The 55,948-nt window shown below is 59.9% G+C and carries 59 protein-coding genes (2 of these 59 only partly in view); 20 read left to right on the top strand and 39 right to left on the bottom strand.

The features are described from left to right. A protein-coding gene (locus IEX40_RS06560) for an acyl-CoA thioesterase (RefSeq protein WP_188746466.1) crosses the window boundary here: on the top strand, positions 1-182 show its 3' portion. It extends 256 nt beyond the left edge of the window; only the last 182 of its 438 coding nucleotides appear in the window; its start codon lies beyond the left edge, outside the window; the stop codon is at positions 180-182. 24 nt (positions 183-206) lie between these two features. Here IEX40_RS06560 and dnaB read toward each other — a convergent pair whose 3' ends face one another. From dnaB to lhpI, 7 genes are all read right to left on the bottom strand, one after another. Continuing rightward, positions 207-1,592 carry a replicative DNA helicase gene (gene dnaB / locus IEX40_RS06565; RefSeq protein WP_188746468.1) on the bottom strand — a complete coding sequence of 462 codons (1,386 nt, stop codon included), beginning with the start codon at positions 1,590-1,592 and terminating at the stop codon, positions 207-209. 202 nt (positions 1,593-1,794) lie between these two features. Continuing rightward, the gene (rplI, locus tag IEX40_RS06570) at positions 1,795-2,241 is read right to left on the bottom strand and encodes a 50S ribosomal protein L9 (RefSeq protein WP_188746470.1); all 447 of its coding nucleotides are present in this window, start codon (positions 2,239-2,241) and stop codon (positions 1,795-1,797) included. 154 nt (positions 2,242-2,395) lie between these two features. Further along, positions 2,396-2,626, bottom strand: a complete 231-nt coding sequence (gene rpsR / locus IEX40_RS06575) for a 30S ribosomal protein S18 (protein ID WP_188746472.1) — start codon at positions 2,624-2,626, stop codon at positions 2,396-2,398. Positions 2,627-2,643: 17 nt separating this feature from the next. Next, complete coding sequence (gene rpsF / locus IEX40_RS06580) at positions 2,644-3,057, bottom strand: 30S ribosomal protein S6 (RefSeq protein ID WP_188746474.1); 414 nt, start codon at positions 3,055-3,057, stop codon at positions 2,644-2,646. A gap of 198 nt (positions 3,058-3,255) precedes the next feature. Beyond that, positions 3,256-4,533, bottom strand: a complete 1,278-nt coding sequence (locus tag IEX40_RS06585; RefSeq protein WP_188746476.1) for an NAD(P)/FAD-dependent oxidoreductase — start codon at positions 4,531-4,533, stop codon at positions 3,256-3,258. Next, a complete protein-coding gene (gene nhaC, locus IEX40_RS06590) occupies positions 4,533-6,014 on the bottom strand; it encodes a Na+/H+ antiporter NhaC (protein ID WP_229680623.1) in 1,482 nt (493 codons plus the stop codon). Before nhaC ends, IEX40_RS06585 begins: the two co-directional genes overlap by 1 nt. A 93-nt stretch (positions 6,015-6,107) precedes the next feature. Next, positions 6,108-7,070: a bifunctional Delta(1)-pyrroline-2-carboxylate/Delta(1)-piperideine-2-carboxylate reductase gene (lhpI, locus tag IEX40_RS06595; RefSeq protein WP_188746477.1), complete on the bottom strand. Its 963-nt coding sequence runs from the start codon at positions 7,068-7,070 to the stop codon at positions 6,108-6,110. 132 nt (positions 7,071-7,202) lie between these two features. Here lhpI and IEX40_RS06600 point away from each other — a divergent pair, with 132 nt between their 5' ends. Beyond that, on the top strand, positions 7,203-7,997 hold the full coding sequence (locus IEX40_RS06600; RefSeq protein WP_188746479.1) for an AraC family transcriptional regulator: 795 nt from the start codon (positions 7,203-7,205) through the stop codon (positions 7,995-7,997). Positions 7,998-8,025: 28 nt separating this feature from the next. Here the strand turns inward: IEX40_RS06600 and IEX40_RS06605 are convergent, their stop codons facing one another. The 5 genes from IEX40_RS06605 to IEX40_RS06625 all read right to left on the bottom strand — a co-directional run bounded on the left by IEX40_RS06605 (position 8,026) and on the right by IEX40_RS06625 (position 13,334). Next, positions 8,026-8,433, bottom strand: coding sequence for an OsmC family protein (locus IEX40_RS06605; protein WP_188746705.1), 408 nt, complete (start codon positions 8,431-8,433; stop codon positions 8,026-8,028). Between the two features lie 48 nt (positions 8,434-8,481). Further along, the gene (trpC, locus tag IEX40_RS06610; protein ID WP_188746481.1) at positions 8,482-9,291 is read right to left on the bottom strand and encodes an indole-3-glycerol phosphate synthase TrpC; all 810 of its coding nucleotides are present in this window, start codon (positions 9,289-9,291) and stop codon (positions 8,482-8,484) included. Between the two features lie 11 nt (positions 9,292-9,302). Further along, the gene (trpD, locus tag IEX40_RS06615) at positions 9,303-10,331 is read right to left on the bottom strand and encodes an anthranilate phosphoribosyltransferase (RefSeq protein WP_188746483.1); all 1,029 of its coding nucleotides are present in this window, start codon (positions 10,329-10,331) and stop codon (positions 9,303-9,305) included. 84 nt (positions 10,332-10,415) lie between these two features. Continuing rightward, the gene (locus tag IEX40_RS06620; RefSeq protein WP_188746485.1) at positions 10,416-11,006 is read right to left on the bottom strand and encodes an aminodeoxychorismate/anthranilate synthase component II; all 591 of its coding nucleotides are present in this window, start codon (positions 11,004-11,006) and stop codon (positions 10,416-10,418) included. Between the two features lie 240 nt (positions 11,007-11,246). Then, positions 11,247-13,334, bottom strand: coding sequence for a molybdopterin-dependent oxidoreductase (locus IEX40_RS06625; RefSeq protein ID WP_188746486.1), 2,088 nt, complete (start codon positions 13,332-13,334; stop codon positions 11,247-11,249). Positions 13,335-13,518: 184 nt separating this feature from the next. Between IEX40_RS06625 and IEX40_RS06630 the strand changes: the two genes are divergently transcribed. After that, on the top strand, positions 13,519-14,121 hold the full coding sequence (locus IEX40_RS06630; RefSeq protein ID WP_188746488.1) for a DUF938 domain-containing protein: 603 nt from the start codon (positions 13,519-13,521) through the stop codon (positions 14,119-14,121). Position 14,122: 1 nt separating this feature from the next. On the opposite strand, the gene IEX40_RS06635 is transcribed toward IEX40_RS06630, so the two are convergent. Next, on the bottom strand, positions 14,123-15,091 hold the full coding sequence (locus IEX40_RS06635; RefSeq protein ID WP_188746490.1) for a zinc metalloprotease HtpX: 969 nt from the start codon (positions 15,089-15,091) through the stop codon (positions 14,123-14,125). Between the two features lie 81 nt (positions 15,092-15,172). Between IEX40_RS06635 and hrpB the strand changes: the two genes are divergently transcribed. From hrpB to IEX40_RS06665, 6 genes are all read left to right on the top strand, one after another. Continuing rightward, positions 15,173-17,704, top strand: coding sequence for an ATP-dependent helicase HrpB (gene hrpB, locus IEX40_RS06640; RefSeq protein WP_188746492.1), 2,532 nt, complete (start codon positions 15,173-15,175; stop codon positions 17,702-17,704). A 55-nt stretch (positions 17,705-17,759) separates the two neighbouring features. Beyond that, positions 17,760-17,912: an oxidoreductase-like domain-containing protein gene (locus tag IEX40_RS06645; protein ID WP_188746494.1), complete on the top strand. Its 153-nt coding sequence runs from the start codon at positions 17,760-17,762 to the stop codon at positions 17,910-17,912. Positions 17,913-17,919: 7 nt separating this feature from the next. Next, complete coding sequence (locus IEX40_RS06650) at positions 17,920-18,648, top strand: AraC family transcriptional regulator (RefSeq protein WP_188746495.1); 729 nt, start codon at positions 17,920-17,922, stop codon at positions 18,646-18,648. Between the two features lie 100 nt (positions 18,649-18,748). Continuing rightward, positions 18,749-19,657: an aromatic amino acid exporter YddG gene (gene yddG / locus IEX40_RS06655; protein ID WP_188746497.1), complete on the top strand. Its 909-nt coding sequence runs from the start codon at positions 18,749-18,751 to the stop codon at positions 19,655-19,657. Between the two features lie 58 nt (positions 19,658-19,715). Next, positions 19,716-20,633, top strand: coding sequence for a LysR family transcriptional regulator (locus IEX40_RS06660; protein WP_188746499.1), 918 nt, complete (start codon positions 19,716-19,718; stop codon positions 20,631-20,633). A 133-nt stretch (positions 20,634-20,766) separates the two neighbouring features. Then, entirely contained in the window at positions 20,767-21,366 is a 600-nt protein-coding gene (locus IEX40_RS06665) for a LysE family translocator (RefSeq protein WP_188746500.1), read from the top strand. A gap of 15 nt (positions 21,367-21,381) precedes the next feature. On the opposite strand, the gene IEX40_RS06670 is transcribed toward IEX40_RS06665, so the two are convergent. Beyond that, entirely contained in the window at positions 21,382-22,305 is a 924-nt protein-coding gene (locus IEX40_RS06670) for a LysR family transcriptional regulator ArgP (RefSeq protein WP_188746502.1), read from the bottom strand. Between the two features lie 139 nt (positions 22,306-22,444). On the opposite strand from IEX40_RS06670, the gene IEX40_RS06675 reads away from it, so the two are divergent. Next, entirely contained in the window at positions 22,445-23,071 is a 627-nt protein-coding gene (locus tag IEX40_RS06675; RefSeq protein ID WP_188746504.1) for a LysE/ArgO family amino acid transporter, read from the top strand. A 7-nt stretch (positions 23,072-23,078) separates the two neighbouring features. Here IEX40_RS06675 and IEX40_RS06680 read toward each other — a convergent pair whose 3' ends face one another. Beyond that, on the bottom strand, positions 23,079-23,816 hold the full coding sequence (locus IEX40_RS06680) for a DUF3108 domain-containing protein (RefSeq protein ID WP_188746506.1): 738 nt from the start codon (positions 23,814-23,816) through the stop codon (positions 23,079-23,081). A gap of 146 nt (positions 23,817-23,962) precedes the next feature. Between IEX40_RS06680 and IEX40_RS06685 the strand changes: the two genes are divergently transcribed. After that, positions 23,963-24,898, top strand: a complete 936-nt coding sequence (locus IEX40_RS06685; protein WP_188746507.1) for a p-hydroxyphenylacetate 3-hydroxylase reductase component — start codon at positions 23,963-23,965, stop codon at positions 24,896-24,898. 96 nt (positions 24,899-24,994) lie between these two features. Here the strand turns inward: IEX40_RS06685 and IEX40_RS22215 are convergent, their stop codons facing one another. Continuing rightward, positions 24,995-25,447 (bottom strand): cold-shock protein, encoded by a 453-nt coding sequence (locus tag IEX40_RS22215; protein WP_188746510.1) that lies wholly within the window; start codon positions 25,445-25,447, stop codon positions 24,995-24,997. 260 nt (positions 25,448-25,707) lie between these two features. Between IEX40_RS22215 and IEX40_RS06695 the strand changes: the two genes are divergently transcribed. Both IEX40_RS06695 and IEX40_RS06700 read left to right on the top strand, forming a co-directional pair. Continuing rightward, positions 25,708-25,905: a SlyX family protein gene (locus IEX40_RS06695; protein WP_188746512.1), complete on the top strand. Its 198-nt coding sequence runs from the start codon at positions 25,708-25,710 to the stop codon at positions 25,903-25,905. 11 nt (positions 25,906-25,916) lie between these two features. Further along, a complete protein-coding gene (locus tag IEX40_RS06700) occupies positions 25,917-27,683 on the top strand; it encodes a 1-acyl-sn-glycerol-3-phosphate acyltransferase (protein ID WP_188746514.1) in 1,767 nt (588 codons plus the stop codon). A 12-nt stretch (positions 27,684-27,695) separates the two neighbouring features. Here IEX40_RS06700 and IEX40_RS06705 read toward each other — a convergent pair whose 3' ends face one another. The 5 genes from IEX40_RS06705 to mpl all read right to left on the bottom strand — a co-directional run bounded on the left by IEX40_RS06705 (position 27,696) and on the right by mpl (position 32,049). Continuing rightward, positions 27,696-28,436, bottom strand: coding sequence for a class I SAM-dependent methyltransferase (locus tag IEX40_RS06705; RefSeq protein WP_188746707.1), 741 nt, complete (start codon positions 28,434-28,436; stop codon positions 27,696-27,698). Positions 28,437-28,503: 67 nt separating this feature from the next. After that, positions 28,504-29,313, bottom strand: a complete 810-nt coding sequence (locus IEX40_RS06710) for an undecaprenyl-diphosphate phosphatase (RefSeq protein WP_188746516.1) — start codon at positions 29,311-29,313, stop codon at positions 28,504-28,506. Further along, complete coding sequence (gene tsaB / locus IEX40_RS06715; protein WP_188746518.1) at positions 29,310-29,999, bottom strand: tRNA (adenosine(37)-N6)-threonylcarbamoyltransferase complex dimerization subunit type 1 TsaB; 690 nt, start codon at positions 29,997-29,999, stop codon at positions 29,310-29,312. Before tsaB ends, IEX40_RS06710 begins: the two co-directional genes overlap by 4 nt. Positions 30,000-30,064: 65 nt before the next feature. Continuing rightward, complete coding sequence (locus IEX40_RS06720; RefSeq protein ID WP_188746520.1) at positions 30,065-30,688, bottom strand: flavin prenyltransferase UbiX; 624 nt, start codon at positions 30,686-30,688, stop codon at positions 30,065-30,067. Then, complete coding sequence (gene mpl / locus IEX40_RS06725; protein WP_188746522.1) at positions 30,685-32,049, bottom strand: UDP-N-acetylmuramate:L-alanyl-gamma-D-glutamyl-meso-diaminopimelate ligase; 1,365 nt, start codon at positions 32,047-32,049, stop codon at positions 30,685-30,687. The genes IEX40_RS06720 and mpl overlap by 4 nt, the downstream gene beginning before the upstream one ends. Positions 32,050-32,199: 150 nt before the next feature. Between mpl and IEX40_RS06730 the strand changes: the two genes are divergently transcribed. Both IEX40_RS06730 and ppa read left to right on the top strand, forming a co-directional pair. Continuing rightward, entirely contained in the window at positions 32,200-33,189 is a 990-nt protein-coding gene (locus IEX40_RS06730) for a class 1 fructose-bisphosphatase (protein ID WP_188746525.1), read from the top strand. A 99-nt stretch (positions 33,190-33,288) separates the two neighbouring features. Then, entirely contained in the window at positions 33,289-33,822 is a 534-nt protein-coding gene (gene ppa, locus IEX40_RS06735) for an inorganic diphosphatase (protein WP_188746527.1), read from the top strand. A 62-nt stretch (positions 33,823-33,884) separates the two neighbouring features. Here ppa and IEX40_RS06740 read toward each other — a convergent pair whose 3' ends face one another. From IEX40_RS06740 to IEX40_RS06805, 14 genes are all read right to left on the bottom strand, one after another. After that, the gene (locus tag IEX40_RS06740) at positions 33,885-34,883 is read right to left on the bottom strand and encodes a tetratricopeptide repeat protein (protein WP_188746529.1); all 999 of its coding nucleotides are present in this window, start codon (positions 34,881-34,883) and stop codon (positions 33,885-33,887) included. A gap of 36 nt (positions 34,884-34,919) precedes the next feature. Then, positions 34,920-35,885, bottom strand: a complete 966-nt coding sequence (locus IEX40_RS06745) for a type II secretion system F family protein (protein ID WP_188746531.1) — start codon at positions 35,883-35,885, stop codon at positions 34,920-34,922. A gap of 4 nt (positions 35,886-35,889) precedes the next feature. Next, entirely contained in the window at positions 35,890-36,876 is a 987-nt protein-coding gene (locus IEX40_RS06750; RefSeq protein ID WP_188746533.1) for a type II secretion system F family protein, read from the bottom strand. 15 nt (positions 36,877-36,891) lie between these two features. Next, complete coding sequence (locus IEX40_RS06755; RefSeq protein ID WP_188746535.1) at positions 36,892-38,265, bottom strand: TadA family conjugal transfer-associated ATPase; 1,374 nt, start codon at positions 38,263-38,265, stop codon at positions 36,892-36,894. 3 nt (positions 38,266-38,268) lie between these two features. After that, positions 38,269-39,510: a CpaE/TadZ family protein gene (locus IEX40_RS06760; protein ID WP_188746537.1), complete on the bottom strand. Its 1,242-nt coding sequence runs from the start codon at positions 39,508-39,510 to the stop codon at positions 38,269-38,271. A 48-nt stretch (positions 39,511-39,558) separates the two neighbouring features. After that, positions 39,559-40,032, bottom strand: a complete 474-nt coding sequence (locus tag IEX40_RS06765) for a TadE/TadG family type IV pilus assembly protein (RefSeq protein ID WP_188746539.1) — start codon at positions 40,030-40,032, stop codon at positions 39,559-39,561. Between the two features lie 4 nt (positions 40,033-40,036). After that, positions 40,037-40,540 (bottom strand): TadE/TadG family type IV pilus assembly protein, encoded by a 504-nt coding sequence (locus IEX40_RS06770; RefSeq protein ID WP_188746541.1) that lies wholly within the window; start codon positions 40,538-40,540, stop codon positions 40,037-40,039. After that, on the bottom strand, positions 40,540-41,946 hold the full coding sequence (locus tag IEX40_RS06775) for a pilus assembly protein TadG-related protein (protein WP_188746543.1): 1,407 nt from the start codon (positions 41,944-41,946) through the stop codon (positions 40,540-40,542). The genes IEX40_RS06770 and IEX40_RS06775 overlap by 1 nt, the downstream gene beginning before the upstream one ends. A 68-nt stretch (positions 41,947-42,014) precedes the next feature. Beyond that, the gene (locus IEX40_RS06780) at positions 42,015-42,287 is read right to left on the bottom strand and encodes a hypothetical protein (protein WP_188746545.1); all 273 of its coding nucleotides are present in this window, start codon (positions 42,285-42,287) and stop codon (positions 42,015-42,017) included. A 38-nt stretch (positions 42,288-42,325) separates the two neighbouring features. After that, on the bottom strand, positions 42,326-43,990 hold the full coding sequence (locus IEX40_RS06785) for a type II and III secretion system protein family protein (RefSeq protein ID WP_188746547.1): 1,665 nt from the start codon (positions 43,988-43,990) through the stop codon (positions 42,326-42,328). A 60-nt stretch (positions 43,991-44,050) separates the two neighbouring features. Continuing rightward, positions 44,051-44,857: a Flp pilus assembly protein CpaB gene (gene cpaB, locus IEX40_RS06790; protein WP_188746549.1), complete on the bottom strand. Its 807-nt coding sequence runs from the start codon at positions 44,855-44,857 to the stop codon at positions 44,051-44,053. Continuing rightward, positions 44,850-46,256, bottom strand: a complete 1,407-nt coding sequence (locus IEX40_RS06795) for a DUF8689 domain-containing protein (RefSeq protein ID WP_229680625.1) — start codon at positions 46,254-46,256, stop codon at positions 44,850-44,852. Before IEX40_RS06795 ends, cpaB begins: the two co-directional genes overlap by 8 nt. 8 nt (positions 46,257-46,264) lie before the next feature. After that, positions 46,265-46,846 (bottom strand): A24 family peptidase, encoded by a 582-nt coding sequence (locus tag IEX40_RS06800; protein ID WP_188746551.1) that lies wholly within the window; start codon positions 46,844-46,846, stop codon positions 46,265-46,267. 60 nt (positions 46,847-46,906) lie between these two features. After that, on the bottom strand, positions 46,907-47,116 hold the full coding sequence (locus IEX40_RS06805; protein ID WP_188746553.1) for a Flp family type IVb pilin: 210 nt from the start codon (positions 47,114-47,116) through the stop codon (positions 46,907-46,909). Between the two features lie 354 nt (positions 47,117-47,470). Between IEX40_RS06805 and IEX40_RS06810 the strand changes: the two genes are divergently transcribed. Further along, entirely contained in the window at positions 47,471-48,367 is an 897-nt protein-coding gene (locus tag IEX40_RS06810) for a helix-turn-helix transcriptional regulator (RefSeq protein WP_188746554.1), read from the top strand. A gap of 23 nt (positions 48,368-48,390) precedes the next feature. Here IEX40_RS06810 and IEX40_RS06815 read toward each other — a convergent pair whose 3' ends face one another. Together IEX40_RS06815 and upp are read right to left on the bottom strand one after the other, a co-directional pair. Next, positions 48,391-49,698 carry a uracil-xanthine permease family protein gene (locus tag IEX40_RS06815; protein ID WP_229680626.1) on the bottom strand — a complete coding sequence of 436 codons (1,308 nt, stop codon included), beginning with the start codon at positions 49,696-49,698 and terminating at the stop codon, positions 48,391-48,393. A gap of 10 nt (positions 49,699-49,708) precedes the next feature. Next, positions 49,709-50,335 (bottom strand): uracil phosphoribosyltransferase, encoded by a 627-nt coding sequence (gene upp / locus IEX40_RS06820; protein WP_188746556.1) that lies wholly within the window; start codon positions 50,333-50,335, stop codon positions 49,709-49,711. 212 nt (positions 50,336-50,547) lie between these two features. On the opposite strand from upp, the gene IEX40_RS06825 reads away from it, so the two are divergent. Continuing rightward, on the top strand, positions 50,548-51,108 hold the full coding sequence (locus IEX40_RS06825; RefSeq protein ID WP_188746558.1) for a hypoxanthine-guanine phosphoribosyltransferase: 561 nt from the start codon (positions 50,548-50,550) through the stop codon (positions 51,106-51,108). A 246-nt stretch (positions 51,109-51,354) separates the two neighbouring features. On the opposite strand, the gene IEX40_RS06830 is transcribed toward IEX40_RS06825, so the two are convergent. Further along, positions 51,355-52,125 carry a ParA family protein gene (locus tag IEX40_RS06830; protein WP_188746560.1) on the bottom strand — a complete coding sequence of 257 codons (771 nt, stop codon included), beginning with the start codon at positions 52,123-52,125 and terminating at the stop codon, positions 51,355-51,357. Positions 52,126-52,174: 49 nt separating this feature from the next. Next, on the bottom strand, positions 52,175-53,221 hold the full coding sequence (locus IEX40_RS06835) for a DUF2333 family protein (RefSeq protein WP_229680634.1): 1,047 nt from the start codon (positions 53,219-53,221) through the stop codon (positions 52,175-52,177). A gap of 481 nt (positions 53,222-53,702) precedes the next feature. Here IEX40_RS06835 and accB point away from each other — a divergent pair, with 481 nt between their 5' ends. The 3 genes from accB to prmA form a co-directional block, all read left to right on the top strand. After that, positions 53,703-54,161, top strand: a complete 459-nt coding sequence (gene accB / locus IEX40_RS06840) for an acetyl-CoA carboxylase biotin carboxyl carrier protein (protein ID WP_188746564.1) — start codon at positions 53,703-53,705, stop codon at positions 54,159-54,161. 34 nt (positions 54,162-54,195) lie between these two features. Beyond that, positions 54,196-55,536: an acetyl-CoA carboxylase biotin carboxylase subunit gene (gene accC, locus IEX40_RS06845; RefSeq protein ID WP_188746566.1), complete on the top strand. Its 1,341-nt coding sequence runs from the start codon at positions 54,196-54,198 to the stop codon at positions 55,534-55,536. Between the two features lie 101 nt (positions 55,537-55,637). Beyond that, on the top strand, positions 55,638-55,948 hold the start of the coding sequence (prmA, locus tag IEX40_RS06850) for a 50S ribosomal protein L11 methyltransferase (RefSeq protein WP_188746568.1). The gene runs 598 nt beyond the window's last position; 311 of the gene's 909 nt are visible here — the first part of the coding sequence; it begins with the start codon at positions 55,638-55,640; its stop codon lies beyond the right edge, outside the window.

A 55,948-nucleotide genomic window follows, 5' to 3' on the forward strand; every position in this document is an offset into this window, starting at 1 on the left:
TCACGGTGGGTGATTTCAACAAGTATGGCTGCGATATGTTCTACCTGCTGACCAACAAGAAAACCGCCGTCGAGGTGGCTCACGCCAAGACCGGCATCGTGTTCTTCGATTACGAAGCACGCAAAATCAGCCCGATTCCGGCGGGCTTTCGCGACCACATGGTGAAAATCACCGAGCGCTGAGCCCGGCAGACGGCACGTCCGGACTTACTCGTCCGGGCCGTAGTCGTAGCTGTGCGCCAGGTTTTCGAAACGGGTGTATTTACCGATGAAGGCCAGGCGCGTGGTACCGATCGGACCGTTACGCTGCTTACCGATGATGATCTCGGCCACCCCCTTCTCGGGACTGTCTTCGTTGTACACCTCATCGCGGTAGATAAACATGATCACGTCGGCGTCCTGCTCGATGGCGCCCGATTCACGCAGATCCGAGTTGACCGGACGCTTGTTGGGCCGCTGCTCCAACGATCGGTTCAACTGTGACAACGCCACCACCGGACACTCCATCTCCTTGGCCAGCGCCTTCAGCGAGCGCGAGATCTCGGAGATCTCCTGGGTACGCCCCTCGCTCTTGCCGTTCTTCATCGACATCAGCTGCAGGTAGTCGACCATGATCAGGCCCAGCTCTCCATGCTCGCGCACGATACGGCGGGCGCGAGCACGCATTTCGTTGGGGCTGATGCCCGGCTGGTCATCGATATACAGCGGCTTGTTCTTGAGCATATTGACCGCCGCCGTCAGTCGCGGCCAGTCATCCTCCTCCAACTGACCGCTGCGCACCTTGGTCTGGTCGATACGGCCGAGTGAGGAGAGCATACGCGACACCAGCTGATCCGCCGGCATCTCGAGACTGAACACCAGCACCGGCTTGTTGGTGCCCATCAACGCGTTCTCCACCAGGTTCATCGAGAAGGTGGTCTTACCCATGGAGGGTCGCGCGGCCACGATGATCAGGTCCGATGGCTGCAGACCGCCGGTGCGCGCATCCAAGTCGTCGAAGCCGGTGGTGGTACCGGTCATCGCATCGGAGTTGTTGAACAGGTGGTCGATGCGATCCACCGCTTTCTTCAGCAGCGGGTTGATCGGCTCGGGGCCGCCCTGGTTGGGACGGTTCTCGGCGATCTTGAAGATCTTCTGCTCCGCCTCGTTGAGGATCTCCTCGGACGCACGCCCTTCCGGGAAAAAGGCGTTATCGGCGATCTCGTTTGCCACCTCGATCATCTGCCGCAGCAGCGCACGGTCACGCACGATCTCGGAGTAGGCGCGGATGTTGGACACGCTGGGTGTGTTGCGCGCCAGCGATACCAGGTACTCCAGCCCTCCGGCCTGCTCCAGCTCGGCGGTGCGGTCCAGCTCTTCAGACAGCGTGACCACGTCGATCGGTCGGCCATCGTCGACCAGCTTCTGCATGGTGCGATAGATCGAGCGGTGATTACCGCTGTAGAAATGCTGCTCAAGCACCACCTCGGCCACCGTGTCCCAGGCGTTGTTATCCAACATCAGGCCGCCGAGCACCGACTGCTCCGCCTCCATCGAGTAGGGCGGCACCTTAGCGCGCTCAAGCTCTTCGTCGTTCAGTTCCGCAATATCCACAACCGCTTATCCGTATCGTTAATTCAGCCGGTCTACCAGAGACCAGACAAGCTAGTCTACTGACTCAAGCCCGCCGGCAAAAGGGCAAATTACAGGCACAAAAAAGCACTGTTCCACAGAGTGAAAACAGTGCTTTTTCGAACTACTGCAAACGCTTCAACCGATCTTGCTAAGTTGCTTACTCAGCAACTTACTCAGCAGCTTATTCAGCTACTACGATCAGTTTCAGGTGTGCAGAGACTTCCGGGTGCAGTTGAACAGCGATGTCGAACTCACCGATGGTGCGGATAACACCGGCCGGCAGACGCACTTCGCTCTTCTCGACTTCGATACCAGAGCCGGTGATTGCATCAGCGATATCACGGGTACCGATAGAGCCGAACAGCTTGCCTTCGTCACCCGCTTTAGCAACAACGGACAGCTCCAGATCGTTGAGCTGATCCGCGCGAGCCTGGGCAGCAGTCAGCTTGTCAGCAGCTGCCTTTTCCAGTTCAGCGCGACGCTCTTCGAAGCGTGCAACGTTATCACCGGTAGCCGGTACAGCTTTACCCTGCGGGATCAGGTAGTTGCGGCCGAAACCGCCCTTGACCGCGACCTTATCGCCAAGCTTACCCAGCTTGCCGATGCTCTCGAGCAGAATTACTTCCATCTCGTAAACCTCATCTATCTGCAGCCTCTGGCTGCAGGTTTAATTCCTATCCGGTTGACGGGACTGCCCCGTCTCACCTCTAACCTGTGCATCTTCTGCGTGCCGCCAATCAGCCGACGATCACGCAGCGGTTTGCGGCTTACGCCGACAACCCTTAGACGTCGTGGCTGTCAGTGTACGGCAGCAGAGCCACGTAACGGGCACGCTTGATAGCGGTAGCCAGCTGACGCTGGTAACGCGCTTTGGTACCGGTGATGCGGCTCGGAACGATTTTGCCGGTTTCAGTGATGTAGCTTTTCAGCACTTCGAGATCCTTGTAATCGATCTCTTTGACGCCTTCAGCGGTGAAACGGCAGAACTTGCGACGACGGAAAAAACGTGCCATCTGAACTCTCCTTAATCTTACTCTTCTGAAGCGGTTTCGGTTTCTTCAGCAGGAGCCTGTTCAGACTTCTGCTCACCACGGTCTTCACGACGCGGCTTACGCTCTTCACGCGCTTCAGCAGCTTTGATCGGAGAGGCTTCGGTGATCGCTTCTTTACAACGGATGACCATGTTACGCAGCACGGCATCGTTGTAACGGAACAGGTTAGCGAGTTCATCCAGGACATTCTGAGAGCATTCAACGTTCATCAGCACGTAGTGTGCCTTGTGAACATTGTTGATCGGGTAAGCCAGCTGACGACGGCCCCAATCTTCCAGACGGTGGATTGAGCCGTTATCGCCTTCGATGAGGGCTTTGTAACGCTCGATCATAGCCGGAACCTGCTCGCTCTGGTTCGGGTGAACCAGAAAGACGATTTCGTAATGACGCATTAATTGCTCCTTACGGGTTAATAGCCTTCGCATCAGACAGCGTCCCAACAGGCGCAGCCAGCCGACCGAAAGCAAGGAGTTAAACAACTAGTTAGACAACTAACTACAAGTGTAGGCCGAATTTATCGGACGCGGAATGATACTCGCCCGGCCACACAAACACAAGAGCTGGCCCAACACCTGCGCAGTTCCAACGGTTCAGAAGCGAGTGACCCTGAACGGCGCGGGATCGATAGCCGGCTGTCGTCCAGCCAACAGCGCAATCACAAGCTCGGCACTGATCGCCGCCTGGGTCAGCCCCAGGTGCTGATTACCGAACGCGAACAGCAACCGGGGGCATTGCGGATGGCGATCGATCACCGGCAGCGAGTCCGGCAGGGTCGGCCGATGGCCCATCCACTCGTCAAACTTTTCAGTTTCTCCGCTGAGGGTCGGCAGCAAAGCCAGGGTGTGATGGCGCAGTGCGGCAAAGCGCCGCTTGAACGGCTTCAGCCGCAAGCCGCCAAGCTCGGTCATGCCGACCGCACGCAGTCCCGATGCGAGAGGACTGAGAACGAAACGACGCTCCGCCGAACCTACAGGTCGGTTGATCCGGGCCGTCTGCGTTGCGATCGTCAGATGGTAACCGCGCTCCGCCTCCAGCGGCACATCGAGACCCACGCCGCTGAGCAGCTGTCTGCTCCAGGCCCCGGTACAGATAATCGCCTGATCAAACCCCAGGGACTCCGACGCTGCCTCGATAACGACGCGCTGTTGAGTCGGCACCACGCGTTTCACGCTCTGCTTTACAAAATGACCACCACGCTGCCGAAAGGCCTCGAACAGGCTCAGGCATAGCTGGTAGGGATCACGTACTTGCCAGGCATTGGGAAAATAGAGGGCATGGCTGAGCCGTGGCGCCAACTCCGGCTCCAGCTTCGCCAATTCCGATCCGCGCAGCAGCTCGCTGCGGATACCCCACTGCTCCAGATAAGCAGCGTGCGCTTGCGCCTCCGCCAGCCGGTCGGAGGATTCCCACACCAGCAGGTAACCGGACTGCACCATCTGCTCCCTGGCACCGATATCCTCCAGGCAGCGCTGCCAGGCTGGGATCGCCGCCCGGTTCAGCTGCGACAGCGCCGCGCGCGCCCTTGCGGCGCGTTCAGGCTGAGCCGCCGCGATGAAGCGCAGCAGCCAGGGCAGTATGCGGTGCAGGTATCGCAACGGCAGTGACAGCGGGCCGTTGGGATCGAGCCACATCCGCGGTGCTGCGCGCAGCGTCTTGCCGGTCGACAGCGGATCGATCAGTTCGGTGGCCAAATAACCGGCATTGCCGAACGAAGCCCCCAGACCCGGTTCATCACGGTCGATCAGGGTCACCTCGTAGCCTTGTCGCTGCGCCTGCAGGGCGGTACAAAGACCCAGGACCCCGGCGCCGACAACGGCAAGATCTGAGCCCTCCCGCGTTGCCGAAGCGACAGCCCCTGAAGCGGACATCAGAGCGCTCCTCTTGGTTGGGTTAGGGTCGCGGCCGGCTCGTCAGCGGTCATCTCAATCGTCTCCACTTCGGCTCGCTTCGAGAACCAGCCGGTCTGCGCATAGAGGATGCCGATCATCGGTGACATCCAGCAGGCAAATGCGAGCGGTGCATAGAGCAGATCAGAGTAATCGCCGCCAGCCATGCTCAATCCCAGCGCCCCGATGACGAATGCGCCCCCGGCGTTCCATGGAATCAGCGGTGACACCAGCGTGCCACCCTCCTCGATCGCACGAGACAGATTCAAACGGCTGAATCCCAGCTTGTCGTACTCCGGTGCGTACATACGGCCAGGCAGTGCGATCGACAGATAGACATCTCCGGATACGGCATTGGTAGCGATAGAGGTGAGAATGGCATTGGTCTGCAGCCCACGAAACTTGCCGCTCAGGCGCATGATGGCACTGACCACCGATTCCAGGCAGCGGGTACGCTCCAGCGCACCGCCAAAGGCGAGCGCGAACATCATCAACGTCACGACCCAGGTCATAGAGGAGACTCCGCCACGATTAAGCAGTCTGTCGAGCGCCTCGGCGCCGGTTTCTATCTTGAATCCACTATGGGCGATGGTCAGCACCTGATTTAGATCGTAGCCATAAGTAATAGCCGCCACAAACGCGCCCGAGATAAAGCCGATGAACAGGGCCGGAATCGGCGAGACCTTGAAGAACGCCAGCGCCATTACGATCAGCAGCGGCAGCAAGGGCAGAATACCGAGATCGAAATGCGCGTCCAATCCCGCCTTATACTGGGCGATTTGCTGCAATTGGCTGGCATCGACACCAGCTGCGCCGCCGACCATCAGATAGATCAGAAACGCGATCAGCATGGCGGGAATGGTGGTTGGCATCATATTGCGGATATGGTCGAACACATTGGTCTCGGTCACTGCCGCGGCCAGGTTAGTGGTATCGGACAGCGGCGACACCTTGTCGCCGAAAAAGGAACCGGAAACCACTGCACCGGCGGTCCAGTACACCGGGATTTCAAACGCGGCGCCGATACCGATCAATGCCAGCCCGACAGTACCGACGGTAGTCCAGCTGGAGCCGATCGCCAGCGACACCACCGAACACAGCAGCATCGACGCGGCCAGGAACCAGCTTGGGTCGATCAACTCCAGACCGTAGTAGATCAGCATCGGCACCGTCCCGCTGGCGATCCAGGTGCTGACCAGCATACCGACCACGATCAACGTGGCGATCGAGGGCATGGCCACATGCAGTACGTGAAAGGCTCCAGCCTCGATGTGCTTCCAACCATAGCCCTGAAACCACCCCACCAGCGCCGTGATGGCAAAACCGATCGCCAGCGCGATGTGCGGCGTGAAGTCGTCATAGTAGAAGATCTGCATCCCCAACAGCGCGATGGTCAGGACGATCGGTATCAGCGCGACCGCCAAGCTCGGCATCGGGATATCCGGAGAGCGATTCGTAGTCATACTGAGGACTCCTTGGATGGGAACTAAATCCCCACCTGTTGTTATTATTTCTCAATAGAGGTCACCCGAGCCGACAGCCCGGGAGGCGAAAGGTTAAGCGGAGGTATTGCGCCGATACGCCAGAATGGCCGCGGCCAGATCCTCACGGGAGTCGCCGACGGACTTGAACAGGGTGACGGCGCGGTCCGGGTCGGCCAGTGCCGAACGCCCCGGATGCTCACCCCGACACAGGTCGGCGAATTCAGCGACGACCTTGGCTTCGCTGATTGCCCCCTCCCGGATCGGAATAATCAGGTCGCCGGTCTCCGCCAGGGCGCCGGCACGGGTATCGACAAACACCTCGCAACGCTGCATGGCCCGGTTGTCGGTTTCACGCATTTTGGGTGTGAAGCTGCCGACCAGATCCAGATGAGCGCCCGGCTTCAACCATTCCCCCAGCACCAGGGGTTCGGTTGCCATGGTGGCGCAGCTGACGATATCGGCCTCTCTGGCGCGCGCCTGCAACTGATCACTCGGGCACATCTGGGCCCGGATTCCCTCTATCCGCAACGCCTCCACCAGGCGCTGAGCAGAAGCCTCACTCCTGTCCCATACATGGATAGTTTTCAGCTTTCGCACACTCATATGGGCCGGGATCAGGCGCCGTGCCATCCGCCCGCTACCGACCATCAGCAGGATGCTTGCATCAGCGCGAGACAGGTAGCGTGAGGCCAGCGCCGAAGCACCCGCCGTGCGCCGGGCGGTCAATTCATTGCCATCCAGCGTCAGCAGGGTTCTCCCCGTTCTGCCGCAGCTAAGGGTATACAGACTGGTCAACCCCGGCAGATTGCGGGCGTTATTGCCCGGAAATACAGCGACCTGCTTGACGCCCAGATACACCCCCTCGATCCACGCCGGCATCAGCAGCAGGGTCGCCTGCGGCTCGCCTGGCACGTCGATGAAATGGTGGTGGCGTACCGGAGCATGAAGATCGGTACGCGAGAAAGCATCCGCTAACGCATCAACCACCGCGCTCCAGGGCAGTGCTTGTTGTACTTGTTCGGCATTCAGTTGCATAACGGGCTCCAGCATTGTTACTCTGCGATCACATCCTAACCAATACCCGCGCTCTGCCGTGGACCCAGCCTCTGAATCTATATACCCAGGCTACGGAGCAGCCTTTCGGTCCTCCAGTTGAGGTGCTTCCGCATGAACAGTTCTCAAGCACGCCGCAACCTGATCGCGCGCCAGCGCGGGGAGCACCAACACGACTTCGCGCAGATACTGATCGGCTGGCGCGGCCGCATGGACTGTGAATTTACCGATACCGCCGGTCGCCTGGTACCGGGCAGTGCTGCACTGGTACCGGCATCGAGCTGCCATCGGTTCGAGGGGCTGAGTGATAACAGTGAGCTATTGGTGGTGGATGTTTCTCTGCAGGATCCCTATATCCGCGCGCTGGAGCAGGCCTGCCGGATGACGTTCGAAGACACGCTGTTCAACCGGCCGGAATTCCTGTCCCTGGGCGGAGAGATGGCGCCTTTGCTGGAGTTTGCAGCCACCCAATTGGCGGCCGGAAAGAGCTCGGACAACGCGCTGCTGCGCTGCCAGTTGGTATCCCTGTTTATGACCCAGTTCTGTCGGCTCTATTCAGCGAAACGGGCGGAGCCGCTGATCCGCCAACGTATCAACCCGGTCATTCTGCACGATTTTATCGATAGCCGACTGGCCGAGCCACTCACAAATCGGGAGCTGGCACAGGCGCTGAACCTGAGTGAGAGCCATTTCTATTGTCTGTTCCAGCGGCAGTTTGGCGTGACGCCGCAACAGTATGTCGTCAGCCGGCGCCTGCGACACGCCCGCACCCAGCTGCTAGATAGCGCGCTGCCCCTGGTGGCGATAGCGGCCGAGGTCGGCTTTGCCGACGCGTCCAGCTTCAACCGGGCCTATAAGCGGGAGTTTCGAGAAACACCGGGCGCGACACGGCGCGATCTGAAAGCCTAGGCTCTGCCAGCGCGCCGTTCTATTCGACTTACTCCGCTTCGATAATCTCGAAGCTGTGGCTGATCTCGACGCCACCCTTCTCCAACATCAGTGACGCGGAGCAGTACTGCTCGGCGGACAGCTTGACCGCGCGTTCAACCGCCGCCGGCTTGAGGTTACGCCCGGTGACCACGAATTTGACATGGATTTTGGTGAACACCGAGGGCACGGCGTCGGCACGCTCCGCCTCGATCTGCGCCACGCAGTCGGTGACATCCTGGCGCGCCTTGCGCAGAATCATCATCACATCGACACTGGTGCAGCCGCCAAGGCCGGCCAGCAACAGCTCCATCGGCCGCGGTCCCTGTTTCAGGTCACGGTCGATCATCACTTCGAAACCGGAATCGGTGACCGCCTTGAAGCGCTCGTCGCCATCCCAGTGCACATTGACGTTCATCGTCATCTCGGTTGTTCCTTAGAAAAAGGTTCCTTAGGAAAAGGTTCCTTAATTAAACAGTTCTGCCAGTTTCTGGCCCGGCTCCGGCGCGCGCATAAACGCCTCCCCGACCAGGAACGCATTGACACCACGCTGACGCATCGCCACCACATCCTCCGGGGTGTGGATACCGCTCTCGGTAACGACGATACGGTCCTCGGGAATCATCTCAAGCAGCGAGAAAGTGTGCTCGAGCGACACGTCAAAGGTGTGCAGGTTACGGTTATTAATGCCGACCAGGGTATTGCCCAGCGGCAGTGAGCGTTTCAGCTCCTCCTCGTCGTGCACCTCGATCAGCACATCCATACCCAGCGAGTGCGCCAGCTTGTTCAGCTCCGCCAGCTTGGCGTCGGTCAATGCCGCCACGATCAACAGGATGCAGTCGGCGCCGATGGCCCGGGCTTCATACACCTGGTAGGGCTCGACGATGAAATCCTTGCGGATCACCGGCAGCGAACAGGCGGCGCGCGCCTCCATCAGGTAGGCGTCGCTGCCCTGGAAGAAATCCACATCGGTCAGCACCGACAGGCAGCTGGCACCACCCTGTTCATAGGAGCGGGCGATCTCCGCCGGATGGAAGGGATCGCGAATCACCCCTTTGGATGGGCTGGCCTTCTTGATCTCGGCGATCACCGCTGAACGCCCCTCGGCCAGGGAGCGCTGTAGACTGGCAACAAAGCCTCGGGGATCGGAGTCGGTACCGAGTTTGGCGCGGATCCGGTCGCTCAGATCGGAGATCGAAACCTTGGCCGCACGCGCTTCGATCTCTTCATGTTTGCGCGCTATGATCTTCTTCAGCACGGTCGGTGTATCAGTCATGATCTGTCGTCTCAAAGCTGCTGGCTGAACTGGGCCAGCTGTTCCATTTTTTTCAGTGCCACACCGGCGCGGATCGCCTCCAGCGCCTGCTGCACACCCTCTTTATGGCTGCCTGCCTGACCGCTGAGGTAGACCGCGGCACCTGCATTGAGTGCGATCATCGATACCGCCTTGCGCGCCACCGATTCGTCGGCACCGGACAACGCCGCGCGGATCAACTCGAGCGACTGCGCCGGGCTATCCACCACCAGGCCGATCAGGCTCTGGCTTTCGATGCCCAGATCTTCCGGTGACAGCGTGTATTCGCGGATCTGGCCAGCCTTGAGCTCGGCCACGTGGGTATGGGTCGCCAGGCTGATCTCGTCCAGACCGTCATCGGCATGCACCACCATGATGTGCTCGGCACCGAGCTGCTGCATCACTTCCGCCATGGGACGACAGAGCTTCTTGGTGAATACGCCGATCACCAGGCGTTTGGCACCGGCCGGGTTGGTCATCGGGCCGAGGATATTGAACATCGTGCGGATACCCAGTGCGCGGCGCGCGCCGATGGCGTGCTTCATGGCACCGTGATAGCCGGGCGCAAACATGAAGCCAACACCCACCTCATCGATGCAGCGCGCTACCTGCTCGGCACCCAGGTCCAGATTGATCCCCGCCTGTTCCAGCAGATCGGCACTGCCACTTTTGGACGAGACGCCGCGGTTGCCGTGTTTGGCCACATTGACGCCACAGGCTGCGGCGACAAAGGCGCTGGCCGAGGAGACGTTGAACAGGTTGGCACCGTCACCGCCGGTACCGACGATATCCACCAGCGGTGCCGCGGCTGCCTTGACCGGTGTCGCCAGCTCGCGCATGACCTGCGCGGCACCGGTGATCTCGTCGATCGATTCGCTCTTCATACGCAGGGCTACCAGGAAACCGGCGATCTGCGACTCGCTGCACTGCCCGGTCATCACCTGGCGCATCACTTCGACCATCTCGTCACGGCTCAGATCGATATGATCGACCACGCGTGCCAACGCTTCTTTAATATCCATTGCGGCTCCCTACCCTAACAGGCTGTTCGCTTGTGTCTCCGTGCGCGCCAAGGTGCGCTGCACTCTCTATGTATGCGCTGCGCCCTAGCGATTGGCGCTGCGCTTGAGAAAATTCGCCAGCAGTTCGTGTCCCTGCTGGGTCAGAATCGATTCGGGGTGAAACTGAACCCCCTCAATATCCAGCTCGGCGTGGCGGACACCCATGATCTCGTCCCGCTCGCCGTCACTGTTCCGAGTCCAGGCGGTCACTTCCAGCTCAGGCGGCATGCTGTCAGGCTCGAGTACCAGGGAGTGGTAGCGCGTGACTTCAAGCGGATTATTCAACCCCTCGAACACCCCCTGTCCCTGGTGAAATACCGACGATGTCTTGCCGTGCATCACCTGTCGCGCCCGAACCACCTTCGCCCCGAACACCTGACCTATCGCCTGATGGCCCAGACAGATACCCAGAATCGGCAGACGCCCGGCGAAATACTCTATCGCCGCCAGCGAAATACCCGCCTCATTGGGCGTGCAGGGACCGGGCGAGATCACCAGCTGGTCCGGCTGCTTCGCCTCGATCCCGGCCAGGTCGATCTCATCATTACGATAGACCTGAACCTCGGCGCCCAGCTCGCAGAAATACTGCACCACGTTATAGGTAAACGAATCGTAATTATCGATGATCAGGAGCATCTGTCGCCAAGCCGCGATACGGGGGAATCAGCGGGTCATAATAACGTGAAGCGATAGCGATAGCACGTCATCAGCCGTTCGACAGCGGGACGATTGTACTATCGCGGATTCGGCCAGGACCGGGGCGATGAGCATTTTCCGGCTGACCCTATGCGCCAGGGAGGGCCCAGTGGCGTCCCCACGCATGGGACTCCGGCGTGTCAGCCGGAAGATACGGCATCGCTCCTCTATAACATTGTGCTATTCAGCTGTCCGGTCAGGCTTCAGCCATACCTTGGTGTCGTGAAATAACGCACCGCCGGCCGGTGCTGCCGGCTCGGCACTGACCAGCGCATTGATACCGAGGCCATCCACAAACGCGCCATTGGGCCACAACCCCTCCACGATCAGCACGCCGTGCTGCACACCCGCGAAGGTTGTGGCGTGAATCCGGATCTGTCCGTGCCGATTGCCGATGCTGACCAATTCATCACCGACAACATCCATACGCTCGGCATCCTGTGGATTCAGCAGTACCCTGGGACGCCCCTCCTTCTTCAGCGATCCCGGCGTTTCGGTAAAGCTGCTGTTGAGGAAGGTGCGCGCCGGCGCCGTGACCAACCGGAATGGATGGCTGTCGTCGGCGGCATCGATCAGTTCGGCATGATCGGGCAGCACCGGCAAGCGGTCGCCCTGCTCACCCAGCGCCGCCCAGTCGGCATAGAAATGGAAGCGCTTGTCGGCATGACCGAAACCGTTGAGGAAATGCGCGGACTCGAAATCCAGCGCACAGTCCAACCCTTCCGCGCGATGAATTTCGTCGGCGCTGGGCAATCCACCGGACTGAAGCGCCTTATCCACCAGTTCCAGCGCACTGAGCTCGAACAGCTCGTGCTTCACGCCGAGACGGCGCGCCAGCTCGCACACCAGCCAGTGGTTGCTGCGACACTCGCCGTGGGGTTCGATGATCGCCTTGCTCACCTGCAGATGAGTATGGCCGCTGGCGGTATAGATATCGTCATGTTCCAGAAATGTGGTGGCCGGCAGCACGATATCGGCCATCGCCGCGGTTTCGGTCATCATCTGCTCGTGCACGACGACGAACAGGTCATCGCGCAGAAAGCCCTCGCGCACCTTGGCCGATTCCGGCGCCACCACCACCGGGTTGGTGTTCTGGATCATCAGCGCCTTCACCGGGGGGCCATCACCCAGATCCTGCGGATCGCCGGTCAGCACCGGACCGATGCGCGACATATCCAGCATCCGCACGCCCGGATCGCGCAGCGCCAGTCCGTGCAGCGGCGTACGATCCATCTGCTGATACAACTCGCTGTTGGAGTAGAGCGCGCCGCCACCGCGGTGCTGCCAGGCGCCGACCAGGGTCGGCAGGCAGCTCACCGCATGCATATTGGACGCGCCGTTGCGCGAACGGCTGAAGCCGTAGCCCAGGCGCAGGAAACTGCGTCGCGTAGAAGCATAGAGGCGGGCAAACTCGACGATCTGCTCGATGCTGAGCCCGGTAATCCCGGCCGCCCACTGCGGTGTGCGTGTGCTCAGGTGTTCACGCACGCCGGCATCGAAATCGCTGTAGCGGGCCAGGTAGTCGCTATCCTCAAGCCCGTCAGTCAGGATCTGCTGCATCACGGCACAGGCCAGTGCACCGTCGGTGCCCGGCTTCAACATCAGGTGCAGGTCCGCCTGCTGCGCGGTCGGTGTCCGGTAGGGATCGACCACCACCAGTTTGGCACCTTTCTTCCGTGCCTTGGCGATATGGGTCATCACATTGATCTGGGTGTGCACCGGGTTGCCGCCCCAGACCAGGATCAGCTCACTGTCGGCGATCTCGCGCGCATCCACGCCGCGCAAGGCACCCACACCGGCCCGGTAGCCGGCATTGGAGATCGCCACGCAGATCGTCTCCTTCTGTCCCGAGTAGCCCAGGGCATGACGCAGGCGATGGGTCGCACCGCGCTGGGCCCAGCCCATGGTACCGGCGTAGAAATAGGGCCAGATCGCTTCGGCACCGAACTCCGCACTGATCGTCTGGAAACGTTCGGCGATCAGATCCAGCGCTTCGTCCCAGCTGATCGGCTCGAACGCCTCGCGACCGACGCCCTTGGCGCCGACCCGACGTAACGGCGTACTCAGCCGTTGCGGATGGTGCACCCGCTCCGCATAGCGGGCGACCTTGGCGCAGATCACGCCATCGGTGTAGCTATTGCGCTTGCTGCCATGAACACGCCCGATCCGATTCGCATCCAGCTTTTCCACTTCCAGCGCGCAGGTCGAGGGGCAGTCGTGAGGGCAAACGGCGTAGTGGCGGCTGACCTCAAATGTGTCCTTTTTCATCGCGGCTCCTTGCTTCGCTGACACTATGATTGATAAGAGTACTCGGAATATAGTGCCAGTTTAGAGCGTCAGGCCGACAGGTACAGTTGACGATGGCAATTGGAATACAAACCGGCCCTGACCTAATCCTTAAGGCGGAACAGCCAGCAAAGGGTAACAGTCACCAGATGATGAGCCGCACGTTATGAACAACCTCGACAAACCCTTCTCGCAGGCCTGCGAAAATAACAAGACACCGATTCTAGAGGTGCTACGCCAGGCGTTCCGCGACCGCACACGGGTGCTGGAGATCGGCAGCGGCACCGGACAGCATGCGGTACACTTCGCCGCCGAGTTGAGTCACCTGGAGTGGCAAACCAGCGATCTGGCCGAGAACCATCCGGGCATCCAGCTCTGGCTGGCCGAGGCCCAGCTGCCCAACCTGTACCCGCCGATTGAGCTGGATGTGACCCAGCGCCACTGGCCACAGGGGTTCGATGCCGTGTTTACCGCCAACACTACCCATATCATGCCCTGGGAAGCGGTGATCGAGATGATCGGGCGGATCGGCGAGGCATTACCCGAAGGCGGCAGATTTTGCCAGTACGGCCCGTTCAACTATGGCGGACGCTACACCAGCGAGAGCAACGCACGCTTCGATATCTGGCTTAAGCAGGTCGAACCGAGCCAGGGGATACGCGACTTCGAAGCGGTGGAAACCTTGGCACGGCAGGCGGGTCTGGAACTGCTCGCGGATCACGAGCTGCCGGCCAATAACCGCCTGCTGGAGTGGATCAAGCGCCGCTGAGCTACCACCAGGTGCCCCAGAAGCGTCGTCGAGGCCTATGCTCGACCTCGGGATGATCGTAGCGATGCAGCAACTGGTTCAGTGGTAGCGCATCCCGCTCATCGAGCTCCTGCTTCAGCGCGATCAGTCGCTCCACCCTCTCATCGGTCTCCGGGTGGGTGCGCAGCAGCGACGGCTCGGGGATCTTGCGACCCGGCATCAGCACATGTTCCAGCCAGCCACCCTGGGTTCGCTCGATCAGATCCAGCGCCAAGGCCAGCCCCTCCGGATCGCCGGTCAGCTGCGCGGCATGCAGATCCGCTGCATATTCCCGCGTTCTCGACAACGCCAGCTGGGCCAGAGCACTGATCACCGGCGCTATCACCAGCAGCAGAATCAACCACCAGTTGATAGTGACCAGCCCCAGCAACAGCAGCGGCAGGTTCAAGATCAACAACGCCTGACCGACAAAGGCCAGCAGGCTGGTCAGGCGGCTGAACAGGTCCGCCAACCCCATGACCCAGAGATCGTTGTGGCGGATATGGCTGATCTCGTGTGCCAGCACGCCGACCAGTTCGCGCAGGCTCAGACGCCGGATCATCGCATCGCTGAGCGCAATCGCCGAGTGCCCGCGCCGGCCCACCGAGAACGCGTTCATGACCCGGCTCGGGATCAGATACAGGGTCGGCACCGCTTCCAGCCCGGCACGCTCGCTCAGCCACTCCACCACCTGGTCCAGCGCCGGCAGCTGCCCCCGCGGCAATGCTCTGGCGCCGTAGAGTTTCATCACCCAACGCGGTGACAGTGCGGGGTTGAACACCACCACCGACATCCCCATCAGCACCAACAGCACCAGGCCGCTGCTGCCCCAGAGCAGCCACCCCAGCAAGCCAAGGAAGCCGCCCATGAACAGAATCAACAGCAGGGATTGCAGTCCATTGCGCAATGCGTAGTGGCGCCAGCTCAGCCGATCGCCTTTACCTCTGTACATATACCTCTCCGCGCCGCTCGAAGTGATCCTTTATGTTAGTATCGCCCGATAACCGCCTGCCTTCTATGAAAGTTCTACGCTATGCAGCCCTTGCCCATCGATACAGTTCTGCCTGAGCTCCGATACACCCTGGCTCGGCATCATGAAGCAGTACTGGAAGCGCCGCCCGGCGCCGGTAAAACCACCCGGGTTCCGCTCGCCCTGCTCGACGAGCCCTGGCTCCAGGGGCAGAAGATCCTGATGCTGGAGCCCCGTCGTCTGGCGGCCCGGGCCGCCGCGGAGCAGCTCGCACGGCAGCTGGGCGAAAAGCCGGGGGAAACCGTCGGCTACCGCGTGCGTCTGGATAACCGTGTCAGCCAGCGCACACGTATCGAGGTGGTCACCGAAGGGATCCTGACCCGCATGCTGCAATCCGACCCAGCCCTTGACGGGGTGGGGCTGCTGATCTTTGACGAGTTCCATGAGCGCAGTCTCGACGCCGACCTGGGACTGGCGCTGGCGCTACAGGGCCGCGAGCTACTGCGCGAGGATCCGCCGCTGAAGTTGCTGGTGATGTCCGCCACCCTGGATGGCAGCGCCATCGCCGGGCTGCTGGGCGACGCGCCCATTGTGCGCTCGGAAGGGCGCAGCTACCCGGTGCACACCCTGTACACCGGCGCCGCCGAAAACGGCGAGTGGATCGAGCCGCGCATCTGCCGGGTGATCGACCAGGCGCTGGCCGAACAGAACGGCAGCCTGTTGGTGTTCCTGCCCGGTCAGGGCGAGATCCGCCGGGTGCAGAGCCAACTCGAGGAGCAGCTTGGTGATCGGAACGAGATCATCATCGCCCCGCTGTATGGCGACCTGTCGCTGGAGCAGCAGCGTCGCGCCATCGAACCCGCCCCGGCGGGTATGCGCAAGATCGTGCTGTCTACCGCCATCGCCGAGACCAGCCTGACCATCGAAGGAATAGAAGTGGTGATCGACTCTGGCCTGGCGCGACACGCGGCGTTCGACCCGGCCAGTGGCATGACCCGCCTGCACACCAGCCGCGTTTCGGCCGCGTCGGCGACCCAGCGTGCCGGGCGCGCCGGTCGTCTTGGCCCCGGCACCTGCTACCGGCTCTGGTCACCGGGGCAGCAGGAGCAGCTAACGCCGTTCACCGCGCCGGAGATGCAGCAGGCAGACCTGGCACCGCTGGCACTGGCGCTGCTCGCCTGGGGTGTGGATAACCCGGAGGAGTTGAGCTGGCTCGACCCACCACCCAGGGCTGCCTGGCAACAGGCGATTGATCTGCTGCTCAGACTGGGGGCCTGCGAGACCTCACCGACTGGTCAGCTACGCCTGACTGCCTATGGTGAGCAGATGGCGCAATTGCCGACACACCCGCGCCTGGCCCACCTGCTGCTGACTGGTGTGGAGCTGGGCCTGCTGCCGCTGGCCGCCGATATCGCCGCTCTGCTCAGCGAACGCGACCCGCTGCGCGACCCACGACACGACAACAGCAGCGATCTGGGCCTGCGTCTGGACTGGCTGCAACGGGGCCGCGGCGGCAGCCAAGCCCTACGCCAGCGTATTAAACAGCTCAGCGCCCAGTACCGGCGCATCGCTCAAAATGTCGATATTGACGGCCATGCGGTAGCGGATGCGGATCATCCCCGCTGGATCGGCTGCCTGCTTGCTGCCGCCTATCCCGATCGCATCGCCCAGACACGCAAGAGCGGCGGTCAGCACTACCGCCTGGCCGGCGGGCGGGGCGCTGAACTGAGCGTTAGCGATCCGCTGTGCCGCACGCCCTGGCTGGTGGTCGCCGAGCTGAGCAGCCGCCAGGGCGATGCCCGCGATCGCGTGCGCCTGGCATCGGCGCTGGATCCGGCACTGTTCGATCGCCAGCTCGGTGCTCTGGTCAGCACCGAGGAGCGGGTCGAGTGGGACGAAACCCAGCAGCGCCTGATCGCCGAGCAGCAGCGCCGGGTCGGCGAATTGGTGCTCGAACGCACGCCACTGAGCCCCCCCTCCAAGGAGGCGCGCAACCAAGCACTGTTGAATCTGGTGCGTAAAAAGGGGCTCGGCCTGCTGCCCTGGAATGAGGAGATCGACCTCTGGCGGGCACGAGTCGCCTTCTGCCGGGAGCACGATCGGCAACAGAGCTGGCCGGACCTGTCAGATACCGCGCTGCTGGACAGTCTGGAGCAGTGGCTTGCACCCTGGCTTGATCCGATCAACCATATCAACCACTTCGCCCGTCTCGATCTGACCGGGATCCTCAAGTCCCTGCTGCCCTGGCCTCTGCCGCAACAGCTGGACGAATTGGCGCCCGAGCGTATCCGCGTGCCCTCCGGCGCCCGGCTGAGCATCGACTACAGCCAGTCACCGCCGGTGCTGGCGGTCAAGTTGCAGGAGATGTTCGGCTGCACCACAACGCCGTCGATCGGCTACGGCGTGCGGCTGAAACTGCACCTGCTGTCGCCGGCACGCCGCCCGCTGCAGGTGACCCAGGACCTGGAGGGGTTCTGGCAGAACGCCTATCAGGAGGTGAAAAAGGAGATGAAGGGGCGTTACCCGAAGCACCCCTGGCCGGACGACCCGCTGCAGGCGCCGCCGACCGCGCGCACCAAGAAGGCGGGCGGCTGAGTTCCTGCTTTAGACGCGCTACAATGACCTGAAACTGCACCAACGAGCGATCGACATGATAGAACAACCCACCCCACCGATGGATGGTGAATGCTGCGAAAGCGAGTGCTCCCCCTGCGTCTGGGACACCTACTACGAAGAGATGGCGCGCTGGCGCCAGGCCGAAGCCGAACGCAAGGCCTCCACAGCGAGCGAACCGTCGGAGTAATTCCGCAATGAAGCCGCATCTGGAGCTGCGCAGCTACCGCGCTGAGATCGACAACCACCGCCACGCCTACCATCAGCTGGTGCTGCCGCTGAACGGCACTCTGACGCTCGAGATCGGCGGCCGCGAGGGGCGGGTCGAAGCACAGAGTGCGGCGGTTATCCACGGCGACGAGCTGCACTGCTTCCAGGCCGAGGGCGAGAACCGCTTTATCGTTGCCGATATTCCGCTCGGCGACATCGACCCTCTGGCCCGGCTGCCCGCTTTCCTGCGGCTATCTCCGGCAACGCTCGACTATGCCGGCTTCCTCGGCCGCCTGCTCAGCCGCGGCACCCTTGGCGACAGCGTACGGCAATCGAGCTGCGAACTGCTGCTGAGCCTGCTCGGCAGCGAGACCGAACCTTGCGATGTCGCTCTGGACCGGCGGCTACAGCTGGCACGGGACTATATCGACCGTCACTTCCATGAGCCGATGCAACTGTCCATGCTCAGCACCCTCGCCCACCTGAGCCAGCGCCAGCTCAACACGCTGTTTCAGCGCCAGCTCGGCTGCACGCCATCGGACTACCTGATCCAGCGGCGTATGGAGCAGGCCCGCCGCCTACTGATCACCACGGACGACAGCATCCAGCGCATCGCCGAGCAGTGCGGCTACGGCAACCTGGCCGCGTTCAGCGACCGCTTCAAGCGCTACTTTGGCCGCTCCCCACGCCATTTCCGTGGCCCCAGACTGCACTGAACCTCCGCACCGGCAAACAACTCTGCCAATTCGGCAAAGACGCACCCGGGTTGCAGGGCTAAGATTCGGCCATAGACAACCTGATAATTGAGCTCGCGTTATGAGTATCCGTACCGCCACCCTGATCGGCAGCATCTCGATCCTGCTCTGGGGCACTCTGGCCCTGATGACCCGCTGGACCGATGCCCGGATCCCACCCTTTCAGCTGCTGGCAATGACCTTTTCTCTGGCCTGGCTGCTGATGCAAACCCGCTGGTGGCTGTGTGGTGAGAGCGGGCTACGTTTTCTACGACAACCGCTGCCGGTCTGGTTACTGGGCATCGGCGGACTGTTTGGCTACCACCTGTTCTACTTCATCGCCCTGGCCAAGGCCCCCGCCGCCGAAGCAGGCCTGATCGCTTATCTCTGGCCACTGCTGATCGTGCTGCTCTCCGCCCTGCTGCCCGGTGAGCGGCTGCGTAGCGCACATATTATCGGCGCCCTGCTGGCCGCCAGTGGCAGTGCGCTACTGCTAATCAAGGCTGACGCCAGCTTCAATGAGCAGCACACCGCCGGCTATCTGGCGGCTGGAGCCTGCGCACTGATCTGGTCCTGCTACTCGGTACTCAGTCGCCGCCACGCCGATGTACCCACCGATACCGTGGGCTGGTACTGCGCCGGCACCGCCCTGCTCGGCCTGATCTGCCACCTGCTGTTCGAACAGACAGTGTGGCCTGAGCGCCCGCTGCAGTGGTTCGGTATCGTCGGTCTGGGGCTGGGTCCGGTCGGCATCGCCTTCCTGACCTGGGATATCGGCGTCAAAAAGGGCAATATCCAGCTGCTCGGCACCCTCGCCTATGCCGCGCCACTGATCTCGACCCTGCTGCTGATCCTGGCCGGCGAAGCCCAACCCTCTTCGCGGCTGTTGCTGGCCTGCCTGTTGATCGTTGGCGGCTCGATGGTTGCCGGCATCCGACTCAGCCGCTGGCGCAAGCGAACCCCTGAAATCGCGGAGGGACAACAGGGCTGAGCGGGTTATACTGCCGGCAGAATACAACTTGGAGTCACCCAGGGCGCCTGACCAGCCAATGGATCTATCACGCATCAACCTGAACCTGCTCTGCGTATTGCAGCAACTGCTGGCTCTGCGCAGTGTCAGCGCTGCAGCGCGGGCACTCAACCTGACCCAACCGGCGATCAGTCGCAGCCTGGCTCAACTGCGCGAGCAGTTTGATGACCCGCTGCTGGTCCGCGTCGGCAACCAGATGCAGTTGACGCCGAGAGCAGAGGAGCTTCAGCGTCAGCTCCCGCCGGTACTGCAACAGCTGGAGGCGTTCTTCACCCCCGGTCATTTCAATGCGGAGCAGTTCAGCGGACGATTCAATATCGCCATCACCGACTATATCGCCGAGCATATCCTGCCAGAGCTGGTCGGTCGCTTGAGTGCAGAGGTCAGCGGCCTCAGGTTGCACTTTCGCCTCTGGGAGCCGGGCATGCTCGCCGATCTACGCGAGGGCCGGCTGGATATGGCAGCCTGCGTGCTCGACGAGGTCCCCGACGACATCTACGGCCAGGAGGCCGGTCGCGACACCTATGTCTGCCTGATGCGTCGTGATCATCCACTGTGCTCGCAAACACTCGACCTCCAGGCCTATATAGAGGCCGGCCATATCAGCATCAGTGGCGGCGGCGACAAGAATCGCGCGGTCGATGATGCACTGAGCCGCCTGGGTCTGCATCGATCGATCCGCGTCAGTGTGCCCTTTATCCAGGCCTCGCTGGCATTCACTGCGCAAAGCGACCTGCTGTTGACCCTGCCCGCGCATATGGCGCACTCGCTGGCAGCGAGCTTCGATCTCTCTATCCATCCGCTGCCGCTGGCGGTCGAGGAGGTACGTTACTACCTGCTCTGGCATCGCCGCCAGCAGCACGACCCTGCCCACCGGTTTATACGCGAACAGTTCAACGACGTCCTGGCGAGTTCGCCGTTTTCGCGCTCGCCATAGCGTGCAACGCTCAGCCATAATTAAAGCTGATAACCAATATAAAAACTGGCGATTAGCCAGCGCTGCAACGCCACCCTTAGACTCGCTCACATCAAAATATCTTATTCAACTCGTTTGAGCGTGAGGCAATTAAATGCTGGAGTGGCTGCTGTTCCTGATCATCACGCTGGGGGGCGCCATGATACCCGGTGCCAACCTGGCGATCGTGTTGCGCAATACCCTGCACGGTTGTCGTAGAGATGGGGCACTCACCATACTGGGACTGACCTGCGCGCTGCTCATTCACGGTACGCTGTCTCTGCTGGGGATCACCGCATTAATCGAGCAACACCCCACCCTGTTCGAAGTCATGCGCTGGTTCGGCGCCGGCTATCTGCTGCTACTTGGGCTGCACCAGCTGCTCAAGTGTGGTAACGCGGACACCGCACCGGTCAGGACCGATTCCGTTGCATCGCCCTTCTTCAGCGGCCTGCTGATCAGCCTGTTCAACCCCAAGGTGCTGATCTATTTCGTCGCCATCTTCGCCCAGGTACTGCGTCCCGAGCAGACGCTGGCGACGCAGCTGCTCTATATGGCGACGCCTGCTCTGGCCGAGGTCACCTGGTTCACACTGCTGTTGACACTGCTCAACCGCCCCTCGGTTCAACAGCGGCTGAAGCGGGTTCGTAGCGGTCTGGAGCGCTGCATCGGTGGCGCCATGATCGCGCTAGGGATCAAACTGGGGCTGGGATAGACCCGCTGCCAAGGCTTATCCCGGGTGGGTTAGACGGGGATGGGCATCGAAGGGGTCGAGCTGCCGAGCCGCCTCCGCCACCAGCTCATCGGTCAAGCGACGCACCAGGGTCGAGCTGAGATTCCACACGTGCCAGTACAGCGGCACCGCCAGATAGCGCCCCGGCGTCATATCCTGCACCGCACCGCTGTCGATCAGGGGTATGCCCTGCTGCTCCGGCACCATACCGCAGGCCAGCCCGCGCACGATCATGTCACAGAACGCCGTCGACGACGGGATGCGATGGCGGGGATACTCATGCGGGCCGATGCCGAAAAACTGCTGCAGGTAGCGGTTCTGCAGCTGATCCTTGTGGCTGAACTCGGCCACCGGGGCGCGGCGAAACGCCTCTGCCGTTACGCCATGGGGAAAGTAGCGTTCAAGATAGGCGGTACTGGCCAGGCAGCGATAGGGGATCACCCCCAACGGCACACACAAGCATCCTGGCATCGCTTTGGGACTGGAGGCGATACAACCGATCACCTCACCATCCTTGAGCAGCTGCTGGGTGGCATCCTGATCATCCACCTTCAGCTCCATTAACAGCTGCTCACTCTGCACCAGATGCGACAGCGCATCGGGAAACCAGGTCTCCAGACTGTCGGCATTGACGCCGATGGCCACCCGCGTAAAGCCGCGTGCATCCCGCTGCGACAGCGTTGTCCTGAGCTCCTGTTCGAGCAGGCTGATTTGACGAAAGTGTTTCAACACCTGCTGTCCCGCCTCGGTGGCATGGATCGGCAGGGTACGCACCACCAGGGTCTGCCCAAGGCGCTCCTCCAGCTGTTTGACCCGCTGTGACACTGCCGACTGGGTCACGTGCAGCCGCTGCGCGGCACGCTCGAAACTGCCCTCTTCGATGACGGCACTCAGTGCTGCCAACTGCCGCATATCGAGCATAATTAATTTCTCTAATCAGATATTAAAAACATTAGTTTTACTTACCCAAGCGCTGACTGCAAGATCGCTTCTGTTTTCCATCGGCTCGCTCGCCAACGCGTAACCAATAGCCGTTACCAGAAGTTAAAGGAGTTGCAACATGTTACCGATACTGACGCTTGAATGGCTGGCCTGGAGCAAGGGGCTGGCAACCTCCGCCGGGTTGATCATGGCGATCGGAGCGCAAAACGCGTTTCTGCTGACCCAGAGCCTCAGGCGCCAGTTCCACTGGCCCATCGCCCTGCTCTGCATCCTGTTCGATGGCCTGCTCATCGGCCTTGGGGTTGCCGGATTGGGGGTGCTGATCAGCCAGTCTGACCTGCTGCTGAGCTGCGCGCGCTGGGGTGGTGGCGCATTTCTGCTCTGGTTCGGCTTCGGCGCGGCGCGCCGGGCCTTGGGTAGCAACCGCCTGGAGACTGGCGGCACCCAGATCATCACGCTGCGCAAGGCGCTGGTCACTACGGCAGCGGTGACTCTGCTCAACCCTCACGCCTATATCGACACCGTGGTGCTGATCGGCAGCATCGGAGGTCAGTATGAGCCTGATCTACGCCTCTGGTTTGCGGTGGGCGCGATCAGCTTTTCCGCGATCTGGTTTACCGGTCTGTGCGCGGGCGCCCGCTGGCTTGAGCCGCTGTTTCGCAAGCCCCTGGCCTGGCGCGTACTGGATGGCCTGATCTGCGCGATGATGTGGACCATCGCTATCAGCCTGCTGAGTGCCGGTTAAACCAATCTCAGCCGTTATCGACAGGCTTTTTCACCAGCACCAGTTCCGCCTTGTCGTCATCCTCCTCCTGGTGCACGAGTTTGACGATCAGATAACCGAGCTCCGGCGCCAGCCAGACCTGATTGAACTGGTCGCCGAGCTCGCCACGCTCCAGGCGCACCGCATTGAACTCCCCCGCAGGCGTTTGCACCCGCTCCTCTCCGATACGTCGATAGCGATACTCGCTGACCCGGTTACGCCGTGCTACGGCATAGGTGTACTCGTCACGAGGCTCCGCACACGCCAGATCGATGCGCAACTGCATTTGGTGGTTGAGCAGATCGAACAACGGTGTTGCATTTGTGATATCACTGACGCCCTTCGGCGAGGTCGCGCGATAGCCCTGCCCAGGCTTGAACTCGAGTTTGAGATTATGCTTATCGCTCATCCCTTTACGCTGATAGTCATATGTCTGGCTCTCAACCCGCCCGGCATTAAGCCGAAAACGACTGCTCTCCTCGATCCCCATGAACAGCAGGCTTGAATTGTTCGTGGCCCGCCAACTGCCGTCATCAAGGCGCTCGACCTGCCGTTTACTATCGAGTGAGAGCCCCTTCCAGCCGACACGATAGGCCAGATCAGCACCGGCGTTACTCGCCAGCACGGCACGCGCGCACTGCTGCTGGGACTGCTCCGCATGGACGGCACTGGTACACAGCAGCGGTAACAGTAAGACGTAGCTGTAGCCCTTCCCAATCCTTCTCAAAACCTTATCTCCCTAGCGCCTCTGATCTGTGTTTCTCGACCGCTGGTGCTATTGTTCAATAAACAGGGTGAACTGTCGAAAAGAAACAGTACAGAGCGCACTACCGCGTCCCCACATTATCTCAGCCCCTGAAAAGGAGTGAGCAGATGAGTGAAACATCGCTGGATCCCCACGCATTCCGTCGCGCGCTGGGCAACTTCGCCACCGGTATTACCGTGGTCACCGCGCAGAGCGCCGAGGGTGAGCGCATTGGCTTGACCGTTAACAGTTTCAACTCCGTATCCCTCGATCCACCGTTGGTTCTGTGGAGTCTGGACAAGCGCTCGGCAGACAGCATGGCGCTGATTCGCAGTGCCGGACACTTCGCTATCAACGTACTGGCGGCCGATCAACTGGATCTCTCCAACCAGTTCGCCCGTCCTCAAAAGGACAAGTTTAACGGCGTCGAGTTCAGCGAAGGGATGGGAAAAGCGCCGTTGCTCGATGCCTGTGCCGCCAATTTTCAGTGCGAGCTACACCAGGAGATCGACGCGGGGGACCACTGGATTCTACTCGGACGGGTGCTGGCATTCGACGATCATGGACGCGCCCCGTTACTTTACTACCAGGGCGCTTACTCATTGGTGACACCTCACCCCAGAGTGGCACAGCGCCCTGAAAGCACCGAGGAAGATGAGGCGCTACAGGGGCGGCTGGGTAACAATCTGCTCTACCTGATGCTACAGGCGGTCAACGCGTACCAGAGCGCGTATCTGCCTAAGCAGCAGGCACTGGGATTGAGCATCAGTGAGGCGCGGCTGTTGATTCTGCTCAGTTCAAGGCCTGGCGCTGATGCCAACGCGCTGGCGTTGGATTCAGCGTTACCAGGCTCTGAGATCCGTGAAGGGCTGGATAATCTGAAACTTTCGGGTCTGGTCTGTGATGCCGGCCCCGGCTTCTGCCTGACCGAACAGGGTCGCAAGCGCGCCCGAGAGTACTGGGCGCTGTCGGAGCAGGAGCAGAGCCAAGTGTTCGCCGATTACAACAGCGACCAGATAGAGCAGTTCAAGGAGATATTGAATCGCATCATCCGCAACGCCTGAACTATCGTCGCACCGGCACAGCGATCGGTCCACGCGTGCGTTACGCCCTAAACGTAAAACGGGAGCCAAAGCTCCCGTTTTCATCTACCGCCCCGCTTAACCGCGCAGGATGGAGACATCTTCGGCCTGCAGGCCCTTATCACTTTGATGCACGTTAAAGCGTACCCGCTGCCCCTCGGTCAAAGAACGGTGGCCACGTCCGCGAATATTACGGAAATGGACGAAGACGTCGTCGCCATTGGAACGCGTAATGAAGCCAAACCCCTTGGACACGTTGAACCACTTGACCGTGCCCTCCTCACGATCATCGTTTTCCGACTCCTCTTCGTCATCCTCGACAGAGGAACGGGAGGCCGCGCGCTGAGGTGTCGAGGCCGATTGGCCCATAGCGGCGATCAACGTTGCCGCCAGAACGATGACGAAGGTCACACCGAGCACTACCGCATTGAGCTGTATCTCTGCGCCGGTAACCTGGGACAGTACCGATGGAATGGCCACTGCGGCGATGGCACTGAGAACAATACTTTTAAATACCTGAATACCACTCATCTATTCGATTTCTCTTCTATTTTTGTAAAGTTGCAAAATAAAAAATGACCGCACCGTCACGGGTGCGATTAACCGACGAGATATAACGCATTAGCCATATTTTTTCAACAACTTATACTGAATATATGGGCAAAACGGCGGATTCCGTTTCGCGCAGCCACCGATCACAGGCTAAGGGTTTCCACCTCTCTTCAGCAGGTCTATCCTTGCCTCTGCATTGCAATAGTTAGGGTAACGAGTGTTCACTCGAGGAGGTTCCAATGTCGGTAGATGAGCAGTTGGCGGAGCTGGAAACCCGCGTAGCGTTCCAAGAGGACGCGATCGACAAACTGAGCGAGGTGGTCGCCCGGCAGGAGCGGGATATTGAGCGACTGACCCGTATGGTGCAGATATTGAACAGCGAAATCAAAGAGGCCGGAATCGATCCCGACGATCAGGCACCGCCCCCCCATTACTGAGCCGGGAATCGATGGCCCGAGTGTACCTTGCCAAGCTAAAGCGCATAGTCTCAGGCGACGTGCTGGAGAGTTCCGCACGTCGCCGCCTGATCCATCTGCTACTGGCCGACGAGCGCGTTCAGGCGCAGATCCATCGGCAGGCCGAGCAGACCGGCATGCCGCTGCTTAGCGTCGAAAGCGAGGCGCTGAAGCAGCTCAACACACTCTGCGCCGACTTCTCCCCATCGGTGGTTGAACGCCTCTACCCCCTGTTCAGCCTGCTGCTGCATCATCTGTATCCCCGTATTGAGCTGCGGGGCTTGAACACCCTGCACGACATCGGCCGCACACATCAACTGGTGTATCTGCCCACACATCGCAGCCATATCGATTATCTGCTGATCTCCTGGGCTCTGTATCGAGAGCGGTTACCTTTGCCCCAGGTGGCGGCCGGCGACAACCTTAATCTGCCTCTGTTAGGCCCGATACTGAGACGCGGCGGCGCTTTTTTCATGCGCCGACGCTTCCTCGACGATCCGCTCTACACCCAGCTTTTCCGCCGCTATCTCAGCCAGCTCCTAGAGGGCGATAAGCCCCTTGAATTTTTCATCGAAGGAGGCCGCAGCCGCACCGGCCGCCTGCTGCCGGCGCGGCGCGGCCTGCTCGGTATGACCCTTGATGCCTGGCAGGAACAGTGTTCCAAGCCGTTGGCGCTGATCCCCATCTCGATCAACTATGACCTGTGCCTCGAAAACAGTCAGTACCTGCGAGAACTCGGCGGCCAACCGAAAAAACAGGAGAGCCTGGCCGGGCTGATCGGCGCCGCGACCAATCTGCTACGTCGCTGCGGCGGAGCCTATCTGAATCTGGGTGAACCCCTGCTACTCGAGCCTGGACAGCAGTTGCCGCCCGCCGAGCAGATCGGACAGCGAATGCTGCAGCGGAGCAATGCCGCCACCATTGCCACCCCATTAGCCAGGCTAGCCTGTCTGCTACCGGGCCAGATTGAGGCCGCGGTACAGAGAGCAGATCTGGTCCGTCGGTTGTCCTTGCTCAACCAACTGCTCAGAGAGCTGGGGGTGGCACTGCCGCACCCGGACCCGTGCGCAGAGGAGATCATTGCGGATGCGATCCGTCGCCACCAGATCAGTGCCATGGGCGAGCGGCTGATTTTGACCGATCGCCAGGCGGCGGGACTCTGCTTCTACCGCAACGGCCTGTCTCATGCCCTGATCCTGCCCGGCATGATGCTGCTGCTAGTGGCTCGTCTGGGCTCGCCGAGTAAATCCACCGTCACCCGCCTGCTGCGTGCACTGCTGCCCTACCTGAATGCCGAGCTGCATCTGCCGGAACACTACCTGCAGGACTCCGCCCTGGCGTCGCTACGCAATCGACTGTTGCAACTGGGTTTGCTGGTCGACGACACGACTCATCTGCGGCTGGCCGAACATCCGCTGGCGCTGACGCTGATCCGCCTGGCCGAACCGGTCCTGTTGCGACAGTACCTGTTGATAATGGTGCTCGAGCAGCAGCCGAGCATTGAGGAGTCGCAACTGCTTGAGCTGGTCAGCCGGCTGGCAGGACATATCCACCTCTGGTACGGCTACCAGGCTCCGGATTACGCGGACAAGCGCCAGCTCGCGCCGATGCTCAAGCAGTTGGATCGTGATGGCTTGTTAAGCCTTCTGCAGGGGGTCGTTGAAGTGACTCGGGAGCTGAAACCGCTGGTGCGCACCGGGCAAAAACTGCTGCCGCCGGTACTGCTGCAGGAGGCCGCGCGCTGGTTGCAGCGGCATTAACGCCGTTCGATATCAGGCGTCGTCCAAGCGGCGTAACGCATAGATATCGTAACGGCCCGACTTACCCTCGAGAGTATAGGAGGGTGGCGGCCCATCGATCGCCGGCGCCTTGCGCGGACGTTTAACCACAACGCGGTTACCTGCAACCTGGAGCGCAATCGCGAGCAGTTCGGCCTGATCGGCGTCGGCGCCCACCAGATCGCGAAACGCCAGCATCTCCTTTTTGACCATCGCCGATTTGTCACTGTGCGGAAACATCGGATCCAGGTGAATCACCTGGGGACGCTGTGCATCACCCAGTGACAGCAGCCACGCCTTGGCATCGCCGGCGACCAGATGCATGCGGGCGATGATATCGGACACATCGCTATGGGCGGCTCGCGCCAGGCCATCAGCGAGCAGTGCATGCACCACAGGCGAGCGCTCCACCAGCGACACCTCGCAACCCAGAGTAGCCAGCACGAAGGCATCACGCCCGAGGCCTGCGGTCACATCAGCAATACTGGGCCGTAACGATCCCTTTATGCCACAGGCCTTGGCGATCATCTGTCCCTTGCCGCCGCCGTACTGGCGACGATGGGCCACCGCGCCGCTGACAAAGTCAGCCAGGATCGGACCTGGGCGTTTGCGCCCGGTCTGCTGCAACACCAGGGCTTCGGGGGTAAAGAGCAAAAACTGTTCAATCGTGGTGGATTCGAGATCCGGCTCGTCCACCAAAGGCAACTTAAGCGAGCTGGCCAACTGGCGTGCCATGTCGATCAACTCCGGTGCCGTTACGGCCACCGCCAGCGCCGCGGCAGCGCCGCCCTCCGCGGAATGCTCAGCTGACAAACCAGACTCCCAGCAGGGCAAACCCCAGAATCAGGCGGTAGAGCACGAACGGGATCATACCGACTCGATCGAGCCACTTCAGGAACAGATAGATACAAGCCAGCGCGCTGACAGAGGCCAGTATCGCCCCCATTCCCACCATCTCCCACTGGGTTTCGCTGCCACTGCGCAGCAGCTCGAGGGTCTTCAGACTGCCAGCAGCAATGATCACCGGGATCGACAGCAGGAAGGAGAAACGTGCGGCGCTTTGGCGATCGAAGCCCAGCATCAGCGACGCGGTGATGGTGATCCCCGAGCGCGACGTGCCGGGGATCAGCGCCAGCGCCTGGGCCAGGCCGATGGTCAGCGCATCGCGCACCCCCAGGGACTCATTACGGCGCACACGAGGCCCTTTGATATCGGCCCAGCCCAGCAGTACGCCGAAGATCAGCGTGGTCGCCGCAATCACCAGGATAGAGCGGCCATAGTGCTCCACCAGCGTGCTGCACAGACCGCCAAACGCCAACGCCGGCAGGGTTGCCAGTATCACCAGCCAGCCGAGCCGGCCATCCTCGCTTTGGCGACCGCCGATAGCAGCCAGAGAAGCCTGGCACATCCGCCCCACCTCAGCTCGGAAATAGTAGATTACCGCCACCAGAGTGCCGACATGCACGCCGACATCGAATGCCAGCCCCTGATCGGGCCAGCCCAGCAGTTGGGAAGGCAGAATCAAGTGGGCGGAGCTGGAGATCGGCAGGAATTCGGTCAAACCCTGGATCAAGGCGAGCAGAACCACATGGATCCAGTCGCTGAAGGTCACTGCTGATCCCTCTTTTTCCACGCACCTTCACGCAGATAAACCGGCAACGCCAGCTCCGGGGCAACACCACCCTCAGTCACCAGTTGCGCCTGCGCCAGCACCAGCATGGCGCGGGCATCCGGGCAGATCGACTCATCCTTATCGGCGACCTTGGCGGTCAGCGCGGCCGGCATCTGCTCGGTGTAACGCCAGCCACTGCCGACCGCGAGCCAGTCGCCCTCATGGACGGGCGCCTCGGCATCGGCCGGGGAGCGCACAGATTCCTCCATCAACGCCTGAGGCAGTGCCCCGCTGATGTCGAATGCGCCCCAGTAGACCTCGTCCATACGTGCATCCAGTGCGGTCAACACATGGCTATGGCCGCTATTCAGCGCACGGGCACTGACCGCCATCGCCGCCAGCGTCGAGATCGGCAGCAGCGGCAGGTCGGCACCCAGCGCCAGGCCTTGCGCGGCGCCGGTGGCGATGCGGATACCGGCAAAGGAACCGGGACCGCGGCCAAAGGCGATCGCATCGAGCGAATTCAGTGCCGTACCGGCCTGCGCCAGCAGGCGCTCCACCATCGGCAGCAACAGATGGGTATGGCGGCGCGGCTCGATCACGAACTCATACAGGATCTCGCCATCGAGACTCAGTGCGACCGAGCAAGCATCGGTCGAGGTATCCAGGGCCAGGATTCGGGACATCGGTTATTCCGTCATAAACAAGCGGGCGCCATTGTATCGGCAGCTTCTTATAGTTTCATTAAGGTTTACAGCAGGGCGTCACCCCAACGCGGCAACAACGTTTGCTCGACGCCCAGCTGCGACAGGATACGTGCGACGATGAAGTCGACCATCTCTTCGACGCGCTGCGGACGCTGGTAGAACCCGGGGCTGGCCGGAATGATCACCGCGCCCATGCGGGTCAGCTTGAGCATGTTCTCCAGATGAATTTCCGAGTAGGGCGCCTCGCGCGGCACCAGAATCAGCTGGCGCCGCTCCTTCAGCGCCACATCCGCCGCCCGCTCGATCAGGTTGTTGCTGGCACCGCAGGCGACGGCCGACAGGGTCCCAGTGCTGCAGGGGCAGATCACCATCGACCCCGGTGCACCGGAGCCGGACGCCACCGGCGCCAGCCACTGTTCGCGACCAAATACCTTCAGCTGCCCCGGCGCCGCGCCGAACAGTTTGCTCAGGTACTCCTCCTGGGCTTCGGGCTGCCCGGGCAACTTCAGTTCGGTTTCGGTGGCGACCACCACCTGGGCCGCTCGCGATACCATCAGCAACACCTGAGTATCGGCCTGGAGCAGGCACTGAATCAGGCGCAAACCATACTGCACGCCGGAAGCCCCGGTGATCGCGACCGTGACGCGCCGGGAAAACTGCCCGCTCATACCGCCTCCCGCTGCTGCAGTCGCGCCAGCAGTTTCTGGTGGATACCGCCGAAACCGCCATTGCTCATGATCACGATATGACTGCCGCTGACCGCATCCCGCGCCAGTGTCTCGATCAAACCATCCAGATCGTTCTCCAGACTGGCCGGATTGCGGCTCTGCGCGACAACCTGATCCAGCGACCACTCCAACCCCGGCGGCTGGTACCAATACACCCGATCCGCCACCGCCGCCGAAGGCGCCAGCGCATCACGATGGGAGCCAAGACGCATGGTATTGGAGCGCGGCTCGATCACCGCCAGCAGCGGCGCGTCGCCGATCCGGTTGCGGATACCGGCCAGGGTCGTCTCGATTGCCGTCGGATGATGAGCAAAATCGTCATAGATCCGTACGCCATGCACCTCACCGATCAACTCCATACGCCGCTTCACGCCGCCAAAACAGCTCAGCGCCTCGGCCGCATGCTCAGGCGTAACACCCACATGCCGAGCGGCCAACAGTGCATGCAGCCCGTTGCGGACGTTGTGCTCACCGGTCAACGACCAGTTCACCCGGGCCACCTCCTCGCCGCAGTGCTGCACGGAGAAACGGCTACCGTCGGCCTCGAGCAGAACTGCCTGCCACTCCGCGTTATCACCTGTGCTGACATACTCGCTCCAGCAGCCCATCGCCCGCACCTGGTTCAGCGCCTCGGACTCGCTCGGTGCAATGACCCGTCCGGTGCCAGGTACTATGCGCATCAAGTGGTGGAACTGGCGCTGGATTGCGGCCAGGTCCGGGAAAATATCGGCGTGGTCGTACTCCAGATTGTTCAGGATCAGCGTGCGCGGCGAGTAGTGCACAAACTTGGCGCGCTTGTCGAAAAACGCGGTATCGTACTCATCCGCCTCGATGACGAAGAAAGGGGTCCCGCCCAGACGCGCCGAGCGGTCGAAGTTCTGCGGCACACCGCCGATCAGGAATCCCGGGGCCATACCGGCCTGCTCCAGCACCCAGGCCAACATGGTCGCGGTCGTGGTCTTGCCATGGGTGCCGGCCACCGCCAGTACCCAGCGCTCCTTCAATACCTGGTCATGCAGCCACTGCGGGCCGGAGGTGTAGTTCAATCCCCGCTCCAGCACCGCCTCGACACAGGGGTTGCCTCGGCTCATGGCGTTGCCGACGATGACGCAGTCCGGAGCCGGATCCAGCTGCGCCGGATCGTAGCCTTCGATCAACGCGATACCGGCCTGTTCCAGCTGGGTACTCATCGGCGGATAGACGTTGGCATCGGAGCCGGTCACGCGATGCCCCAGCTCGCGGGCCAGGATCGCCAGCGAGCCCATAAAGGTGCCGCAGATACCAAGTATATGTATATGCACTTCAGACCCTCTTGAATAAGCTGCCGCTATGATAACTTTTTTCGCCCCCTGCTGTTACTTCGGCGGCCCCACGCCATGCAATAGCTCAGATATTGACGTATAATTTAGCCCCAACTTTCGAGCCGCCAATCCCAAAGGTCAAAACACCCGATGCAGCTTCTCAGCGCCTACTTGAAACACCACGATACCGACACCGAACTGGTCGAACTGATCGAGATTCTGATGGTTGCCTGCAAGGAGATCGCCCTGCAGCTGCGCGAAGGCGCCCTGGCTGGCATCCACGGCACCACCGAAGATACCAATATTCAGGGTGAAACCCAGAAGAAGTTGGATGTCATCTCCAACGATATCCTCAAGGAGGTGCTGCTCGGAAACCGTCTGGTGCGCGGAGTTGCCTCGGAAGAGGAGGACAACCCTGTATTCGGCGATCCCGAGGGCCGTTTCCTGGTGACCTTCGACCCGCTCGATGGTTCATCCAATATCGATATCAACGTATCGGTCGGCACCATCTTCTCCATTCTTGAAGCCCCGGCTGATGTTGCGGAAAACAGCGTTGACCTGTTCCTGCAGCCCGGACGCCGCCAGGTCGCGGCTGGCTATGTATTGTATGGTCCTTCGGCGGTACTGGCCCTGACCACCGGTACCGGCGTCAACATGTTTACTCTCGCCCATACCGGCGATTTCCTGCTGACCCGTGAAAATGTGCAGATCCCGCATAGCACCAAGGAGTTCGCCATCAACATGTCGAACCACCGCCACTGGGAGCCGGCGATGCGCAACTACGTGGGCGACCTGCTCTCCGGCAGTGAAGGGCCGCGTGAGAAGAACTACAACATGCGCTGGATTGCGTCGATGGTCGCCGAAGTACACCGCGTCCTGACCCGTGGCGGCATCTTCACCTACCCCTGGGATTCACGTGACCCGCGTAAGCCGGGCAAGCTGCGCTTGATGTACGAGGGTAATCCGATGAGTCTGCTGGTGGAGCAGGCGGGCGGCCTCTCCACCACCTGCTATACCGATATTCTCGATGTGGATCCGCAGGATATTCACCAGCGGGTTGCGGTAGCGCTGGGCTCTAAGGAGGAGGTGGAAACGCTGATGCGCTACCACCAGGAGACCCCCTCCATAATTCAGCAGTAAGTCTTATTCAGGCTTGGGCGGCATGCCGGGTATAATGCCGCTCAACCTGTATTTAGCTTTGAGATTCCGACCTTTTAATCGACTAACAGGAAGAAACGCATGAGCTTTGCGAAAGTGCCTGCCGGCAAAGAGCTGCCGAATGACCTCTACGTGATCATCGAAATCCCCGCCGAGAGCTCCCCGGTCAAGTATGAGATCGACAAGGATGCTGACGCGATCTTCGTCGATCGTTTCATGGCGGCGCCGATGTTCTACCCGGCCAACTACGGCTATGTGAACAACACCCTGGCTGACGACGGCGACCCGCTGGACGTACTGGTGCTGACACCGCATCCGGTGATGACCGGTTCCGTCATCCGCTGCCGCCCGGTCGGTATCCTGAACATGACCGACGAAGCTGGTGAAGATGCCAAACTGGTCGCCGTGCCGCACCAGAAACTGAGCCAGGCCTACAACGACATCAACGATGTCGACGACCTGCCGCAGCTGCTGAAAGATCAGATCGCACACTTCTTCGAGAACTACAAAAAGCTCGAGAAAGGTAAGTGGGTCAAGGTGGAAGGCTGGTCCGACGCCGAAGCCGCCCGCGAAGCGGTACGCAAATCTGTTGCGGCTTACGAAGCGCAGAAGTAAACGGTTCTCCGCTCGCCCCTCCTGGGCGAGCGGAGCCCCTCTCCAGCATCTCCCGTTCTATATCAACGTCCGGCGCTTTGTGCCGCTGCCTCTTTTATCCGCTTAACGTAGGTCAGGTTCTCCTTCGCCTTGGGATAGAACACCGGCGACAGCGTCAGCGCCTGTTCAAAGTAATACTCGGCAAGCTGGTAACGCCCATCCAGCATGCAGATGAAACCGATATCGTTATGCGCCTTGGCGGTATCCATCACCCGCTCCAGTGCATGCAGGGCTGACAGGTAACGTTGCTGACGCGCATAGACCAATCCCAGGTTACGCCAGGCCTGCTCGTAATCAGGGTTGATATCCAGCGCCTTGCGAAACTCCCTTTCGGCTTCCCGCCAACGGGACTCCAGGTAGTAGGAGTAGCCCAGGTTGTTGTGCACATCGGCCGCATTCGGGCTGATCGCCAGGGCGACCTGGTACAGTCGCTGCGCCTCCGCGGTATTGCCATCCAGGTCCGCCAGCACCCCCAGGCCGTTATAGGCTTCCATTGGTGTTGCGCCATCGAACGACTGCTCTGAGTCTTCGGTAAAACGCTGTCGGTCGCTGGCCAGCGCCTTGTCGAAATAGCCTCGTGCCTGCTGATAGCGGTTATGCTTCAGGTGCAGCACCCCCATGGCGGTCAAGGCACCTGTATGTTCAGGCACAATACCCAGCGCGCTGCGCAGCGCCACCGACGCCAGCTTTTCGTTATCACGGCGGTAGTGGATTTGGCCGATGCGGTAGTAGGCATCGGCACTTTTCGCATCCAGTTCCAACGCCTGCACATAGTGGTAAAGTGCCTCATCCGCGTCGCCACGTGACAGCGCCTGGTCGCCCATCCGCACGCCCTCTTCAGCGTTTTTCGCCACCGGGAGGCCGGCAAACGCCAGCATGGGTTTGCCATCGTAGAATGCATCGTTCGACGACGTCTTCTCTTTCTCCTGATTCGCCGCACAGCCACCGAGCAGCAGAATCGCCATAACCAGCAACGGGCCGCTCGTGAAGCGGGACTTGATATGTCTCAGATGCGGGATCATATTGATCCTCCCTGTGTCATTCGCTCCTTTTGGCCCCTAACGACCAAAGACCTCGAGCACCTTGAGAATGGCCGGCCCCACCGCAACAACGAAGAAACCGGGCCAGATACAGAACGTCAGTGGAAAGATCATCTTGGTACCGATCTTGGCGGCCTGCTCCTCTGCCGCCTGCATTCGCTTGTCGCGGAACTCTTCGGAATAAACACGCAGAGTGTCGGCGATACTGCTACCGAAGCGCACGCTCTGGTCCAGCAGTGCCACCAAACCACGGATATCCTCCACCCCGGTGCGTTGTGCCATGCCACGCAGAGCTTCGATACGGTTGACCCCGGCACGGATCTCCACATTGACCAGATACAGTTCCTCCGACAGCTCGGGGTGACTCACCTCCAGCTCCTGCCCCACCCGCTGAAGTGCCGCAGTTAGGCCCAGACCGGATTCGACGCACACCACCAGCAGATCTAGAGCGTCGGGGAAAGCGTTGCGGATTGCGCGCATGCGGCGGTTGGCCAGGTGATCAAGCACCATGTTGGGCAGGATATAACCGATATAGCCGGCCCCCGCACAGATCAACAACACCTTGTCGGCGGTCACTTCCGGCTTGAAACTGATCACTAGCCAGGCGATGCAGAACAGCAACAATCCGAGCATCACCTTTAAACCGTACAACGAGCTCATGGCCCCCGGTGATCTGAACCCTGCATGCACCAGCTGTGCATGCAGACGATTCTTGTCCCAGTCCTTGCCGGGCAGCAGGTGCTTAGTGATGGGATCGAGCGATGCCAGTACCTTGCTGCGCTTACCACCGGCATGGGCCTTGTCCCGAGAATGCCCGGTCAAAACACGAACACGCTGACGAAACGGCGTGACCAGACCGGTGACCAGTACCGTCAGGCTCAGACCGAAGGCCAGCGCGGCCGCCGCCACCAGTCCAATCACTACATAGCGGGAGTACAGCTCGTTGCCAAGCTGTTGATTGATTAGCTCAAGTAACGTCTCCATAGCCCTACACCTCGATTCTTAACAGCCGTCTGATCCAAAGGGCGCCGACCAGCATTAACACAAAACTGATAGCAATCAGTTGATGACCGTCCACCGACTTGACCAAAACCTCAAGGTAACCGGGGGTGGTGAAGTAGATCAGACCAAACAGACCGAACGGCACCAACATCAAGATCCAGGCCGACAAGCGCCCCTCGGCGGACAAAGTTTTGACCCGACGCTGAAAGCGAAACCGCCCACGAACGACACTGCCGATGTTCTCCAGAATTTCGGCCAGGTTACCGCCCGTCTCCTTTTGCACCAGCACCGCGGTAACAAACGCCATCAACGTCACACTCGGCACCCGTGCCAAAAGCCCCAGCATCGCCCGGCGCAGATCGGAGCCGTAACTCAGGTCCGAATAGGTGATACCAAACTCCAGCGACACCGGGCCCTCCAACCCTTCGGCCACCAAATTCAGCGACTCGCTGAAGGGATGCCCGGTCAACAGTGCGCGCTTCATGATATCGATCGCCTCGGGCAGCTGCGCCTCGAACTCATGCATACGTTTATTACGCAGATAAATCAGCCGCAGAAAAGGCAACAGCAACATCAGAATGCCCGCGACCACTGCCGCGAGTAGAAGGTGCAACACCAGCAGCACAAGGGTAAAACCCACAACCCCCAACAACAGGGCGAGGAGAAAAACACGGTAAGCCCGTCCCTTACCACCGGATTGCTCGATCAGCCGCGCCAGCGATTCCATTCCGGGCATAGACTCCAGTTGTCGTTCCAGCGGGTTGAGTTTTTTCAGATAGCGGGCTCGCAATAGTGTACTGATCGGCGGCTGATCGCTTTCCGCCGCTATTTCACCGATACGCTGCTGAAGACGGCGCTTGACCCGCCGCTGTTCGCCAAACACCGGGATCGACAGGCTCGCCAGCAACAGAAATACCGACACGAACACCATCGCCATGATCACGATCAGTTCCAAGGATTCGAGTTGAAACATCGCACTACCCTCCTTTTACTCCGGCTCGAACAACGAAGTAGGCAAGTCAATGCCACGCTGCGCCAGACGTTTATGGAAACCGGGCACGATACCGGTGGCCTTGAACTCGCCGAGCACATTGCCTTTTGCATCGACACCACGGCGCTCGAAGGTGAACAGTTCGGACATGGTGATGATGTCACCCTCCATGCCGTTAATCTCCTGGATGCTGACCAGCTTGCGTCGACCATCCTCGAGGCGGGTCACCTGCAAAACCACATCGATCGCCGAGGCGATCTGTGAACGCAGAGCACGGGTGGGAAAGCTGATACCGGTCATCGCCACCATGTTCTCGATACGTCCCAATGCATCGCGAGCGGTATTGGCATGGATGGTGGTCAGCGAACCGTCGTGACCGGTATTCATCGCCTGCAGCATGTCCAGGGTTTCGCCGCCACGGACCTCGCCGAGTACGATACGGTCCGGACGCATCCTCAGGCTGTTGCGCACCAGGTCTCGCTGGGTCACCTCGCCCCGCCCCTCGATGTTGGGCGGCCGGGTTTCCAGGCGTACCACGTGAGGCTGTTGCAGCTGCAGCTCCGCCGAATCCTCGATGGTGACGATACGTTCGTCGTGCGGTATGTAGGCGGAGAGGATGTTGAGCAGCGTGGTTTTACCTGAGCCGGTACCGCCGGAGATCAGTATATTGAGACGAGCCTTCACGATCCCTTCCAGAATCGGCGCCACCCGCTCCTCCACCGAACCGAGCTCAACCAAGTTTTGCATCGACAGCAGCTCAACCATAAAACGCCGGATCGAAATCTGCGGTCCATCCAGCGCCAGCGGCGGGATGATCACGTTGACCCTGGAGCCGTCCTTGAGGCGGGCATCCACCATCGGCGAGGACTCGTCGATATGGCGTCCAACGCTAGAGACGATGCGGTCGATGGTGTTCATCAGGTGACCGTTACTGCTGAAACTGACCGGACAGGCTTCCAGCTTACCGAAGCGTTCGACGTAGATCTGATCGTAACCATTGACCAGGATATCGGAGATGGTTTTGTCTTCAAGCAGCGGCTCAAGCGGCCCCAGCCCCATGATCTCGTCCTCGATCAACTTCATGATCTTCTGCCGAGATTGGGTGCTGAACGGGACCGTTAGCTCCTCCATCAACTGGCGACAGATATCCGCAATCTGCCGCCTGGCTTCGCGCTCCTCCAGGCTGTCGATCAACGACAGGTCCATGCGTTTGAGCAGCTCCTGATGCAACTGCTGCTTGCACTCCAGCTCTGCAGCAGACAGGGTTTCGATCATCAACGGCGGGCGCTCTCGCTCGACCACCTCTTCAGGCGCCTGGGCCGTTATCTCAGGCACCCGCAGTTTGTTGATCCTGTTACCTAGAATCGACATGATTTAATCCCCCTTGACCAGACCTAGGAGTTTGCCCAGCAATCCGGGCCGGGGGGCTGGTCCTGCCCCTGCCACCTGCTCGCTCAAGGTATGTAGAGCGCGAGTAATGGGAGCACGTCGCGCGATCTGCAGCAGCGGCATGCCGTTGTTCAATGATTCACAGACATGTTTGAAGTCGTTCGGGATAGTCAATATCGGCTGATGCTTCAGCGCTTTGGAAACCTCCGCAATACTGATCGGTGCCGACTTGTCATACCGGTTCAACACCACCAAGATGCGGTGGTCAGGGATATCCAAATCCCGGCGCATCACTTCGATCAGTCGCGCCGCATCCCGCAAATGGGTGATCCCCTGCTGCAGCACCAATACCACCTGATCGGCCCGCTCCAATACGGTGGTCGTGGTCAGGTCTATCTGACGTGGCAGGTCGACCACCAGTTGCTGGTTATCGTTGGCCAGCAACTTAAACAGCTGCATCAACTGGTCGCTCGACACCTCCTCGTTCAACAACAAGCGATCGGACTCCGAACTAAGCACCTTGAGTCCGCTCACGTGGTTGGCCAGATAGCCCTCCAGCGCAACGCTGTCCAGGTCCTCCACATTTTCCAGCGCCTGCTTGATGCCGCGCTGGGGGTTAAGGTCGAGATAGTGCGACAACGCGCCAAATTGCAGGTCCAGATCGATCAGTACGACCTTACGCCTGCCTCCCGCGGCCATCTGATGGGCCAGGTTGGTGGCGATCAAGCTGGCGCCGGAACCGCCCTTGGCATTCATCACCACGGTCAGATGAGCATTTAGCGCGCCCTGCTGGTCCATCGCTTCGCGATACAGCTGGTCGACGACGCGTTGCAGCTCTCCGTCCTGAAGCGGCTCGGCAAAGAAATCTCGCGCCCCGGCCTTCATCGACAGGCGCATCGCCTGGGAGTCGCTTCGCGAACTGACCACCAGTGTCGGTACCCGCGTATCCGGTGGACGGGAACAGAGCGCTTCCAGCTCCGCCTGCCAACTGTCCCCGATACGGAAGATAAGTAGATCCGGCAGACGTTCGAGGCCATAGAGCGGGTCCGAGTGCCCGTTACTGATCAACCTACAGTTGATATCGATATCGGCCGGCAACAGGGTCAACGCCGTTTTCAGCTGAGTCAGAGCTTCGGGTGAGCGGCTGGCGATCAGGATCGAGAACTCGCTGGCAACCTTGCCAACGGGCGGCTTTTTCACTTCATAGAGCAGATTCTGTTTCATCATGACTGCTTTCCTCACTGACTGAGGTTTCTTCTCGCTTGCCCCATATCGTTAAGGGCAGGGCGCCGCTCCCGCCGCTACGGGATGTACCCCCAGGCTCTCCGCCGGCAGGGTGGTCTCGAACGCGTCGGCATCCAGAGTTATATCGAAAAACGGGATCAGCATCTGGTGCGTATAGTCGGTAATGGCCGAGCGCACGTAGAAGGTGTTCTCTGTCCCCGTCGCTGGCGTAACGCCATCCTCCTGCAGGTAGCTGAGCAGGATATTGGCCTCGGTAAAATCGGGCAGTATCGTGCCACCAAAGGCTCCGACCTCCCGCGCAAACTGCTGGCCCGCCGCAGTTACCGGGCAGACCACCGCCACCCGCGCGGCCCGGCGGGTCGCTTCATCAAGCACGTTCCAGGTAAACAGTAGGCGACCGAATTCGATCAAGCCGAATAGGACAATGAACAGCACGGAGCCGACCAGGGCGAATTCGACCGTAGTGACGCCCCGTTGACGCTGCTTACTGACGTTCATATTCATGGTTTCAACTCCCTCCCAGCACGCGCATGCTAACCGAGCTATCGAGTGGGAAATTGATGTTGATATCCGCTCCTGCGCCAAAGCGAGGCAGGCTGTTGAACATCATCGGTGTGAAGTCGTACTCGACATGGACCTGGATCTCGTTCAGCGCCGGCACCTCGCAAAAGCCGACATTTGCCGTGGTCAAACCGTCCAGGATCGGGGTGACGCCCCCGCCCTCCGCGCCGTATACGATCAAGTTGCGCGCCCGGTTGATCAGGTTATCGGGCAACGTACCGCCTAATGTCGGGCAGTCGTTCAAGGTCGATTGCTGGCCGTAGTTAAGCTGAGTCGCCAGCAGGCGCACACCGTTACGCTGCGCCTTGGTCAGGGTGTTGTACTGAAACAGCATGCGGCCGATCTCCGCCGTGGCCAGCATCAGCATCAGCAGCACCGGCAACACTAGCGTCATCTCCACCGCGGCCAAACCGCGCTGACGCCGCTTGATCGAACCTCCGCACCTACTCATCACGAATCCTCCCTGTCCGGATCCCGGAACAGCACGATCTTGATCGGTACCGGATCGTCACTCGGGGTGTCGGTAAAGGTACCGATGGCATCGCACCCCTCGGATTGGGAGAAGAACTGACCGAACACTTCGGCTTCGGTACCGACGTTTACATCCTGCATAAGGAAGAAGCAGCCGACGGTGTAGATATGCACATCTTCGCTGGTGCCGGTGGTGGTGCCGGTACAATCACCTATCGGCAATACCAGTTCGCGTCTGCGGCAGGCCTCACCGGCACAGTCTGGGAAATTGGATGCGTATTCATCCAGGTAGTCCTGGTAGTCGAACAGGCCGTCGATACTGGTGCTGCCGTCCTCGCGTTTGATGACCGGCCTGTTGTTCGCATCGATTCCGTCCAACACCAGCCGATTGGGACTCTGGGGTGTCGGCCCCGCCGGCGTAACGCCATTGAAATAGGTGTAGTCGACCACATCCGCCGGCGCCTCGTCCGGGCCAATAGGCCCCTGGTAAAGACCCAGGCGGGTATTCAGCCCCTGCCCCGTTGGCCCCGACTTGTTACCGGGCTCGGTATCCGCCGCCTCGTCGTCACCGATACTGGCGCAATTGTTGGCCGTGCCAGCCAGAGCCTCACGCAGATCAGAGCCACCTGTACCGTCCAGGCGCAACAGGCGGAAGTTACCGGGACCTACATCGGTACCGCTGCCGCCGGCCAGCTTGATCACACTGATATCCGCCAGGCTGGAGACATCGCTTATGCCATCATCGTTATAGCCGAAATAGTCTCCGTCATCCGGGCCGCAGTCATCATCCGGTGTAACTGTGCGACCATCCGGATCACAGCCGCAGGCCAGGATCGGCAGCAGGTCACAGGTGTATGCATTGAGTCCGATAGGACCGGCAACGGCAGTGGCACTGACCGGCTTTTCGGTCATCCCGAGCACCTGTATCAACCAGGCTTCGAGTTCCAGGTCCTGGGCAATGACCCGCACATAAGGCAGTGCATTCGCATCGGGGGTGAATGGGTTCAGCATCTCCGAGAACTCGACGATCAACGGCGTACCACTGCTGGCATAGGCTTCGCTCAACTCACCGTTGTCATCCAGGCTGAGGTTGCTCAGGAAGGTGGCCAACGCGGCGGCCTCGGCTTCGCTATGGATCGTCCCCACCGGGGTGTCATCCGGGAGATCGGCGACCGTACGGGCAGCACTCAAGGCCGCCGCATCCACTGCGTTTTGCAGCCGGGTTTTACTCAGCAGCATGTGGCCGCCATCCAGGGCCATTGCCGCCATGGCTAACAACGCCAGCATGGCGATCGCTACCAGAACCAGGACCACACCGCGCTGCTGCTTTCGGGTCGCACCGTTGAGCGCCACCCTTCTCGCTCTGCTGTATGCCGGGCGATTCATCTTCGCCTCCCCCCAGGGCTCGGGGCCTAGCCCCCATACCCTGATTCGTTCATGGATATTTTCGCTAGTCAGTTGCCGATATTGATCTCGATATCACCCTGGATGCCTGACGAACTCTGCGCCTTGCCCCGGTATTCCAAGATCACCTGTTCCCCCTTATCGCCATTCAGGCGTAAGGGTTTGGGATTGTCGGCGGCGTAGGCATCATAGGTTTGCGCCTGCCGCATCTCCTCCAACGCCATCCCCATGGGCTCCGGTGGAGGATTACCAAAGCCGCTGCAACCGGGTACAAACATAAGTCCCAGGGCCAGCGCCATATATTTCCAGTTAAACCTGCTCATGACTCTGCTCTCCATCTTTTGCTCGTCCCTAAGGCGAGCTATTCGATGCTGTGGCCAAAGACCGACTCGGTGCCATCGGCGACCGGGAATACGCGGACACCGTCATCCCCAGAGATCTCACCGGGCTGACCGACTGCAGCCGCCTCCATACTCTCTTCCGCTGCCGCCTCGGCCGAATCAGGCTCTTCCGCCATGGTGCTGTCCTGGCGCGCGATCCGCCCCTGGGTACGGCCCAGCAGATAGAACTCCACATCACTGGGCTCGACAAAACCATCGCCCGGCAACTTCAGTCCCTCATTCTTGAACGGCTTGGCCAGAGTCGGCGTGACCAGAATCACCAGCTCCGATTCGCCCTTTTCGAAACTCTGGCTACGGAATAGTTGACCGAGTACCGGCACATCACCCAAGCCCGGGAACTTGCTAACCGCATCGCGGGTGCTTTCGTTGATCAGGCCGGCGATACCGATGGTCTGGCCGTCGCCCAGTTCTACGGTGGAGCGCGCACTGCGTTTGGTCAGCGCGGGTACGAAGAACACACTATTGCTGACGGTGTTGTTGACCGAGTTCAAACTGGTCAACTCAGTTACCGACACGTTGAGACTCAGGTTGATGGTGCCGGAATCGAGCACAATCGGGATAAACTTCAATCCAACACCAAATTCCTTGAACTCAATGGTGATGCCGTCTTCATTGGGCACCGGGATCGGAAACTCGCCACCGGAGAGGAACTCCGCCTCCTGTCCGGTCAGCGTGGTCAGGGTCGGCTCCGCCAGCACCTTGGCGCTGCCGTTCTCTTTAGCGGCGTCAAAGAAGATCCGAAATAGCAGGTTACTGTCCAGGTAGCTGGCAAAGAGTCCTTTGTCGGCGATCGTGACGTCGCTCGGCTTAAACTCATCGATAGCCGGACCCACCAGCCCGTTTTTCGGATCCCCAAACACCGACTCTAACAAGCCCTCGGTACCAAATTGGGCATCAGGGAAGGTCGCGCCTCCGCTGACACCGCCGATCCCCCAATGATCGCCCGCATGCAGCGCATGGAACTTGATACCAAGGCGACGCATTACGCTGCGCGACATCTCGGCCACGGTGACCTTCAGCATCACCTGCTGGGAGCCACCGACCTTGAGCAGATTGACCACTTCACCAATCTGGGTAGCGCCCTCCTCAGCAGGTTTCTGCAGGAAACTGTCTGCCAGGCGTACCGCCATATCCATGGTGCCAACATTGGTCACTTCACCGCTGAGCAATATCGACCCCTGAGAGGAGTTGACCTTGATCCGCTCGTTCGGCGCCATCTCATACAGCTTCGCTTTCAGGCTGTTAATATCCGGCGTCACCTCCACGTCGATGGAGGCCGTCAGGTGATTGTTTTTGTCCCAGAGCAGCACATTGGTCGTGCCGATCCCCTTACCCAGCACGTAGATCTGCTGGGAGCGCATCACCAGGATATCGGCCACCTCCTTATTCCCGATCGATACCTTGTGTACCGGGCCATTCAACTGCACGACCTTCGATTTGTAGAGCGGCACCGAGAAGTGCTGCACCATCGTATCGGCGTCGGTTTCAACGGCTGTTGCCGCATTCGCCTCTCGACCGAACAATACCGCCAGCAACAGAAGCATAAGGGCAACCGGTAGCAGGAACGCCTGCCAACCATCACCTGCCTCCACTCTGGCTCTAATGGGTTCTGTACGCTTAGCCATGATCCATTCTCCTCGCTCGCTGTCCGATCTTTGGCTGCCGTAACTACCGGCGCTCCAGAACTACATCGGAACCCGTTTGCGCTCCCACTCCACACCCTTGATCACGATCACAGATGGCGGAGCGCTGTAAGTACTTGTCTGTTTTTTCTTCACCGGCTCAGGCTTGGCTGCGGGTGCAACCGGCGCCGGCTCGATCGCCTGAGCGACTGTGTCTTCGCTGAGCGGGTTTCGCAGCGTCAGCTGAATCCGCCCTTCGTCGCGTGCCTTGGCCAACTCCTCCGACTCTTTCGGTGTCAACTCCAGCGTCACCGCACGTACGACAATCGGATCGTTCTTGTCGGTGCGCGCTTTCTGATCCACCGCAAGCACCTTGATATCCTTCAACACGGTACGCGCCTTGACGCTCTGCCCCTCGTTCTTGGTGGCAATGACATCCACATGGTTTCCGGGCAGCAGGAAACCAGCCACCCCGACCACGTCATTGACGCGAACGGTAAAGGCTCGTTTTTCTGGGTCGATCAGGGCGGCCAGTGTCGCGCCCTCCTGGTGATCGCTGAGTCGTTCCATGCGCACGACATCGTCGACGAGGATATCCTGTATCGGCACCTTCCCCTCAATCTCGGCGGGATCGGCGATACTGTTCGCCGGTACCAGCTCTTCCGGCATCAACTTTATCTTCAAATGGCGTCTCTCGATCGGCTGACCGTAGGGGATATCCATCGCCGCATAGACGACCGGCTGCCCCTCCGCGGCTACCGCAGCGTCGCCTGGTAACTGATGTTTCAACCAAGAGTTGGCATAGATAGCGGCTCCCGCGGCGAACAACACCGACAGGACCAAAAGTAGAAAAGTTCTGCCCTTAAACATGATCATTCCTCCCCCTGGCGGCAGGACTTGGTGACATCTCCACTTCGGCATCGAGACTGACGAAGTAGTTGTTCCAGGCCCAGGTCAGAGCTTGAGCATCAAGTGAAGCGGCATCGCCGCCAAGGTAAAGCACGCGGTCCTGTGCCATACCCAACAGGTCGCGGGGATGACAGGGACGAAGCGCAACATCGCGCTGCGCATGCAATTCAGTGATAGCGAAATCGAGCAGCAAGGGATCGAACCCGATCCCCTTCTCCGCGCATACCTGCCGCCATATCTCGCCATACTCATCCGGCTGCAGATAGCCAAAATAGATCTTGTAGCCGATACGCCGCAGGAAGGCCTCGTCGGCCAGCTCCAGCGGATTGATGTTGGATGAGAACACCAGAATCTGATCAAAGGGGGTCTGGAAATGTCGCCCCGCGCCCAGGGTCAGGTAGTCCTTTTTCTCCTCCATCGGCACAATCCAACGGTTGAATATCTCCATCGGTGTGGCACGCTGGCGCCCCATATCATCGATGATGAAGATGCCATTGTTAGCTTTCAGTTGCAGCGGCGCCTGGTACTCCTTGGTCACCGGATTGAAATGTATCTCCAGCATATCCATCCCCAGCTCACCACCGGTCACCACTCGCGGGCGGCGGCAGTTAACAAAGCGGGCATCATAGCCCTGGTCGAACAAAAGGCTCGGGGTGTGGATAGATTCTTCGATCGGTTGATGCAGCAGCGGGTCAAATAGCGACACCACCTGCTCATTCACCGAGATCGCATAGGGGATCAGGCAACTGTCTTCGAACAGCCCCGTCAGTTTCTGAGTAATGTAGGTTTTACCCGTACCCGCCGGACCATAGATAAATATTGCACGCCCGGAGTTCATCGCCGGGCCGAGCTGCTCACGTAGAGATTTACGCAGCACGATATGCTCAAACAGGCCGTTCAGCGACGCGGCTGTCACCTTGCAGCCATGCACCGTTTGTATCTGCACCAGCTCGCGATAACGTTCAATCGGCACAGGGGCAGGCCCCAGATAACCGCTTCGGGCTAAGGCATCGATGGCCGTTTCCCGCCCGCGCTGGGTCAGGCTATAGCTGAGTTCCCTTTTGTCGAATCCCTGACCGTGCACGTCGATCATGACCTCCTTGCGCAGGAACTCGATCAACTCTTCAAGCACAGGACCGGCTAGCGCGGTGCGCTGCATCAGTTGTTTGGAAGTCAACATCCCGGCATCGTACAGATGCTTGATCAATAGCTCAGTCAGGAAATGGCGACTTAGACCGGTATCGGCCAGCGTTAGTGGTCGTGGTGCCAGCCTGCGCAGCCGATCTGTTTCGGCATGCCGTGCCTGCTCTGACTGCGGTCCAGGCGGTGCCAGGGTCTCGGCAGTTGTTGAATTATTCATTGGACTATTCATTGTGCTCCCCCCAACGCCTGGAGCTGCAACCCGATCTGCGTGGTCAGGTGATAGAACTCCAGCTTACCTATGAGCCCTTGGTGAAGCAGGACGCCTATTGCAATTGCTGAAGAGAAAGGAAACCGGTGGCGGGCTACTGAGCCGGGCTCAGCCGGCACCAGCGTGCGCGCGGCAAGCATGACCATATATCGGCGGTACAAGCTGGCCAACTCACCGCTACGCAGGATTAGGTACAGAGCAACACATCCCCCCACCACCAGAGCAACACAAGCCGCGGTCATTGCGGCCATCGGACCTATAAAGCTGCCGGCAGCAGCCATCAACTTGACATCCCCGGCTCCCATGCCCCCCATTAGATAGAAGGGCAGGAGGACAGCCAGGCCAACCCCTGCCCCTTTTAGCCCTATCATCAATCCATCGACATGGAGGAACACGTACTGCAGTACTAGACCAGCCAACAGCGAACTGTAAGTCAGCCAATTGGGAATGCGGTTGCGGCGCCAATCCTTGACCACCGCCAAAAGCAAAATCAGCAGTAATAGGAGTGTGGAGCCATCGTAGGTATAGAATGACAACATACTGAATCTCCCCTCTTACTGCCGATCCGGCCATTAACTTAACGCGAATACCCTGGCGAACTAGCAAGCACCACGTGCCGCGCCACCAGCAGCACCCGCTTCGATAACGTCAGCGAGATACTGGATCGTCATGCCGACTTCACAACCCAAGTCCGTAAACGCCAAGATGACCGCAGCAGCCACGAGACTACCTGCTACTGCATACTCCACCGTGGTAAGCCCTTCATCCTCCTTGAAGAAGCCGATCATTTTCTGAGTGATTACGTTCATTGTTCCGCCCTCTTTGATTGAGCCTTTCAAGGCCGAATGTTCCGCCTCGAGCGCTTCACAGCGGGTCGTCACACGGTACGTGGTTGACTATAGGCAGGGGAAAAAGGGGGAGCTGGGACTATCTTGCAGGAAAAGTAGGATTATTTTGATCAGTGCTGTAACAGTGGCGATACAGCCTGCAGCGTCGATGAAGGTAAATCGCCTATTTGTGGCTTATCCATGAAAAGAAAGACATTTGCACCTGCACAAATGTTAAGAAACTTTAACTACACTGAAACCTGATCATCATGGATGTAACGCCAGACGGACCTACTCCAGCATTTTAACAATAATGAAAGTGGGAGTTAGCTCGTTATGTCTCAGCTCTGTAAGTCGATGATGCTTTGGATCGACCTGCGCAGTTCAGAGCGCTCTGTTACTCTGCTAGAACAGTTCAATGACGCATTCCGAATTGAAATATTAGACCCTAACAATCCGATTTTCGATTATCGCGAACTATCACCCTGCGCCATCTGTTTCGATTTTGACTACCCCGATATGCATGGGCTTACACTGATGCGTGAACTGCACGAGCGGTATCCGCTGCTGCCTATCATCATGATGACTGAGCAGCACTCGGAGTCACTTATCGTTTGGGCATTGAGAGTCAGGGTGTGGGAGATACTGCTCAAACCCATGCCACGCTCTGCGGCAGAATATCAGATCAGCGCGATCGCCAGCCGCATAGACGAGGTCGCCCGAAACCCCTTAGCGTTGAGCGCCGCCAGCCCCATGTTGCGGTTACCGGAGGAGTCGCGTTTTTACGGCAGCAACGCCGAAACCAGAGCGGTGCATCCGGCATTATCGTATATGCAGCTGCATCTTGGGGAGCACATTACCGAGGAGCAGTTGGCCAAGTTCTGCAACATGCGCCCTCTGCCGTTCAGCCGCATGTTCAAGAAAGCCTATGACGTAACCTTCCAGGAGATGCTGCAACAGCTGAGGATGAAAGAGGCCACCCGGCTGCTGGAGAACCCCGATCTGCAGATACTCGATGTGGCACTAACCGTCGGTTACCGTGACCACTCCTATTTTTGCCGGGTATTCAAAAAGTATATGGGCGTAACACCCAAAACCTACCAGGAGCAGCTGCACTGCCAAAGCGTAGAGGCCCAGGAGCGGGAGAGGGAGGTCAAGCTATACGCCGTCGCCAACCTCAGTCCGCCCATCGACTCCGCATCAAATAGCTGGGCTCGCCAACGCACGCTCTGATAAGTGCAGCGGTGGCATCATACTCAGCGACTGTGGTTTAACAGATCCTCAACCACCTCATCCTCCTCGTGCAGATCGTCCGCTACCGGATCGGCACCGGGCAGCATCAGGTTGAGCAGGATCGCCACGATACCGCACAGGCTGACCCCCTGCAGATTCAGATCCCCCGAGCCTATCGCCATCCCGCCGATACCAAACACCAGCGTAGTGGCCACGATCACCAGGTTGCGCTGCTTAGCCAGATCGACCTTCGCCTTGATCAGGGTATTGAGGCCGACTGAGGCGATCGAGCCAAACAGCAGGATCAAAATACCGCCCATCACCGGGGCCGGGATCGTCTGCAGCAGTAAACCGAACTTGGATACGAAGGCGAGCAGAATCGCGAACCCGGCGGCCCAGAGCATCACAACAGGGTTGAATGCCTTGGTCAGCATCACCGCACCGGTCACCTCCGAATAGGTGGTATTGGGCGGGCCACCGAACAGCGCCGCCACGCTGGTCGCCAGTCCATCGCCAAACAGCGTGCGCTGCAGGCCCGGCTTACGGATGTAGTCACGCCCGGTCACGTTGCCGATGGCGATGATATCGCCGACATGCTCGATCGCCGGTGCGATCGCGACCGGAATCATGAACAGGATTGCCTGCCAATTGAACTCCGGTGTCACGAATGCCGGTACCGCCACCAGCGGTGCCGCCTGCACCTGGCTCAGGTCCACCATGCCGGTGAACAGCGCGACCAAGTAACCGACAAACACCCCCGAGAGGATCGGCAGCAACCGGAAGATCCCGTTGGCAAACACCGAGACCAGCAGTGTCGTGACCAGCGCCACCATCGATACCAGCAGCGCATCCAGATAGGGGAACAGCTCGATGGAACCATCGCCGCTCTTGCCCATCGCCATATTGACCGCGATCGGCGCCAGCCCCAAACCGATGATCATGATCACGGGACCGGTGACCACCGGCGGCATGATCCGGTGGATCACCCCGGGTCCGCGCAGCTTCACCACCAGTGCCAGCAGCATGTACACCAGCCCTGCCGCCATCAGCGCGCCCATGGTGGCGGGTACACCCCAGGTTTGCGTCGCGTAACTGATCGGGGCGATGAACACGAACGACGATGCCAGAAAGATCGGCACTTTCAGGCCGGTCACCAGATGAAACAGCAGGGTACCGATACCGGCGGTAAACAGCGCGACGCTGGGATCGAGTCCAGTCAGCAGGGGCATCAACACGAGCGCACCAAAGGCCACGAACAGCATCTGCGCACCGGCCAGGATGGTGCGCCAGTTACGCGCGCCACTATTTGCCATCGGGTTCAATTCGTTCATCCTTTATTCCCTATTTGGTTCCAAAGATCTTGTCGCCGGCATCACCCAGTCCCGGGATGATGTACCCCCGCTCATTGAGATGGGAATCGATCGAGGCGGTGAAGATATCCACATCTGGGTGTGCCGCCTGCACCTTCGCTATCCCCTCCGGCGCCGCCACCAGTACCAGTGCGCGGATACTGGTACAGCCGGCTTTTTTGAGCATATCGATAGTGGCGATCATCGAACCGCCGGTGGCCAGCATCGGATCGACGATCAACGACATGCGCTCCTCGATATCGTTGGCCAGCTTCTCGAAGTAGGCGACCGGCTCCAACGTCTCTTCATTGCGGTAGAGTCCGACCACCGAGATCTTGGCGCTGGGCACCAGCTCCAGCACGCCATCCAACATCCCCAAACCGGCTCTCAGAATCGGTACCACGGTGATCTTCTTGCCCTTGATCCGCTCCGCCTGGACCGACCCACACCACCCCTCGACCTCGTACTCCTCAAGCTCGAAATCCTTGGTCGCTTCGTAGGTCAGCAGGCAGCCCACCTCGGCTGCCAGTTGTCTGAAACTGCGAGTACTTTTATTAACGGAGCGCATAAGCCCCAGTTTGTGCCGCACCAACGGGTGGCGGATCTCATGTACGCTCATGACCAAACCCCTCTCACACCCGGCACGACACCGGGAAATTGACCGATCTATCAAATTAGACGAAAGACTATCGAAAGCGGCCCTGCCTGTCATCTGCATCATCCGAAGCGGCATGACCAAGAAAGTTGCTCAAACCCCCAAAGCGCATTATCGTTTTGCCCTTTTATCGTACCGGCCACCCGCAATGCAGGGTTGAAAGAAGGGGCACACAGATGAGCAGCGTTGATCTCGAACATATCAAGCGGGTCTATATCGAGTCGGATCTGCTGTTCAGCCAGGCCGAGGTTGAGACGGCCATGGACCGTATGGCACGGGAGATCACCGAGCAGCTGATGGATGCCAACCCGGTGGTGTTCACAGTGATGAACGGTGGCCTGGTGATCGCGGGCCAACTGCTGACCCGGCTTAACTTCCCGCTGGAGGCCAGCTACCTGCATGCGACGCGCTATCGCAACACCACCTCAGGCCATGAACTGGAGTGGAAAGTACCGCCGATGGTGGAGTTCAAGGATCGCCCGGTACTGATCATCGACGACATTCTCGATGAGGGGCACACCCTGGCTGCGATAATCGATCACTGTCGACAGGGCGGCGCGTCCAGCGTGCAGTGTGCAGTACTGGTCAACAAGCTGCATGACCGCAAGGCACGTTCTGATCTCAAGGCGGAGTTTGTCGGACTGGAGGTCGAAGACCGCTACATCTTCGGCTATGGCATGGATTACCAGGGCTACTGGCGCAATGCTCCAGGCATCTTCGCGGTCAAGGGTATGTGACAGGCCGGTCGACAGCAGACTTGGGGCGTATAGGGCAAAAATTTTCAATTTCCCCACGCCCCAACCCAGTTAGAATGAAATCTCCCCAACAACGGACAGGTCACGCATGACGGAGATCGTCATTCTGGCAGTATCGGCAACGGCATTGGCCATCTGGCTCATGAGTTTGCGGCGCAAGGCGCCGGCCTCACGTCGCCTGCCGCGCTAATACTACCCAGATCAGCAGGTGCTGCGCATGATACCGGATCACTCCGGATGCAGCTCCTCATAGAGATTCACGAACTCCGTCGTCAGTCGGTGCTTGGGCGCCAGCTGGATCAACGGTCGTGCCGCTGTATGAGATTCCTTCATCTTCACCGACGCGGGAATCCGCGTCTTCAATACCGGTAGTGACTCCGCCAGCAACTCCTCCACGATCTTCTGCGGCAGTGATGCACGCGGCTGATACTGATTCACCACGATCCCCTCCACCGTCAGTGCCTCGTTATGGTCCGCCCGGGTCTCCTGCACGTTGTTGAGCAGACTGTACAACGCCTGGCGGGCGAAATCGTCGCAATCGAACGGGATCAGGCAGCGCTCGGCCGCGCACAGCGCCGACAGGGTAAAGAAGTTGAATGCCGGCGGCGTGTCGATATAGATCGCGTCATAGGATTCGAGCAGTGTTTCCAGCGCCTCGCGCAACTTATAGATCTTGTGCTTGGACTCCAGCTTCGACTGCAGATCGCCAAGGTCGGGATGGGAGGGGATCAGCCAGAGATTGTCGAAAGGGGTTTGGTGGACGTAACTCTGCGGATCGGCCGGTTTGAGCTGAAAGCTCAGCGTCGATTCGAAAAAGTCGCGAATGTCGGTGTCCGGCGAGTTCGCCTCGTCACCGAGCAGATAATGGGTCGAGTTGCATTGCGGGTCCAGATCCACCACCAGTGTGCGCTTGCCCCTCGCCGCACTGATCGCCGCCAGATTGACCGCAATACTCGACTTGCCCACACCGCCTTTCTGATTGAACACGACTCGACGCATCGTTGCATTCCTCTACTCGTGCACGGAGGCACCAATTCGACTCACGACCTCAGCCCTGCGACAGTAGTTCACGCAGATCGATTATCGCGGCGTTGGCACGTGATATATAGGAGGCCATCACCAATGAATGGTTGGCCAGAAAACCAAATTCGGTACCGTTGAGAATCATCGGGCTCCAGATCGTGGCCTGGGTCGCTTCCAGTTCACGGATGATCTGGTCGACGCTGACCCGCGCATTCTTCTTCTCCAGCGTGGGCGCAAAATCCATTTCGACGGCCTCGAGCAGATGGATCAGTGCCCAGGCGGTCCCCCGCGCCTCGTAGAAAACATCGTCGATCTCCATCCAGGGTGTCTGGATCTCCGACTCATGCGCGGTTTTGGTGGATTGCGCCGCACCGGGGCTGCCGGCCAGGTCGGTATTCAAACGCCGCTGCCCGACACTGGCACTGAGCCGCTGTGACAGGCTGCCCAAACGGGTGGACACATCACCCAGCCAGTCGCGCAGATTATCGGCCCGGGCATAAAACTGTGCCGACTCTTCACTGGTCTCGGAAAGGCTTGCCTGATAGGCACGCAAGGCCTTGATCGCCTTGCGGTACTCGCCCTCGCTATCCGGAAGAATCCAGCTGTTGGAATCGAAATGCAGCAACGGTTCGGCCTTGGCAAGGTCGGGGTCTTCCGTGGACTGCGACTGGGAGCGACTGAAGGTTTTGCGCAGCGCCCGCGCCATGTCACGTGCCTGTACCAGTACACCAAACTCCCAGTTGGGCAAATTATCAAGCCAGATACCCGGCGGCAGACGGTCGTTGCTGATATACCCGCCGGGCTTATCCAGCAGCGTTTCGGTAACCAGGATCAGCGCTTCACTGGTGTAGTACCCAACCACCGGCTGCTGGCCGCGCTGCTGTGCCTGCTGATTGGCCTGCTCGACCAGATTGAAACGGGAGGGCTCGAAACTCCAGTAAACGCCGAATCCCGTCGCCACCAGCAGATAGAGTAGTATCAGGCCCGTCACACTCTTCGCCACCCGACCTCCCGAGAGGCGGCTCCATAGCGGATCCCAGAGTTTGAACCAGATACGTTGCAGACTATCCAACACGTGCATCCCTCTTCCGTTTTTGACCCTGCACACTGTTGCACGCCGGGGCATATGAGTTTCGCTGCAGTGCAAACACTCGCCACCCCGCTTTCTTGCTTTATTTCCAACCCATGGGAGCGAGGTTCATGATGCGTTGCACTATGGCGAATTTCCCAGCACCGGTCAACGAATAGCCGGATCACCGCCTGGCGTCGCCCAGCCGGGCTCAGCAGCCACGAATGGCAGAGACAGGCGATCAACAATTAACCATTCCACAACAAAACTGTCGGGAAACTTCGGCAAACTGCGCCCTAATGCAGGAATATTTATGATTCACATGGACAGTGATTCCGCTTTAATGCACACTTATGCGCAATTTTATTCTTAACCACCTGATCAGGCGTTGGGTCTATCGATTGCAGCGATCCCTGCAGTCATGCCCACCTCAGGTGCAGTTGTCATCCTCAAACATAACAGCCAAGACTGAGACTCTTTTCCGATGGATATCCGCAAAGTCAAAAAACTGATCGAACTCCTCGAAGAATCCAACATCAACGAGATCGAGATCAAAGAGGGTGAGGAATCGGTCCGCATCAGCCGGACTTCAAGTCTGGTCCCCCAGGCAGCTTATGCACCGATGCCCGTTGCCGCCGCACCGGCGCCGGTTCAGCCGGCCGCTCCGGCCGCAGCACCTGCCGCCGACCCGACACCGGCCGCACCGGCTGGACACTCCGTGCGTTCCCCTATGGTTGGCACCTTCTACCGCTCACCGTCACCGACTGCAGCGCCCTTCATTGAAGTCGGCCAGAGCATCAAGGCCGGTGACGTAATCTGCATCGTCGAAGCGATGAAGATGATGAACCAGATCGAAGCGGATAAATCAGGCGTCATCGAGGCGATCCTGGTCGAAGATGGACAGCCGGTTGAATACGATCAGCCGCTGATCGTTATCGCCTAACCCGTCTCGAACTCCACCCAAGGATTTTTGAACGATGCTCGATAAAGTGCTCATAGCCAACCGCGGCGAGATCGCGTTGCGCATCCTGCGTGCCTGTAAGGAGCTGGGGATCAAAACCGTGGCGGTACATTCCGTCGCTGACCGCGACCTGATGCACGTTCGTCTGGCTGACGAGGCAGTTTGTATCGGACCGGCACCCTCTACGCAGAGCTATCTGAATATTCCGTCCATCATCAGCGCCGCCGAAGTAACCGACTCTGTCGGTATCCACCCCGGCTACGGATTCCTGGCGGAGAACGCCGGTTTCGCCGAGCAGGTGGAGCAGTCCGGTTTCACCTTCATCGGCCCCCGCGCCGACACCATCCGCCTGATGGGCGACAAGGTATCGGCGATCCAGGCGATGAAAAAAGCCGGAGTGCCGACCGTACCCGGCTCGGACGGCCCGCTGCCGGAAGACAATGAAGCGATCCACAAGATCGCCAAGCGCATCGGCTACCCGGTAATTATCAAGGCCGCTGCCGGCGGCGGCGGTCGCGGCATGCGCGTCGTGCACACCGAAGCCCACCTGACCAATGCGGTACAGGTCACCCGTACCGAGGCCAAAGCCGCCTTTGGCGACGAAACCGTCTACATGGAGAAGTTTCTCGAGAAGCCGCGCCATGTCGAGGTTCAGGTACTGGCCGACGGCCAGGGTAATGCGATCCACCTGTACGATCGCGACTGCTCGCTGCAGCGCCGCCACCAGAAGGTGGTGGAGGAAGCACCTGCACCCGGTATCGACCCGGAAGCGCGGGCAGCCGTGCTCAAGTCCTGTGTCGATGCCTGCATCGAGATCGGCTATCGTGGCGCCGGCACATTCGAGTTCCTGTATGAGAATGGCGGCTTCTACTTCATCGAGATGAACACCCGCGTTCAGGTGGAGCACCCGGTCACCGAGCAGGTTACCGGTGTCGATATCGTCAAGGAGCAGCTGCGGATCGCCTCCGGCATGCCGCTGTCGATCAAGCAGGAGGATGTGAAGCTTAACGGTCACGCCTTCGAGTGCCGAATCAATGCCGAGGATCCGCGTAACTTCATGCCCAGCCCCGGCAAGGTAAGCTATTTCCATGCACCGGGCGGTAACGGCGTACGTGTCGATTCTCACCTGTACAGCGGTTACACCGTGCCGCCGCACTACGACTCCCTGATTGCAAAGTTGATCACCTGGGGCGAAGATCGCGAAACGGCACTGATCCGTATGCAGAACGCACTCGACGAGATGGTGGTAGAGGGGATCAAGACCAACATCTTGCTGCACAACGATATCGTCCGCGATGCCAACTTCGCCCGCGGCGGTGTCAACATCCACTACCTGGAAAAGAAACTCGGCCTGTAAACACAGGCGTGTATCATCCAGCCAAAAAGCCCGCAGCAGCGGGCTTTTTTGACGCTAAGCTTTAATTCATACTCAGGCTATTAGAATTGACGGAGCACTCCATGCCCTGGTTACAGATAAAGGTTGAAACCGCCCCCGAACAGGCCGAGCAGTATGAGGACCTGCTGCTGGCCGCCGGATGTGCCGCTGTCACCTACCAGGACGCCGCCGACCAGCCCATCTTCGAACCGGACCTGGGCACCACGCCGCTGTGGAGCCAGACCGTTGTCACCGGGCTGTTCGCCGCCGAACATGATCTACAGGAAACCCTGGCACTGCTGCGCTCAGCTCAGCAGCAGCTGCCCGAAATCGAGGGCCGCCCGCATCCGGAGATCAAGGCGGAAATCCTGGAGGACAAGGACTGGGAGCGCGA

Source organism: Marinobacterium zhoushanense (assembly GCF_014641945.1).
Taxonomy (GTDB): Bacteria; Pseudomonadota; Gammaproteobacteria; order Pseudomonadales; family Balneatricaceae; genus Marinobacterium_D; species Marinobacterium_D zhoushanense.

What these genes read in the sequence shown, in the direction of transcription:
- rplI (WP_188746470.1), bottom strand. Translation starts at nt 2,241, where the DNA reads ATGGAAGTAATTCTGCTCGAGAGCATCGGCAAGCTGGGTAAGCTTGGC.
- rpsR (WP_188746472.1), bottom strand. Translation starts at nt 2,626, where the DNA reads ATGGCACGTTTTTTCCGTCGTCGCAAGTTCTGCCGTTTCACCGCTGAA.
- rpsF (WP_188746474.1), bottom strand. Translation starts at nt 3,057, where the DNA reads ATGCGTCATTACGAAATCGTCTTTCTGGTTCACCCGAACCAGAGCGAG.
- IEX40_RS06585 (WP_188746476.1), bottom strand. Translation starts at nt 4,533, where the DNA reads ATGTCCGCTTCAGGGGCTGTCGCTTCGGCAACGCGGGAGGGCTCAGAT.
- nhaC (WP_229680623.1), bottom strand. Translation starts at nt 6,014, where the DNA reads ATGACTACGAATCGCTCTCCGGATATCCCGATGCCGAGCTTGGCGGTC.
- lhpI (WP_188746477.1), bottom strand. Translation starts at nt 7,070, where the DNA reads ATGCAACTGAATGCCGAACAAGTACAACAAGCACTGCCCTGGAGCGCG.
- IEX40_RS06600 (WP_188746479.1), top strand. Translation starts at nt 7,203, where the DNA reads ATGAACAGTTCTCAAGCACGCCGCAACCTGATCGCGCGCCAGCGCGGG.
- IEX40_RS06605 (WP_188746705.1), bottom strand. Translation starts at nt 8,433, where the DNA reads ATGAACGTCAATGTGCACTGGGATGGCGACGAGCGCTTCAAGGCGGTC.
- trpC (WP_188746481.1), bottom strand. Translation starts at nt 9,291, where the DNA reads ATGACTGATACACCGACCGTGCTGAAGAAGATCATAGCGCGCAAACAT.
- trpD (WP_188746483.1), bottom strand. Translation starts at nt 10,331, where the DNA reads ATGGATATTAAAGAAGCGTTGGCACGCGTGGTCGATCATATCGATCTG.
- IEX40_RS06620 (WP_188746485.1), bottom strand. Translation starts at nt 11,006, where the DNA reads ATGCTCCTGATCATCGATAATTACGATTCGTTTACCTATAACGTGGTG.
- IEX40_RS06625 (WP_188746486.1), bottom strand. Translation starts at nt 13,334, where the DNA reads ATGAAAAAGGACACATTTGAGGTCAGCCGCCACTACGCCGTTTGCCCT.
- IEX40_RS06630 (WP_188746488.1), top strand. Translation starts at nt 13,519, where the DNA reads ATGAACAACCTCGACAAACCCTTCTCGCAGGCCTGCGAAAATAACAAG.
- IEX40_RS06635 (WP_188746490.1), bottom strand. Translation starts at nt 15,091, where the DNA reads ATGTACAGAGGTAAAGGCGATCGGCTGAGCTGGCGCCACTACGCATTG.
- hrpB (WP_188746492.1), top strand. Translation starts at nt 15,173, where the DNA reads ATGCAGCCCTTGCCCATCGATACAGTTCTGCCTGAGCTCCGATACACC.
- IEX40_RS06645 (WP_188746494.1), top strand. Translation starts at nt 17,760, where the DNA reads ATGATAGAACAACCCACCCCACCGATGGATGGTGAATGCTGCGAAAGC.
- IEX40_RS06650 (WP_188746495.1), top strand. Translation starts at nt 17,920, where the DNA reads ATGAAGCCGCATCTGGAGCTGCGCAGCTACCGCGCTGAGATCGACAAC.
- yddG (WP_188746497.1), top strand. Translation starts at nt 18,749, where the DNA reads ATGAGTATCCGTACCGCCACCCTGATCGGCAGCATCTCGATCCTGCTC.
- IEX40_RS06660 (WP_188746499.1), top strand. Translation starts at nt 19,716, where the DNA reads ATGGATCTATCACGCATCAACCTGAACCTGCTCTGCGTATTGCAGCAA.
- IEX40_RS06665 (WP_188746500.1), top strand. Translation starts at nt 20,767, where the DNA reads ATGCTGGAGTGGCTGCTGTTCCTGATCATCACGCTGGGGGGCGCCATG.
- IEX40_RS06670 (WP_188746502.1), bottom strand. Translation starts at nt 22,305, where the DNA reads ATGCTCGATATGCGGCAGTTGGCAGCACTGAGTGCCGTCATCGAAGAG.
- IEX40_RS06675 (WP_188746504.1), top strand. Translation starts at nt 22,445, where the DNA reads ATGTTACCGATACTGACGCTTGAATGGCTGGCCTGGAGCAAGGGGCTG.
- IEX40_RS06685 (WP_188746507.1), top strand. Translation starts at nt 23,963, where the DNA reads ATGAGTGAAACATCGCTGGATCCCCACGCATTCCGTCGCGCGCTGGGC.
- IEX40_RS22215 (WP_188746510.1), bottom strand. Translation starts at nt 25,447, where the DNA reads ATGAGTGGTATTCAGGTATTTAAAAGTATTGTTCTCAGTGCCATCGCC.
- IEX40_RS06695 (WP_188746512.1), top strand. Translation starts at nt 25,708, where the DNA reads ATGTCGGTAGATGAGCAGTTGGCGGAGCTGGAAACCCGCGTAGCGTTC.
- IEX40_RS06700 (WP_188746514.1), top strand. Translation starts at nt 25,917, where the DNA reads ATGGCCCGAGTGTACCTTGCCAAGCTAAAGCGCATAGTCTCAGGCGAC.
- IEX40_RS06705 (WP_188746707.1), bottom strand. Translation starts at nt 28,436, where the DNA reads ATGGCACGCCAGTTGGCCAGCTCGCTTAAGTTGCCTTTGGTGGACGAG.
- tsaB (WP_188746518.1), bottom strand. Translation starts at nt 29,999, where the DNA reads ATGTCCCGAATCCTGGCCCTGGATACCTCGACCGATGCTTGCTCGGTC.
- IEX40_RS06720 (WP_188746520.1), bottom strand. Translation starts at nt 30,688, where the DNA reads ATGAGCGGGCAGTTTTCCCGGCGCGTCACGGTCGCGATCACCGGGGCT.
- IEX40_RS06730 (WP_188746525.1), top strand. Translation starts at nt 32,200, where the DNA reads ATGCAGCTTCTCAGCGCCTACTTGAAACACCACGATACCGACACCGAA.
- ppa (WP_188746527.1), top strand. Translation starts at nt 33,289, where the DNA reads ATGAGCTTTGCGAAAGTGCCTGCCGGCAAAGAGCTGCCGAATGACCTC.
- IEX40_RS06740 (WP_188746529.1), bottom strand. Translation starts at nt 34,883, where the DNA reads ATGATCCCGCATCTGAGACATATCAAGTCCCGCTTCACGAGCGGCCCG.
- IEX40_RS06745 (WP_188746531.1), bottom strand. Translation starts at nt 35,885, where the DNA reads ATGGAGACGTTACTTGAGCTAATCAATCAACAGCTTGGCAACGAGCTG.
- IEX40_RS06750 (WP_188746533.1), bottom strand. Translation starts at nt 36,876, where the DNA reads ATGTTTCAACTCGAATCCTTGGAACTGATCGTGATCATGGCGATGGTG.
- IEX40_RS06755 (WP_188746535.1), bottom strand. Translation starts at nt 38,265, where the DNA reads ATGTCGATTCTAGGTAACAGGATCAACAAACTGCGGGTGCCTGAGATA.
- IEX40_RS06760 (WP_188746537.1), bottom strand. Translation starts at nt 39,510, where the DNA reads ATGATGAAACAGAATCTGCTCTATGAAGTGAAAAAGCCGCCCGTTGGC.
- IEX40_RS06765 (WP_188746539.1), bottom strand. Translation starts at nt 40,032, where the DNA reads ATGAATATGAACGTCAGTAAGCAGCGTCAACGGGGCGTCACTACGGTC.
- IEX40_RS06770 (WP_188746541.1), bottom strand. Translation starts at nt 40,540, where the DNA reads ATGAGTAGGTGCGGAGGTTCGATCAAGCGGCGTCAGCGCGGTTTGGCC.
- IEX40_RS06775 (WP_188746543.1), bottom strand. Translation starts at nt 41,946, where the DNA reads ATGAATCGCCCGGCATACAGCAGAGCGAGAAGGGTGGCGCTCAACGGT.
- IEX40_RS06780 (WP_188746545.1), bottom strand. Translation starts at nt 42,287, where the DNA reads ATGAGCAGGTTTAACTGGAAATATATGGCGCTGGCCCTGGGACTTATG.
- IEX40_RS06785 (WP_188746547.1), bottom strand. Translation starts at nt 43,990, where the DNA reads ATGGCTAAGCGTACAGAACCCATTAGAGCCAGAGTGGAGGCAGGTGAT.
- cpaB (WP_188746549.1), bottom strand. Translation starts at nt 44,857, where the DNA reads ATGTTTAAGGGCAGAACTTTTCTACTTTTGGTCCTGTCGGTGTTGTTC.
- IEX40_RS06795 (WP_229680625.1), bottom strand. Translation starts at nt 46,256, where the DNA reads ATGAATAATTCAACAACTGCCGAGACCCTGGCACCGCCTGGACCGCAG.
- IEX40_RS06800 (WP_188746551.1), bottom strand. Translation starts at nt 46,846, where the DNA reads ATGTTGTCATTCTATACCTACGATGGCTCCACACTCCTATTACTGCTG.
- IEX40_RS06805 (WP_188746553.1), bottom strand. Translation starts at nt 47,116, where the DNA reads ATGAACGTAATCACTCAGAAAATGATCGGCTTCTTCAAGGAGGATGAA.
- IEX40_RS06810 (WP_188746554.1), top strand. Translation starts at nt 47,471, where the DNA reads ATGTCTCAGCTCTGTAAGTCGATGATGCTTTGGATCGACCTGCGCAGT.
- IEX40_RS06815 (WP_229680626.1), bottom strand. Translation starts at nt 49,698, where the DNA reads ATGAACGAATTGAACCCGATGGCAAATAGTGGCGCGCGTAACTGGCGC.
- upp (WP_188746556.1), bottom strand. Translation starts at nt 50,335, where the DNA reads ATGAGCGTACATGAGATCCGCCACCCGTTGGTGCGGCACAAACTGGGG.
- IEX40_RS06825 (WP_188746558.1), top strand. Translation starts at nt 50,548, where the DNA reads ATGAGCAGCGTTGATCTCGAACATATCAAGCGGGTCTATATCGAGTCG.
- IEX40_RS06830 (WP_188746560.1), bottom strand. Translation starts at nt 52,125, where the DNA reads ATGCGTCGAGTCGTGTTCAATCAGAAAGGCGGTGTGGGCAAGTCGAGT.
- accB (WP_188746564.1), top strand. Translation starts at nt 53,703, where the DNA reads ATGGATATCCGCAAAGTCAAAAAACTGATCGAACTCCTCGAAGAATCC.
- accC (WP_188746566.1), top strand. Translation starts at nt 54,196, where the DNA reads ATGCTCGATAAAGTGCTCATAGCCAACCGCGGCGAGATCGCGTTGCGC.